General features: G+C 72.8%; 35 protein-coding genes and 1 pseudogene. 20 read left to right on the top strand and 16 right to left on the bottom strand.

What is annotated here, in order from left to right; all coding sequences use genetic code 11:
* Nucleotides 1-274 precede the first annotated feature (274 nt).
* A complete protein-coding gene (locus tag ACZ6NC_RS17675; protein WP_465733655.1) occupies nucleotides 275-1,039 on the top strand; it encodes an alpha/beta fold hydrolase in 765 nt (254 codons plus the stop codon).
* A gap of 350 nt (nucleotides 1,040-1,389) precedes the next feature.
* Here ACZ6NC_RS17675 and ACZ6NC_RS17670 read toward each other — a convergent pair whose 3' ends face one another.
* From ACZ6NC_RS17670 to ACZ6NC_RS17655, 4 genes are all read right to left on the bottom strand, one after another.
* The gene (locus ACZ6NC_RS17670; protein WP_465733653.1) at nucleotides 1,390-2,007 is read right to left on the bottom strand and encodes an Ig-like domain-containing protein; all 618 of its coding nucleotides are present in this window, start codon (nucleotides 2,005-2,007) and stop codon (nucleotides 1,390-1,392) included.
* Nucleotides 2,008-2,135: 128 nt separating this feature from the next.
* Nucleotides 2,136-2,720 (bottom strand): DUF3885 domain-containing protein, encoded by a 585-nt coding sequence (locus ACZ6NC_RS17665; protein WP_465733651.1) that lies wholly within the window; start codon nucleotides 2,718-2,720, stop codon nucleotides 2,136-2,138.
* Nucleotides 2,717-3,499 (bottom strand): MBL fold metallo-hydrolase, encoded by a 783-nt coding sequence (locus ACZ6NC_RS17660; protein WP_465733649.1) that lies wholly within the window; start codon nucleotides 3,497-3,499, stop codon nucleotides 2,717-2,719. Before ACZ6NC_RS17660 ends, ACZ6NC_RS17665 begins: the two co-directional genes overlap by 4 nt.
* An 18-nt stretch (nucleotides 3,500-3,517) precedes the next feature.
* Nucleotides 3,518-4,852, bottom strand: a complete 1,335-nt coding sequence (locus ACZ6NC_RS17655; protein ID WP_465733647.1) for a DUF4419 domain-containing protein — start codon at nucleotides 4,850-4,852, stop codon at nucleotides 3,518-3,520.
* 146 nt (nucleotides 4,853-4,998) lie between these two features.
* Here ACZ6NC_RS17655 and ACZ6NC_RS17650 point away from each other — a divergent pair, with 146 nt between their 5' ends.
* Nucleotides 4,999-5,580, top strand: a complete 582-nt coding sequence (locus ACZ6NC_RS17650) for a SigE family RNA polymerase sigma factor (RefSeq protein ID WP_465733645.1) — start codon at nucleotides 4,999-5,001, stop codon at nucleotides 5,578-5,580.
* A complete protein-coding gene (locus ACZ6NC_RS17645; protein ID WP_465733643.1) occupies nucleotides 5,570-6,799 on the top strand; it encodes a hypothetical protein in 1,230 nt (409 codons plus the stop codon). Before ACZ6NC_RS17650 ends, ACZ6NC_RS17645 begins: the two co-directional genes overlap by 11 nt.
* Before the next feature lie 46 nt (nucleotides 6,800-6,845).
* Here the strand turns inward: ACZ6NC_RS17645 and ACZ6NC_RS17640 are convergent, their stop codons facing one another.
* From ACZ6NC_RS17640 to ACZ6NC_RS17630, 3 genes are all read right to left on the bottom strand, one after another.
* Entirely contained in the window at nucleotides 6,846-7,556 is a 711-nt protein-coding gene (locus ACZ6NC_RS17640; RefSeq protein WP_465733641.1) for an aspartate/glutamate racemase family protein, read from the bottom strand.
* Between the two features lie 91 nt (nucleotides 7,557-7,647).
* Entirely contained in the window at nucleotides 7,648-9,510 is a 1,863-nt protein-coding gene (locus tag ACZ6NC_RS17635) for a CocE/NonD family hydrolase (protein WP_465733639.1), read from the bottom strand.
* Between the two features lie 236 nt (nucleotides 9,511-9,746).
* A complete protein-coding gene (locus ACZ6NC_RS17630; protein WP_465733637.1) occupies nucleotides 9,747-10,709 on the bottom strand; it encodes a hydrolase in 963 nt (320 codons plus the stop codon).
* 304 nt (nucleotides 10,710-11,013) lie between these two features.
* On the opposite strand from ACZ6NC_RS17630, the gene nicT reads away from it, so the two are divergent.
* Nucleotides 11,014-12,135 carry a Nickel transporter NicT gene (gene nicT, locus ACZ6NC_RS17625; RefSeq protein ID WP_465733635.1) on the top strand — a complete coding sequence of 374 codons (1,122 nt, stop codon included), beginning with the start codon at nucleotides 11,014-11,016 and terminating at the stop codon, nucleotides 12,133-12,135.
* A gap of 104 nt (nucleotides 12,136-12,239) precedes the next feature.
* Here nicT and ACZ6NC_RS17620 read toward each other — a convergent pair whose 3' ends face one another.
* Nucleotides 12,240-13,226, bottom strand: coding sequence for a LuxR C-terminal-related transcriptional regulator (locus ACZ6NC_RS17620; protein ID WP_465733633.1), 987 nt, complete (start codon nucleotides 13,224-13,226; stop codon nucleotides 12,240-12,242).
* A gap of 352 nt (nucleotides 13,227-13,578) precedes the next feature.
* On the opposite strand from ACZ6NC_RS17620, the gene ACZ6NC_RS17615 reads away from it, so the two are divergent.
* The 3 genes from ACZ6NC_RS17615 to ACZ6NC_RS17605 all read left to right on the top strand — a co-directional run bounded on the left by ACZ6NC_RS17615 (nucleotide 13,579) and on the right by ACZ6NC_RS17605 (nucleotide 17,102).
* A complete protein-coding gene (locus ACZ6NC_RS17615) occupies nucleotides 13,579-13,761 on the top strand; it encodes a hypothetical protein (RefSeq protein ID WP_465733631.1) in 183 nt (60 codons plus the stop codon).
* Nucleotides 13,762-13,798: 37 nt separating this feature from the next.
* Entirely contained in the window at nucleotides 13,799-14,074 is a 276-nt protein-coding gene (locus ACZ6NC_RS17610; protein WP_465733629.1) for a hypothetical protein, read from the top strand.
* Between the two features lie 598 nt (nucleotides 14,075-14,672).
* The gene (locus ACZ6NC_RS17605) at nucleotides 14,673-17,102 is read left to right on the top strand and encodes an endonuclease/exonuclease/phosphatase family protein (RefSeq protein ID WP_465733627.1); all 2,430 of its coding nucleotides are present in this window, start codon (nucleotides 14,673-14,675) and stop codon (nucleotides 17,100-17,102) included.
* A 72-nt stretch (nucleotides 17,103-17,174) separates the two neighbouring features.
* Here the strand turns inward: ACZ6NC_RS17605 and ACZ6NC_RS17600 are convergent, their stop codons facing one another.
* Complete coding sequence (locus tag ACZ6NC_RS17600; protein WP_465733625.1) at nucleotides 17,175-18,128, bottom strand: SGNH/GDSL hydrolase family protein; 954 nt, start codon at nucleotides 18,126-18,128, stop codon at nucleotides 17,175-17,177.
* A 323-nt stretch (nucleotides 18,129-18,451) separates the two neighbouring features.
* Here ACZ6NC_RS17600 and ACZ6NC_RS17595 point away from each other — a divergent pair, with 323 nt between their 5' ends.
* From ACZ6NC_RS17595 to ACZ6NC_RS17585, 3 genes are all read left to right on the top strand, one after another.
* A complete protein-coding gene (locus tag ACZ6NC_RS17595; protein ID WP_465733623.1) occupies nucleotides 18,452-20,107 on the top strand; it encodes an FAD-binding dehydrogenase in 1,656 nt (551 codons plus the stop codon).
* Nucleotides 20,108-20,264: 157 nt separating this feature from the next.
* Entirely contained in the window at nucleotides 20,265-20,906 is a 642-nt protein-coding gene (locus ACZ6NC_RS17590; protein ID WP_465733621.1) for a TetR/AcrR family transcriptional regulator, read from the top strand.
* Between the two features lie 85 nt (nucleotides 20,907-20,991).
* Entirely contained in the window at nucleotides 20,992-23,010 is a 2,019-nt protein-coding gene (locus ACZ6NC_RS17585) for a protein kinase domain-containing protein (RefSeq protein WP_465733619.1), read from the top strand.
* Nucleotides 23,011-23,103: 93 nt separating this feature from the next.
* On the opposite strand, the gene ACZ6NC_RS17580 is transcribed toward ACZ6NC_RS17585, so the two are convergent.
* Nucleotides 23,104-23,454, bottom strand: a complete 351-nt coding sequence (locus tag ACZ6NC_RS17580; protein WP_465733617.1) for an ArsR/SmtB family transcription factor — start codon at nucleotides 23,452-23,454, stop codon at nucleotides 23,104-23,106.
* Between the two features lie 88 nt (nucleotides 23,455-23,542).
* On the opposite strand from ACZ6NC_RS17580, the gene ACZ6NC_RS17575 reads away from it, so the two are divergent.
* From ACZ6NC_RS17575 to ACZ6NC_RS17560, 4 genes are all read left to right on the top strand, one after another.
* The gene (locus tag ACZ6NC_RS17575; RefSeq protein WP_465733615.1) at nucleotides 23,543-25,504 is read left to right on the top strand and encodes a heavy metal translocating P-type ATPase; all 1,962 of its coding nucleotides are present in this window, start codon (nucleotides 23,543-23,545) and stop codon (nucleotides 25,502-25,504) included.
* A 6-nt stretch (nucleotides 25,505-25,510) separates the two neighbouring features.
* On the top strand, nucleotides 25,511-25,921 hold the full coding sequence (locus tag ACZ6NC_RS17570) for a (2Fe-2S) ferredoxin domain-containing protein (RefSeq protein ID WP_465733613.1): 411 nt from the start codon (nucleotides 25,511-25,513) through the stop codon (nucleotides 25,919-25,921).
* Between the two features lie 101 nt (nucleotides 25,922-26,022).
* On the top strand, nucleotides 26,023-26,274 hold the full coding sequence (locus ACZ6NC_RS17565; RefSeq protein ID WP_465733611.1) for a hypothetical protein: 252 nt from the start codon (nucleotides 26,023-26,025) through the stop codon (nucleotides 26,272-26,274).
* 228 nt (nucleotides 26,275-26,502) lie between these two features.
* The gene (locus ACZ6NC_RS17560) at nucleotides 26,503-28,170 is read left to right on the top strand and encodes a purple acid phosphatase family protein (RefSeq protein WP_465733609.1); all 1,668 of its coding nucleotides are present in this window, start codon (nucleotides 26,503-26,505) and stop codon (nucleotides 28,168-28,170) included.
* Nucleotides 28,171-28,347: 177 nt separating this feature from the next.
* Here the strand turns inward: ACZ6NC_RS17560 and ACZ6NC_RS17555 are convergent, their stop codons facing one another.
* The gene (locus ACZ6NC_RS17555; RefSeq protein WP_465733607.1) at nucleotides 28,348-28,833 is read right to left on the bottom strand and encodes a peroxiredoxin; all 486 of its coding nucleotides are present in this window, start codon (nucleotides 28,831-28,833) and stop codon (nucleotides 28,348-28,350) included.
* A gap of 326 nt (nucleotides 28,834-29,159) precedes the next feature.
* Here ACZ6NC_RS17555 and ACZ6NC_RS17550 point away from each other — a divergent pair, with 326 nt between their 5' ends.
* The gene (locus ACZ6NC_RS17550) at nucleotides 29,160-30,248 is read left to right on the top strand and encodes a sugar ABC transporter substrate-binding protein (protein WP_465733605.1); all 1,089 of its coding nucleotides are present in this window, start codon (nucleotides 29,160-29,162) and stop codon (nucleotides 30,246-30,248) included.
* Between the two features lie 67 nt (nucleotides 30,249-30,315).
* Here ACZ6NC_RS17550 and ACZ6NC_RS17545 read toward each other — a convergent pair whose 3' ends face one another.
* Complete coding sequence (locus tag ACZ6NC_RS17545) at nucleotides 30,316-30,648, bottom strand: YnfA family protein (protein ID WP_465733603.1); 333 nt, start codon at nucleotides 30,646-30,648, stop codon at nucleotides 30,316-30,318.
* Nucleotides 30,649-30,818: 170 nt separating this feature from the next.
* Nucleotides 30,819-32,033 carry a pyridoxal phosphate-dependent aminotransferase gene (locus ACZ6NC_RS17540; RefSeq protein WP_465733601.1) on the bottom strand — a complete coding sequence of 405 codons (1,215 nt, stop codon included), beginning with the start codon at nucleotides 32,031-32,033 and terminating at the stop codon, nucleotides 30,819-30,821.
* A 97-nt stretch (nucleotides 32,034-32,130) separates the two neighbouring features.
* Here ACZ6NC_RS17540 and ACZ6NC_RS17535 point away from each other — a divergent pair.
* Together ACZ6NC_RS17535 and ACZ6NC_RS17530 are read left to right on the top strand one after the other, a co-directional pair.
* Nucleotides 32,131-32,526: pseudogene (locus tag ACZ6NC_RS17535) on the top strand (winged helix-turn-helix transcriptional regulator); the annotation flags it as partial.
* A 642-nt stretch (nucleotides 32,527-33,168) separates the two neighbouring features.
* Nucleotides 33,169-33,912 (top strand): SGNH/GDSL hydrolase family protein, encoded by a 744-nt coding sequence (locus ACZ6NC_RS17530; protein ID WP_465733713.1) that lies wholly within the window; start codon nucleotides 33,169-33,171, stop codon nucleotides 33,910-33,912.
* A 29-nt stretch (nucleotides 33,913-33,941) separates the two neighbouring features.
* On the opposite strand, the gene ACZ6NC_RS17525 is transcribed toward ACZ6NC_RS17530, so the two are convergent.
* Nucleotides 33,942-35,555, bottom strand: coding sequence for a DUF2079 domain-containing protein (locus tag ACZ6NC_RS17525; RefSeq protein ID WP_465733599.1), 1,614 nt, complete (start codon nucleotides 35,553-35,555; stop codon nucleotides 33,942-33,944).
* Nucleotides 35,556-35,841: 286 nt separating this feature from the next.
* On the opposite strand from ACZ6NC_RS17525, the gene ACZ6NC_RS17520 reads away from it, so the two are divergent.
* The gene (locus ACZ6NC_RS17520) at nucleotides 35,842-36,804 is read left to right on the top strand and encodes a pentapeptide repeat-containing protein (RefSeq protein ID WP_465733597.1); all 963 of its coding nucleotides are present in this window, start codon (nucleotides 35,842-35,844) and stop codon (nucleotides 36,802-36,804) included.
* Between the two features lie 24 nt (nucleotides 36,805-36,828).
* Here the strand turns inward: ACZ6NC_RS17520 and ACZ6NC_RS17515 are convergent, their stop codons facing one another.
* Together ACZ6NC_RS17515 and ACZ6NC_RS17510 are read right to left on the bottom strand one after the other, a co-directional pair.
* Nucleotides 36,829-37,560 carry a tyrosine-protein phosphatase gene (locus ACZ6NC_RS17515; protein WP_465733595.1) on the bottom strand — a complete coding sequence of 244 codons (732 nt, stop codon included), beginning with the start codon at nucleotides 37,558-37,560 and terminating at the stop codon, nucleotides 36,829-36,831.
* Between the two features lie 174 nt (nucleotides 37,561-37,734).
* Nucleotides 37,735-38,643, bottom strand: a complete 909-nt coding sequence (locus tag ACZ6NC_RS17510; protein WP_465733593.1) for an aminoglycoside phosphotransferase family protein — start codon at nucleotides 38,641-38,643, stop codon at nucleotides 37,735-37,737.
* A gap of 90 nt (nucleotides 38,644-38,733) precedes the next feature.
* Here ACZ6NC_RS17510 and ACZ6NC_RS17505 point away from each other — a divergent pair, with 90 nt between their 5' ends.
* Nucleotides 38,734-39,297 carry a hypothetical protein gene (locus tag ACZ6NC_RS17505; RefSeq protein ID WP_465733591.1) on the top strand — a complete coding sequence of 188 codons (564 nt, stop codon included), beginning with the start codon at nucleotides 38,734-38,736 and terminating at the stop codon, nucleotides 39,295-39,297.
* 127 nt (nucleotides 39,298-39,424) lie between these two features.
* Nucleotides 39,425-41,917: a Tex family protein gene (locus ACZ6NC_RS17500; protein WP_465733589.1), complete on the top strand. Its 2,493-nt coding sequence runs from the start codon at nucleotides 39,425-39,427 to the stop codon at nucleotides 41,915-41,917.
* Nucleotides 41,918-42,112: the final 195 nt, after the last annotated feature.

Genomic DNA, 42,112 nt, shown 5'->3' with positions numbered 1-42,112 from the left:
AAGACAGGTGCCACGCTCACCGCTTTGTCGTGTCTCCGCCCCCCCCCCCCCCCCCCCTCCCCCCCCCTCCCCTCCCCCCCCCCCCCCCCCCCCCCGGCCCCCCCCCCCCCCCCCCCGGGCCGTGCTGCGGCCTCGTCGTGTCCACCTGATGCCCCAACCTCCGCCGCTCGGCGTGCGTGGCGCGTTGACCCGGCCACTCGCAGATCGCAAGACTCGGTGTCCTCGGTGGGCTCCCGCCTCCGTATTGGAAACCACCTCAGCATCAGGGGGCGTTGTGACAGGCCAGGTCATTCCGAACGACGTGCAGGGCAGCGGGCCCGAACGAGTCCTTCTGCTGCACAACTGGTTCGGCGACCGGTCGAGCTTCGACCCGATCCGCGGGCACCTCGACGGGGAAGCGTTCAGCTACGCATTCCTGGACTGCCGCGGGTACGGCGAGGCGAAGGAGACCGACGGCGCTTTCACCATGGAGGAGGTCGCGGAGGACGCCCTGGCCGTGGCCGACCACCTGGGCTGGCAGACCTTCTCGGTCATCGGCCACTCCATGGGCGCCAAAGCGGCCCAACTGATGCTGCTGGACGCCCCGTCGCGCGTCCGCTCGATCATCGGCATCTCACCGGTGCCCGCATCCGGCTTCCCGCTCGAAGGGGAGATGTGGGAGCTCTTCGCCGGAGCTGCGGACAATCCCGCCAACCGCCGAGCGATCATCGACAACACCAGCGGCGGGCACCGCGACGACGCCTGGCTGGACGCCATGGTGCGCCGCTCGGTGGCGCGCTCCTCGGCCAAGGCCTTCCGCGCCTATCTGAACTCCTGGGCGCGTGAAGACTTCCACGAGCGGGTCAAGGGCAACCCGGCCCCGGTACTCCTCATCGCCGGCGCGAACGACCCGGCCCTGGGGCCCGAGGCCATGCAAGCCACCTGGATGCAGTGGTATCCCAACGCTCAGCTCGAAGTACTGCAGAACACGGGCCACTACGCGCCGGAGCAATCCCCGCAGGCCCTCGCGGCGGCCGTCGAGCGGTACCTCGGGGGCTGAGGCGGCGCTGTTGCCACTCCGGAGACCGGGCCGCTGGGCATGGCGAACTCGACGCAGTTGTCATCCCCTGTCAGACCAGTGGTCCGGCGCGGGGATTCGTCGTTCCCATCCCTCGCTGATCAGCGCCCATCGAAACGGCCCCGTCCAGGTTCGCCTGGGCGGGGCTACTCCTTTGTGCGGTCCGTGACGAAGCTACCCATCCCCTTCTCGGTACGGATCAGCCCGTTCGCGCGCAGCGAAGCCGTGACCTTCTGAACCGTCGCGCGAGCAACCCCGAAGCCCGGTGAACGCCGAAGTCGCCCGGCTCCCAGTGCCGGGCGCCCTCAACTGCCGTACTCCCCAAGAGCTTGCTACTCGGTGACCTTCAAGGCCAGCGTTCGGGAGCCGTACTCGACCCCGGATACCCGGTAGCTGACCCTGGTGTCGCCGAGAGGCGCGTACGCGGCCACCACGTAGAAGGCCTGGGGCCGGCCCTCCCCGTTCACGGTGATCGTCCGCTCCACCTCGCAGCGGGCGTCGTCGTCCCCCTCCCAGGCCACCTGGAGCACGCTGCCCGCCGTCAGCACCTTCGCTGCCGGGACCACCACCGTGACCTGCGCCAGGCGGCCCAGGGCGAGAGCCCCCTCCCAGGCCCCCTCGACCAGGGGCGCCGGCATGAGGCGCTCCGCGGCGGTGACGGCGAGGCCGAACACCGCCCGGCCGCCGTCCGAGACGGCGGTCACCTCGACCGCGCCGGGCGCTTCACCGGCGGTGAGCTCCACGGCGGCGAACCCGTCGTCGTCAGCCGTCACCGTCGTCTCGGCCGCACCGCCGAACGACGCCGGCCCGGAGACCGTGAACGTCACCTGCGCACCCGCCACGGGGGTCTCACGGGAGAGTGCCTGCACCCTGAGCGCATCCGGGAACTGCGAACCGACCGTCGTCGTCCAGTCGTCCCCCGCGGCGATCTGCACCCTGTCCACGTCCACGGTCGTCACCCTGAGCCACCCCATTCTGCGATTGCCGGTTCCTGCTCCTGTGCATAGATCATTTCATCCGGCTCGGCCGGACTGTTCGTCAGATGCACGCTCTGGTAACACAGGCAGCTGCCCCGGCGTCAGAGCCCACCCGGGTGGCGGGAGAGCCAGTCGGCGTGGCGCTCGCGGAGCCGGTCGCGCTCCTCCGTGCTGGTGAGCAGGACGTCGGCACCCCCGTCATAGGGGAGGTAGAGGCGCTCCATCCGGGTGTTCATGATGATGACGTCGGCGAGTACGTCGTCGGCGACGGCGCGCAGCAGCCGGTCCAGGGAACCGCGCCGCCAGGTGCGCCGGGCGACGAAGAGATGTTGGTGGATGCGGAACTCCGGGTTCGGGTCGTCCGCTGTCTGCATCGTCAGCCAGTACCCGGCGCCGGGCCGGTGCCGGGGTACGTCGGGCGCGCTCGTCCACCTGGGCATGACGAGGCAGATGTCGTCACCGGCGAACAGCTCGTCCAGGACGGTGTTGTACCGCTCCAGTAGGGTCGCGTACTCGCCCTCGTCGTCGGCGTAGCGCTTCGATTCCGGAAGGCTGTGGAAACGCACCCATACCTCCCGGTACGGGTTGCTGACCAGGTGCCCGATCGGCGGACTGTCGGACCACCGTCGCTGCCAGAGCTCGGTCAGCTCGGGCTGCGCGTCGTGGATCAGCCGAGGAAGCCTCACGCCGTCGCCCCCTCGGCCGCGCCGATCGGGAAGACGGCACCCGGCGCGGCGTACTCCACGGGGCCGCCGAACCGGGCCGCTGCCCGCGCCACCGCCGACGCCGGGGTGAGGGACCGCCCGACGTGCGTGACGATCAGCCGTCCGACCCCGGCGGCGAAGGCCGTGTCGCCCGCCTCCTCCGGGGTGTGGTGCACCGAATTCCCCTGAGCCGCCTCGGCCTCGCAGAGCAGCACGCCGCACCCGGCCGCCAGCGCGGTGAGCGCCGCGCAGGGCGCGGTGTCCCCGGAGTAGGCGAGCGTCAGCCCTTCCGCGTCCTCGACGCGCAGGGCGAAGGCCGGCATGCCGTGCGCGACCGCTGCGCTGGTCAGGGTGAGCGCGCCGACCCGGGCACGGTGTCCGTCGTGCAGCTCGTGAACGGCGAACGCGGACTCGACCGGGCTGCGGTCGGGCCCGTTGGTGAGGAAGTGCGCCAGCCGGTCGGCGATGCCCGGCGGCCCGTACAGCGGGATCGGATTGGCGAGCCGGATGTCCGCGTACAGGAGGCCGTAGTAGGCGGTGAGCAGGTCCGCGGTGTGGTCGGCGTGCAGGTGCGAGATCCAGACGGCGTCCAACTCGCCGAGCCGGAGGTGCCGTTGAAGCTGGGCCAGCGTCCCGGTGCCCGCGTCGACCCACACCCGTGCGCCTCCGCCGGACACCAGGTAGCCGGAGCACGGGTTGTCCACGGTGGGGTACGGGGTGGCGCTGCCGAGGACGGTGAGGCGGAGGGGGTCGCTGCTCATCCGGGGAGTCCGGGACACCTACAGCACCCGCAGAGCGGTGCCGAGATCCGGGTGGGGATTGTCGGACCGGCATGTGATGTCGCCGTCGTCCGAGCGCAGTTCGCCGATGTGCCAGTTGCCGTCGGTGGACAGGACCACGCAGTACCAGCCCAGGTCGATCGCGTACTCGGCCTGTGCGGGCTCGCCGCCCACGGTGACGGTGCCGAGTTCGGTGAGCAGCCGGGCCTCCCTGGCCCCGGCGCAGCGCTGGACGTCCGCGAGTGTCCAGGGCTCGGGCAGGAGGAGGTCGGCGGGCTCGGCGGAGGGGAGGAGTTCGACGACGGCGTGGCCGAGCCGGGGCCGCAGCCACTCGCCGTCTCGCTCGATGCCGAGCACGCCGCCGAGGAAGGCCATGTCGAGGGTGCCGGCGGGGGTCTCCCAGCGGAACGGGACGCGGGAGACGTGGGAGGGGAAGAGGTCCGTCGGCGCGGCGCCCGGGCCGAACGAGGCCCTGGGCCGTGGGCCTTCGTCGTGATAGTCGTGGGCGAAGAAGGCGTTGATCCAGCCGGTCACCTCGTCGCCGCCGGAGAACGACCGGTGCTTGTAGAGCGAGCGCCAGAACTCCTGGTCGACGCCGTGCCCGGCGGCCGTCCCGGCGATCTCGTCCAGCACCGGATGCAGGGCGGTGAACCAGTCGCGCAGGCCCGCGAACCGCTCCGCCAGCTCGCGGACGCGGTCCGCCAGCAGCTGCCAGTCCTCCGCCGTGCCCTCCAGCCGGATCCGGGGGATTCCGCAGAGCGTCTGCCAGCGGAAGCGGTAGTAGGGGCTGACGACGTCCATCAGCGCCACCAGCGTGGCCGTCGCGTCGGCGGGGGTGGTGGTCGAGAAGACGGGCTGGAAGAGGTCGGCCGTCCCCGCGCCGATCCGGTCGCCCAGCGGCTCCCGGACCAGGTTGATCGAACGCTCCCAGTCCAGCGGGGCATTGTCGTCGACCACCAGGATCGTCTGCTCGTACCCGGGGCTGTCGGTGAACAGGCCGGCGTAGGCGCCTTGGTTGAGGCGGACATGGACGGCCACCTCGTGGACGACGCAGTACCAGAGCAGGTCGGGCGCGAGGCTCAGCGGCAGGTGGGCCGCGAAGGCCAGGTGGACGGCGCGCAGCAGGAGGCTGGAGGTGGGTTCGGTGACCTCCGGTGCGTCGGTCGGCTTGCCGGTGAGACGGTCGGTGCTGCGGTGGTGGAACCGGGCGTGGTCGCGCAGGACGGCCCGGAGGAAGCGCTCGTTGCCCAGCTCGGTGAGTTCGGCGGCGAGTTCACCGGCGCGCCGGTCGGCCTCGGGGGTGTGGTCGAGCGGCAGGTCGAGGTGGAAAGGCAAAAGGAGGTCCCCTTGGAAGCGGTGATCGGCGACCGATCGTAGAGGGAGGGGCGACAGCCGCGGTACTGGATATCGGGCGGACGACCGGCGGAAAGTTGTCGGCCGAGGGCTGCCACATGACCGCGGGTCAACGGCGTTAGAAGGTTATGAGTCAATCACCGAGCGCGGACACCCCGGCAGAGCCGGCGCCGCCCGACTTCCCGGCCTTCGTCGCGTCGCGGGGGCGGCACCTGTTGCGCACCGCCTTCCTGCTCACCGGCGGCGACGCCCACCTTGCCGAGGACCTCGTGCAGGAGGCGCTCGGCCGGATCTTCGTGAAGTGGCGCAAGGTGGCCGGCCTCGACAATCCGAGCGGGTACGCGCAGACCGTGCTGGTCAACACGTTCCTGTCGTACCGTCGGCGGCGCAGCAGCTCGGAGCGGGTCACCGACATCGTGCCCGAGATCGCCGTGGACGGCCCGGACCCGGCGCTGCGGCTGACGCTGCTGCGGGCGCTCGGCGAGATACCGGCGCAGGACCGGGCCGTGCTGGTGCTGCGGTTCTGGGAGGACCGCAGTGTCGAGGAGACGGCCGCCGCGCTGCGCCTGAGCAGTACGGCCGTGCGCTCGCGCAGCAGCCGGGCGCTGGCCCGGATGCGTGCCACGCTCGGCGACGACCTGGGCGTCGGAGCGGGCCGCGCACCCCAGGACCCGACCACCGAGAAGGCGGTGCTTCGCCATGCCCTTTGAAGACGAGTTCGCCCTGGCCCTGCGCGACGCGGCCGAGTCGGCGCCGGAACCCGTGAGCCACACCGCCCTTGCCGCCGGAGCCGAGCGGCGCGGCCGCCGTGGGCAGCAGCGCCGGCGGGCTGCGATGGCGGGCGGGTTGGCGGTGCTGCTGCTCGCCGCGGGCGGTGTCGCGGCCCTCGGCGGCGGTGTGGTGAACGCCGGTCCGGCCGGCCCGCCGCTGCCGTCGATGTCCGCCGACGAGGTGGTCACGCTGGTCACCGGTCTGCTGCCGGAGGGGAAGGTGACCGTGCTGAACGCGGGCGGCACCGGTGAGGGCAAGCTGCCGGGTCACGAGTACGGGACCGGCGCGACGCTGCTGTTCGACGACGGCAAGGGGGCGAGCATCTTCTACTTCAGGGTGGAACGGACCGAGTTGACGCCCGAGGCGGGCGCGGTCTGCATGGACCCGTTCTCCACGCCACAGGACTCCTGCGACCGCGCGACGCGCCCGGACGGCTCCGTCGTGGTGATCGACAAGCTGCGGAGCAGGCCCCCCGAGGGAGACCACCGGGAGTGGCGGGCGACCTGGGCGGCCCCCGACGGCCGGCGGGTCAGCATCACCGAGTACAACGGTCAGCCTGCCACACCCAACCGGGATGCCCCGCCGCTCGATGCCGAACAGCTGACCGCCCTGCTGACCTCCCCGGCCTGGGAGCAGGTCTTCGCCGCGCTGCCGCTGCGGCCCGACGCACCCAAGCCGCAGAAGGCCTCTGCCCCGCCGAGCACCGAAGCGACCCCGTCGGTGGCCGAGGTGGTCGCCAAGCTGGTCCCGCTGCTCCCGCCGGGGACCACCCAGTCCGAGGTGAAGGGCGGTGGCGCCGCCAACGTGCTGGTGACCTTCGAGGGCCGCTCCAGCCTGCTGTCGGTGTCGGTGGGACCGCCCGGCGCCAGGGGGCGGGAGGACAAGCGGTACGCCGAGTCGGAGGGCTCGGCCGGCCCGCTGGCCGTGCGGGAGAAGCGGGCCGACGGCAGCACCGTCGTCGTCAACCAGTTCGGCAACGGCAAGACCGCCACCCAGCCGGTCCTGCACTGGACGGCCGCCGTGTACTACGCGGACGGCCGACAGGTGATGATCTCCGAGCAGAACGGCGAGAACGGCTACACCGCCCGGCCCGGGACTCCGGCCCTGAGCCTCGACCAGCTCAAGGCCATCGTCACCGATCCGGTCTGGCGGTCCTGACCCGCCGTCGGCGTCGCCCTGTCACAGGGGAGCAGGGCGGCGCCGGCTATCGCACGTCCCCGAGCACGTCCCCGAGCGCCGCCTCGACGGCGGCCTCGGCGTGCAGGCGGGCGGTCGGGAAGAGCGGTACGGGGCTGTCCTCGTCGCCGACCAGCAGCTCGATCTCGGTGCAGCCGAGGATCACGCCCTCGGCGCCGGCGGCGACCAGCTCCTCGATCACCCGCCGGTATCCGGCGCGCGACTCCTCGCGGACGACGCCCAGGCAGAGCTCCTCGTAGATCACCCGGTGGACGAGGGCACGCCCGTCCGCTTCGGGGACGAGGACGGTGAGGCCGTTGGCCTCCAGCCGGCCACGGTAGAAGTCCTGCTCCATCGTGAACGCCGTCCCCAGCAGGCCGATCCGGCGCAGCCCGGCGGCCCGGACGGCGTCGGCGGTCGCGTCGGCGAGGTGCAGCAGCGGGACGGAGACGGCGGCCTCGACCTGGTCGGCCACCCGGTGCATGGTGTTGGTGCAGATCAGCAGCAGCTCGGCGCCGGCCGCCTCCAGCGAGCGCGCCGCGTCGGCGAGTACCGCCCCGGCCTCCGTCCAGCGGCCCTGCGCCTGGAGGCGTTCGATGGCGGCGAAGTCGACGGAGTAGAGCACCAGCCGGGCGGAGTGCAGGCCGCCGAGCCGCTCGCGGGTGAGCTGGTTGAGCGTCCGGTAGTACTCGGCGGTGGACTCCCAGCTCATGCCGCCGATCAGGCCCAGTGTTTTCATGCCGCACATATAAACATTGCTGTGGTCTGTTGGTAAAGATATAAGGATTTCTTACCGCTTCTCTGCGTTCCTGCGTTCCTGCGCTCGTGCGTTACCCGATGTCCCGGGGGATCTGCTGCTGCCAGTCGCGGGTGAAGACGACGTCGCCGGCTTCGAGGGCGGTCAGGCGGGTGTGGGCGAGGAAGTGGGTGGGGGTGCAGCGCAGTTCGGTGCGGGTCTGGAGGGTGACGTCCCAGCCGATGGCGGGGCGTTCGAGGCGGACGGTGCGGTCGGTGCGGGCCTGGGCGCTGGTGGGGGTGGCGGTGAGGATGCGGTAGGCGGTGACGGTGTGCTCGTCGCGGACCAGGCCGTCGGGGTGGGTGCGGGTGCCGTCGGTGGAGGGGGAGAGTTCGGTGCGCCACTCGTGGCGGGCGATGTCGTGGATGGTGAGGCGTTCGGGGCGGGCGGTGAGCGGCTCGGTGGTCTGGAGGGGCGGCGGGAGCGGGAGGGTGGGGGAGGCGAACGTGACGGGGGCGGCGCCGGAGTCGGCGGCGAGGTGGCGGACGGGGAGGGTCAGGGTGCTGTGGGAGGGGTCGAGCCCGAAGCCGGCGGGCTCGGGGTCGGGCCAGAGCCACGGCCAGTAGGTGGAGGAGAGGGCGAGCCTGAGGCGGTGGCCGGGCGGGACGGTGTGGCCGGCGGCGGCCAGTTCGACGGTGACGTCCGGTGTCGACGGGGAGGCGACGAGGGCGCCCCGGGTGACCAGGGTGGAGGTGCCGTCAGGGGCGACGTCGCAGAGGCGGGCGACGACCAGACCGGCGTCGGCCGAGGGGCGCAGGCGCAGCCGCAGGGACGGGGCGCCGAGGAGTTCGAGCGCTTCGGGCAGTGGCTGGGAGTCGAAGCAGACGGAGCGCCCGTCCTCCTCCCGCTGGTCGGGCGGCCGGTCGGCGGGGCGGCCGAGCGGGACGTACGCGCCGGCGTTGAGACCGGTGTGCTGGGGGGAGCGGACGGGGACGTAGCGGTCGTCGGAGGCGGTGCCGGCGGTGCGCAGCGGACCGTCGAGGCCGTAGCGGATGTCGCGGACGTCGGGGGAGGGCCAGGCCTCCTCGCCGGTCCACCGGGTGCTGATCCAGCTGCGCAGCACGGGGGTCTTGAGGACGCCGGTGTCGATGTCCCGGAGCCAGTGGTCCCACCAGCGGAGCGTCTCGGTGAGGATTTCGTCGGGCAGGCCGTGCGGCCAGGGGCCGAGGACGGCGCGGACCGGGACGGGGCCGGAGGAGAGCAGGCGCAGCAGCAGCGTGCAGGACGGGTCGCCCCAGCCGGCGACGGCGAGGGTGGGGACGGCGGCGGTGCCGGGCGGGTCGTCGGGCGGGTCGTCGGAGAGCCAGTCGGGGAGGGCGGGTTCCAGGGCGGCGAGGCGTTCCTGCCACCGGGGCCGCCAGTCGTCGCCGAGGTACTGCGGGTCCGGCGGGCGGGCGGCGTCGGCGAGGTGGGCGGTGGCGCGGGTGTGCAGGTCGTCGGCGGGGACGGCGCCGCCGGGGCGCAGGCCGGTCTCGGGGCAGGCGGCGACGACGGCGTGGACGGCGCCGGGGGCGTGGGCGGCCAGCCGCAGGGCGGTGGCGGCGGCGGGGCCGGTGCCGAGCAGGCCGATCCGGCCGCTGCACCAGGGGCGGTCGGCGAGCCAGGCGATGACGGCGGCCCCGTCGGTGAGCGTTGTGGCGTCGTCGGGTGCGCCGGTGGAGTTGCCGTGGCCGCGTTGGTCGACCCGGACGCAGGCGTAGCCGTGGCCGGCGTACCAGGGGTGGCGGCGGGCGTCGTCGGTGGCGGTCCAGTCGGTGAGGCGCCCGGTGGAGTACTCCAGCAGCGCGGGGACGGGGTCGTCGGCCACGGGGCGCCAGAGGCGGGCGTACAGCTCGGTGCCGTCGGGCAGCGGGACGCGAACGTCCTCGCGGAGGGTGCGGTACGGGTTCGAGGGCATGGCCGCTCCCATCGGGTCCCGGGGGGTACCGGGTCGGCGGGCGCCCGGGTGGGGCGGGGTTCCCGCTCGGCGGGCCACGGTGCGGGGCGGGCCGGGTGGCCCGCCCGCGCCGCAGGCGTCAGCATTCCGACCCTAGGGGAGGATGCCGCCGATTTCCTGGTGAGCCGCAGTGGCCCGGTGAGCGGGAGTTTCCAGGTGAGCCGGAGCCGCCCGGTCGGCCGGAGGGGGCTCCGTCGTCACGCCTTGCTGAGCCAGGACGTGGCGTTCAGCGCGAGGGCGGCGTCGGTGCCGGCCGGGTCGTCCCAGCCGTTGAACAGCTTGTTGCCGCTCTGGCCGGTGCCGTCGTCGATGGGCGAGCTGTCGCCCCAGATGGCGACCCGGCCGCTGCCGTAGGTGCTGGTGACGAAGAATGCGCCGGTGTTGCCGCTGTAGCCGGTCCGGTAGACCAGGCCCTTGACCGACGGGTTGTCGGTCGGCTTGAGGGTGAAGGTGGTGCCGTTGCGCAGGATCGAGCCGGTGACGGTGCCGAAGGGGCCGTGCAGGACGGGGTCGGTGGCGTTGTCGGCCGCGCGCGGGTTGTCGGTGGTGATGTTGAGGAGGTCGACCGAGAACCCGAAGGGGTCGTTGTTGTCCACCCCGTTGTTGGTGAGCAGGTCGTTGATGATCCTGGGGGAGTCCCAGCCGTCGTTGTTGCGGTCGCTCTGGGTGTGGTCGGAGATGAGGAAGAGCCCGCCGCCGTTCTGGACGAAGCGGATCAGGGCGGACTTTTCGGCCGAGCTGAACCGGATGTTCGGCTCGGGGATCACGAAGGTGTCGAAGTTGGCCAGGTCGAGGGCGGCACCGGTGCCGTAGCTGATGGTGGAGCCGGCCGGGAGGGTCTTGAGGCTGTACTGGCCGGTCTTCTGGAGGGCGACGCCCCAGGCGGAGAGGGCGCCCGTCCAGCTCTTCTCGGTGGTGGGGGTGGCGTTCTGGGCCAGCGGGTCGGGCTGGGCGGTGGAGATGATCCAGTCGGCGTTGCCGGCGGTCTCGGCCTTGCTGTTGTCGAACAGCACGCGGTGGGGGGTCGCGCTGACGGCGGTCGTGGTCGAGGTGGCGGCGACGGCGGTGGGGGTGGCCGAGGCGGTGGGGGCGAGGCCCGTGAGGCCGGCCGCGAGGAGGGCCGGGACGGCCAGGGCGGCGGCCGTTCGAATGCGGATCATGTGCCGTTCCTCCGTGGGGAGTTGAGGGTTCGGCGCCCGAGTATTCGCGCGTAGAACCTGAGTATCCGCGCGTAGACGGGGCGGTGAAAGGCCTCGGAGGTTACGGGTATTTGTACGGTGCATGACGATCTCCGGGAGGGCGTGCACGTTTCCGGGTCGCACCCTCCCGCGGTCATGCGCGCCCCTCTCGCGCGCCTCTTCGCATTCGTTCGCCGCCCACCCGTAATTGCGCATGACTTGCAAGTACTTCCCTGGCAGGGGAAAGATGGCCCAGCTCCGCACGCTCCCCCGAAAGGACGACACGATGTCCAGCCCCGCCGCAGGTGCCACCGCCGTCAGATGGCGCGATCGGCTCACCCGTGAGGAGTGGATCCGGCTGGCCGGTATGGGCGGCTTCATCCTCGCCCTGCACGTGATCGGCTGGTTCACCCTGCTCGCGGTCATCGCGCCCGAGCACTATGACGTCGGCGGGCAGGTGTTCGGCGCGGGCATGGGCCTCACCGCCTACACCCTCGGCATGCGGCACGCCTTCGACGCGGACCACATCGCGGCCATCGACAACACCACCCGCAAGCTGATGGGCCAGGGCAAGCGGCCGCTCTCGGTCGGCTTCTGGTTCTCGCTGGGCCACTCGTCGATCGTCTTCGGCCTCTGCGCACTGCTGGCCTTCGGGATCAAGTCCCTCGCCGGGCAGGTCGAGACGGACGACTCCACCCTGCACGAGGCCACCGGCCTGATCGGCGTCACCGTCTCCGGGACGTTCCTGCTCCTGCTCGGCCTGATCAACCTGGGCGCCTTCAACGGCATCCTCAAGGTGTTCCGCAAGATGCGGGAGGGCGAGTACGACGAGGCCGAGCTGGAGGCGCAGCTGGAGAAGCGCGGCTTCATGAACCGCATCCTGGGCCGGGTCACCAGGGCGGTCACCAAGCCGTGGCACATGTACCCGGTCGGCCTGCTCTTCGGCCTCGGCTTCGACACCGCGACCGAGGTCTCGCTGCTGGTCCTGGCCGGCGGTGCGGCGGCGTTCCAGCTGCCCTGGTACGCCCTGCTGGTGCTGCCGATCCTGTTCGCGGCGGGCATGAGCCTGCTGGACACCATCGACGGCTCGTTCATGAACTTCGCCTACGAGTGGGCATTCTCCAAGCCGGTCCGGAAGATCTACTACAACCTGACCGTGACCGGCCTCTCGGTCCTGGTCGCGCTGGTCATCGGCTCGATCGAGCTGCTCGGGCTGCTCGGGGAGAAGCTGGAGATCACCAGCGGGCCGGTCGCCTGGATCGGCGAGCTGGACCTCAACCTCGTCGGGTACGCCATCGTCGCCCTGTTCGTGCTGACCTGGGCGGCGGCCATCGCGTACTGGAAGCTCGGCAAGGTCGAGGAGAAGTGGTCGGCGGGGCTGGCCGCGGCGGCCACCAAGTCCGACTAACGGCCCTGCCGGGCACGACGAGGGCCCGCCGGCCCGGGAAACCCCGGGCCGGGCGGGCCCTTCGCCGTGCCGGAACGGACGTGGCGGGGCGGCTGGCGCCCCGGCTACAGCCAGCCGCGCTGCGCCGCCTTGAGGCCGGCCTCGAAGCGGCTGGCGGCGTCGAGCCGCTCCATCAGGGCGGACATCTGGCGGCGCACGGTGCGGACCGAGATCCCGAGCCGTTTGCCGGCGGCCTCGTCGGTCAGGCCCGTCCCGAGCAGCCGGAGCAGGTCGCGCTCGGCCGGGGTGAGACCGGTGTCGTGGTGGGTGGGCTGGTCGTCGCCGAGCGGCACGGCGGTGGACCAGGCCTGCTCGAACAGCGCGACGAGCGAGGCGACCAGCCCCGGCTCGCTGGTGCAGAGCGCCCCGAACCTGGTCCGGGCCGGGTCGATCGGGACGACGGCGGTGTGGCGGTCGAAGACCAGCAGCCGGGGCGGCAGCAGCGGCGCCGTCCGCACCTGGCCGCCGAGCCCGGTGAGCCACTGCGCGTACGCGTGGGTGGCCTGGTCGTTGCGGACGCTGTCCTGGTAGAGCGTGCGCATGGCGACGCCCCGCGCCAGCGCGTCCCGGTCGAGCGGACGGGCGGCGTCCATGCTGGCCTGGGACTGCGCCCCGCCCGAGATCGCGGCGAGGAACTCCTCCCGCAGGTCGCGCGCCAGCGTTTCGAGCTTGACCTGGATGGCGTCCATCCCGACCAGCCGCTCGGTGGCGTCCGAGGTGGTGTTGGGCAGGAGGTCCGCGTAGGCGGCGACGGCCTGGGCGACGGCGGCCTTGCTGGCGACCAGCTCCTGCTGGCGGCGGGCGAGGTCGTCCTCCTGGCGGCGGATCACGGCCTCCAGGCCGACCGCCGGGTTGACCGGGCGCAGCGCGCCGGAGACCTCCTGGGAGGGGCGCAGCAGCGTCAGGTCCGCGAGCTGGTCGAGGGCCTCCCGGATGGTGGCCTCGGACAGGGCGAGCCGGTGGCACAGGTCGGCGACCCGGCACCCGGGCTCGGCCAGCATGGCCGTGTAGACAGCTTCCGCCGTCGGGTTCAGTCCCAGTGCCTCGAGCACGATTCCCCCCGGACTCGGCGATGGGCGGCCCGGCCGAGATGGCCGCATGCGTGATTCTCACAGTTCGCACATGTGTGTGCAAGGCGATCTGACGATGCATCCGTGAGGCGGGGGCGGGCGGATGGGGCGGGTGGGGTGGCGACATGCTGCCTGGCCTGATGATGCCTCAGGGAAAGCCTTCCGGGGCGCTGTCCGGTGCACCAGGATGTGATCACCGAGCCGCGGGGCGCCAGACCCCGGCTCGGTGGGACGGCGGGGGCCAAGTCACCGTCCGCTCGACGAACGACTGACGAATCGACTGACGAATCGACTGGCGAACCGATTGACGAACCATCAAACAGGGGGTTGTTTCATGCGGATCACCGCTCGCGTTCTCGGTGTCCTCGCGGCTGCGGCAACGGTGGCCACACTTGCTCTGCCGGCCGCCACCGCGGCGCCGGCCACCACGGCGGCGGGTGTGGCCGCCGCGAGTGACCTCCGCACCGGCGACGGCGCGACCGACCCGGGCAGCATCAGCTGGGACGACTTCAAGTGACCGACGCCGTCGGTGCCGGACTCTTGAACCGACCCCGATGCACATCGTCCGCCTGACCCTGACCAGTCCCGACCGACGCCTGCTCACCGAAGCGGACGCCCACGTCCTGAAGGACGTGCTCTGGGCCCACGCCGATCCCTGTGGCGGCCTGGAGCACGTCCAGTCGAGAGCCGGCGCGGACTCGATCGACCTCGTCGTCTTCACCAGCGGCGGGAGTGGCGACGACGCCCCCGCCCATTCGCTGGCCATTTGTTCCGCGGCGATCTCGCGGTCTCCGGCATTCCAGTCCTGGCGTGTTTCCGTCGCCGGCTGAAAGTCGCCGCCTGAAAGTCGCCGGCCGAAACCGTCCCGGCCGGGCCGGAATTCCTCCGGCCCGCCCTTTCCAGTGATCCGGTCGCGGCCGCGCCGCACCAGTCCGCACCGGTGACGGCATCGGTGACGGCTTCGGCGACCCGGCGGCGGTGGGCCCGGATCCGGACAGGACCGGAAAGCCCTGCCGCCGCGAGGGCGCCGGCACTGGTCTGAGTTCCCGCACCGAGAACGGCTCCGGCGGCTGGCAAACGGGGGTCGGACGGCGTCGGCCGGGCGGGGTTCAGTGCGGCGGGCCCGCAGGACGGGGGATTCCCTGGCCTGCGGGCCCGTCGCTGTGTGGGCGTCAGGGCAGCCAGTGGTACCGAAAGTTAACCACCGGGGTCTTGTCGCGTCATTTTCTACGCGCGTATCTTGAGCGCTGCGGGGGCGGTTCTCGGCTCCCGTGCCCCTTTTCTACGCGGGTAGCGCACGGTGTGCGCCTGCCCCACCCACCCTCTGACCCACCCTCACGGCCCGGCGACCCCACGTCCGCCGGGCGAACGTGCCGCCCCCGTTGCCGTGCCGCCGTGCGCCACGGCAGACCAAGGAGTCCCGCCCAGGTGACCACGTCCCCCGCTCCCCGCCCCCGCTCGCGCCGCGCGCTGCTCCGTGCCACCCTCCTGCCGGCCGGCCTGGCCGGCTCGCTGGTGCTCGTCCCGCTCCCGGCCGCCGTGGCCGCGCCCTCGGCCGACGCGGTGATCTCCGAGGTGTACGGCGGCGGCGGCAACTCCGGCGCCACGCTGAAGAACGACTTCGTCGAGCTGGCCAACAGGGGCGGCGCCGCCTTCGGCCTGGACGGCTGGAGCGTCCAGTACATATCCGGCACCCCCGGGGCCAACACCCAGTGGGGGGTCACCCCGCTGGCCGGTGCGATCGCCCCCGGCGGGCGCTACCTGGTCGGCGAGGCGGCGGGCGCCGCCGGCACCGTCGACCTGCCCACCCCGGACGCGGCCGGCTCGCTGGCCCTCTCCGGCACCAGCGGCACCGTCGCCCTGGTCCACGGCACCGACCCGCTGACCTGCAAGACGGCCGCCGACTGCGCCGCCGACCCGCGCGTGCGCGACCTGGCCGGCTTCGGCACCGCCGTGGTCCACGAGGGTTCGGCCGCCGCCGCCGGCGCCTCCAACACCGCCTCGGTGGCCCGCCGGGCGGGCCTCGCCGACACCGACGACAACGCGGCCGACCTCGCCGCCGGCGCTCCCACGCCGACCAACAGCAAGGGCGAGGTCGCCGAGGGCACCACCCCGACCGGGCCGACCGAGCCGGGCACCGTCCGGATCCACGACATCCAGGGCACCACCCGCCTCTCCATCCGGACCGGCAAGACCGTCGCCGGCGTGCCCGGCATCGTCACCGGCGTGCGCGGCTACGGCTCCAAGGGCTTCTGGATCCAGGACCCGAACCCGGACGCCGACCAGGCCACCAGCGAGGGCATCTTCGTCTACACCGGCAGCGCCACCCCGGCCGTCAAGGTCGGCGACTCGGTCCTGGTCACCGGCAAGGTGACGGAGTACTACCCGAACTACAACGGTGGCTCGCAGTCGCTCACCCAGCTGACCAACCCGGCCGTCACCGTGGTCTCCTCCGGCAACCCGCTGCCCGCGCCGGTCGTCGTGGACACCCGCAACATCCCCGGCACCTACACCCCGCAGGCCCCGGCCGGCGGCACCATCGAGTCGCTCCCGCTCGCCCCCGAGAAGTACACCCTCGACTTCTACGAGTCGCTGGAGGGCATGCGCGTCGAGGTCAAGGACGTCCGGGTGGTCCAGGCGACCGACAAGTACAACGAGCTCTGGGTCGCCGCCGACAAGCAGGACCAGAAGAGCCAGCGTGGCGGCGTGCTCTACGAGTCGTACGCCGAGCCCAACGTCGGCCGGCTGATGGTGCAGCAGCAGGCGCCCGCCACCCAGCAGCCGTTCCCGGTCGCCAACGTCGGCGACGTGCTGACCGGCACCACCAGCGGCCCGCTGGACTACAACCAGTTCGGTGGCTACACCCTGGTGGCGGGCACCCTCGGCGCGCTCCAGGACAACCACCTCCAGCGCGAGGTGACCGCCCAGGCCGCGGACCGCGAACTCACCATCGCCACCTACAACGTGGAGAACCTGGCCCCCGGCAACCCGGACGCCAAGTTCGCCGAGCTGGCCCAGGCCGTCGTCACCAACCTGCGCTCGCCCGACGTCCTCGCCCTGGAGGAGATCCAGGACAACAACGGCGCCAAGAACGACGGCACGGTGGACGCGAGCGTGACGGTGGCCAAGTTCATCGCCGCGATCAAGGCGGCCGGCGGCCCCGCGTACGACTGGCGCTCGATCGACCCGGAGAACGGCAAGGACGGCGGCGAGCCCGGCGGCAACATCCGCCAGGTCTTCCTCTTCAACCCGCAGCGGGTCTCCTTCACCGACATCCCCGGCGGCTCCACCACGTCCGCGGTGGACGTGGCCGGCACCGGCGCGGCCACCGCGCTGACCGCCTCGCCCGGCCGGATCGACCCGGCCAACGAGGCCTGGGCCAACAGCCGCAAGCCGCTGGTGGGCCAGTTCTCCTTCCGCGGCAAGAAGGTCTTCGTCATCGCCAACCACTTCAACAGCAAGGGTGGCGACCAGGGTATCGACAGCCGGTTCCAGGCCCCGGCGCGCAGCTCCGAGGAGCAGCGGACCAAGCAGGCGACCGTCGAGCAGGCCTTCGTCGCCAAGCTGCTGGCCGCCGACAAGGAGGCCAAGGTGGTCTCCCTCGGCGACTTCAACGACTACCAGTTCTCGCCCGCGCTGGCCGCGGTCACCAAGGACGGCGTGCTGCGCGACCTGGTGAACGAGCTGCCGGAGAAGGAGCAGTACTCGTACGTCTACCAGGGCAACTCGCAGGTGCTGGACCACATCCTGGTCAGCCCCGAGGTCGGGTACGCCAAGTACGACGTGGTGCACATCAACAGCGAGTTCGCCAAGCAGGCGAGCGACCACGACCCGCAGGTGGTCCGCATCAAGCCGTAGTGCCCGCGGCATGACCGAGGGGGCGGTGACCGGGGTCTGGTCACCGCCCCCTCGGGGCTTTCCACGGGTGTGTCAGCGCAGCGCGGCGAGCACCGCGTCCGCCATCACCTTCTCGCCGGTGGCGTTCGGGTGGAACGGGACGGCCGGGGAGCCGGGCAGCGCACCCTCGATCCAGCGGTCGTCCGAGCAGACGTCGTGTCCGGCGGTCGGGGTGGCGGTGTCCACGTAGGTGGCGCCGTTGGCGGCCGCAGTGGACTTCAGCATGGCGTTCAGCTTGCCGAGGATGCCGTACATGTACTCGACGTCACCGGCGGTGACGGGCTGGCGGAGGAAGCACTTCGAGCCGTCGGCGGGCAGCACCGAGGGGTAGCCCACCAGCAGCACCTTGGCCTGGGGGGCCTTGCTGTGGATGCTCTTCAGGGTGTCGGCGATCTGCGGCTTGGCGGCGGCGATCCGGTCGACCAGGTCGTCGTTGCCGTACTGCCAGGACCAGCTGGACCAGTCCCAGTAGCCGTGGTGGAAGACGTCCTTGCAGGGCGTGCCGAGCGGGTTGACCACCGCGCCGGCGATGCAGACGCCGACCAGCTCGCCGAGGCCGAGGTCGGTGGCGCCGAGGTCGTTGCCGCCGATGCCGAGGGTCACCAGGTCGGTGTCGGCGGTGACGGCGTCCAGCTGGGGGTCGTTGACCCGGATGAAGGCGTCGTACTGCGGCTGCGTCATCGCCTTCACCTTGGCGGCGGCACAGGTGACGTCGGTGTACGCGCCGGCCTTGAGGGCGGCGGCCACCAGGTGGCCGTAGTTGCGGTCCGAGCGCAGGCAGAGGCCGGCCGACTGGCCGGGCACGCCGGCGCCGGCAGCGTAGGAGTCGCCGAGCGCCACGTAGTGGTGGGGCGCGGGGGTGGCGGCCTGGGCGCTGGTGGAGGTCAGGGCGAGCGCGGCGCCCAGCGCGGCGGTGCCGAGCAGGGCGGACTTCCGCGCCGGACGGGTTTCGCGGGTGGCGCGGCGTTTCCGGGCAGGGCGGAGCACGGTTCCTCCTGGGGGAGAGAAACGACGGTGGGTGGGGGTCGTGCGAGCCGGGCCACAGCTACTACTCACAAGTAAGTTACTGTCAGGTTTCGCGTGCGTCCATACATTGCGCGGAAATTTCCGAAAAACCGTCAGAAGTATTTCGGAATTACGCTCCATCGCGTATCGAAGGTATTTCCGAAACGCCCCGGAGCGGAATTCACGCTGCTGCTTGTCACCGTCCTGCCGCCGCCGGCGCGTGTTACCGACCGGTTGACGCGCCCCGTGGCAGACCGCAGTATCGGGCGCACGCGCACCGCCGGAGCACCGATGGAGGACCCCGTATGGCCCTGGACGCCGACGTCATCGTCATCGGAGCCGGACTGGCGGGCCTCGCCGCGACCGCCGAACTCGCCGACGCCGGACGGAAGGTGATCCTGCTCGACCAGGAGCCCGCGGCCTCCCTCGGCGGACAGGCGCACTGGTCCTTCGGCGGCCTGTTCTTCGTCGACTCGCCCGAGCAGCGCCGGATGCGGATCCGCGACTCGCACGCGCTCGCCCGGCAGGACTGGCTCGGCACCGCCGGCTTCGACCGCCCCGAGGACGCCTGGCCGCGCCGCTGGGCCGAGGCGTACGTCGACTTCGCGGCCGGCGAGAAGCGGGCCTGGCTGCACGGGATGGGCGTGCGGTTCTTCCCCGTCGTCGGTTGGGCCGAGCGCGGCGGGCTGCTCGCCGACGGGCCCGGCAACTCCGTACCCCGCTTCCACATCACCTGGGGAACCGGGCCCGGCCTGCTCGAACCCTTCGTCCGCAGGGTCCGGGACGCGGCCGCCCGCGGGCTGGTCGACGTGCGGTTCCGCCACCGGGTCACCGGGCTCACGGCGAACGCCGGGGTCACCGACACGGTGACCGGCGAGGTGCTGGTGCCCAGCGCGGCGGCCCGCGGCGAGGCCAGCTCGCGCGAGGTGGCCGGCTCCTTCGAACTGCGCGCCCAGGCCGTGATCGTCACCTCCGGCGGCATTGGCGGCAACCACGACCTGGTCCGCAAGGCCTGGCCCGCCCGGCTCGGCACCCCGCCCGACCGGATGCTCTCCGGCGTCCCCGCCCACGTTGACGGGCTGATGCTCGGCATCACCGGCGAGGCCGGCGGCAACCTCATCAACGGCGACCGGATGTGGCACTACACCGAGGGCATCGAGAACTGGGACCCGATCTGGGCCCGGCACGGCATCCGCATCCTGCCCGGCCCCTCCTCCCTCTGGCTGGACGCGCGCGGGCACCGGCTGCCCGTCCCGCTCTTCCCCGGCTTCGACACCCTCGGCACGCTCGAACACCTCCGCTCCACCGGGTACGACCACACCTGGTTCGTGCTCAGCCAGAAGATCATCGAGAAGGAGTTCACCCTCTCCGGCTCCGAGCAGAACCCCGACCTCACCGGGCGCTCCCTACGCGGCGTCCTCGGCCGCGCCCTGCCCGGCGCCCCCGGCCCGGTCCAGGCCCACCTGCGGCACGGCCCCGACTTCGTCGTCGCCGGCAACCTGCCCGACCTCGTGCGCGGCATGAACGCCAAGACCCGCGAGCCGCTGATCGACCCCGACGAGCTGCGCCGCACCGTCGAGGCCCGGGACGGGCAGCTCGCCAACCCGTACGCCAAGGACCTCCAGATCACCGCCATCCACGGCGCCCGCCGCTACCTCGGCGACAGGCTGATCCGCACCGCCGCCCCGCACCGCCTCCTCGACCCGGCCGCCGCCCCGCTGATCGCCGTGCGGCTGAGCATCCTGACCCGCAAGTCGCTCGGCGGGCTGGAGACCGACCTCTCCGCCCGGGTGCTGCGGCCCGGCGGCGAGGTGCTGGACGGCGTCTACGCGGCGGGCGAGGCGTCCGGCTTCGGCGGCGGCGGCGTCCACGGCTACCGCTCCCTGGAGGGGACCTTCCTCGGCGGCTGCCTCTTCTCCGGCCGCACGGCGGGCCGGGCGGCGGCGGCCGCGACGGCGTAGGCGGGGGCCCGGTCCCGGCCGGTCGGGGCGGGGCCCCGAGATGATCCGAGGGAGCGTCAGAAGTAGAGCTTTGTTCTAGAGAACTTCTTCAGTTCTGTTCTATGCTGGCCGAGTTGGCGGCCGAGGCCGTGGCGGACGGTCGAGCGGAGGCGCTGAGATGCCCCCCAAGCAGCAACGGGGTGAGGCCACCGTCGAGTTGCTCCTCAGCAGTGCGCTGCGCGTGTACGCGGAGGCGGGCCAGCAGGGGTTCACCGTCAGTGCCGTCACCACGGCGAGCAAGGTCAGCCTGGGCAGCCTCTACCACCACTTCGGAAGCTTCGACGGCCTGGCCGCCGCGCTCTACATCCGGTGTATGGACCGGCTGTTCGACGAGATGATCACCGCGCTGCAGCGCAGCCGCACCGCGCGTACCGGGGTGCGGGCGCTCGTCCGGGCCTACCTCCGGTTCACCGTGGAGCAGCGGGACGCCGCGCTCTTCCTGCACGCCTCCGCGTACTCCGGCTACCTGGCCGCCCGGGCCGAGGAGATCCGGGCCGCCAAGGCGGCCAAGCTGGCCGTCATCGGCGCGTGGATGCGGCCCCGGATGGAGCGGGGCGAGATCGTGCCCGTCCCCGGCCCCCTGGTCGAGGTCCTGGTGATGGGGCCGGTCGCGGAGGCGGCCCGCCGCTGGCTGTCCGACACCTACGACCTGGACCTGGACGAGGCCGCACGGATCCTGCCGGAGAGCATCTGGCGCTCGCTGCGGCCCGATCCGCCCGGCGCGACCGGTATCGGCGGGGCGGCGGGTGAGGAAGACTGATGGCAGGGCATGACGTGTTATTGACAACCTGTTGGGCCTGGTTATTGACAGCCCGTTGGGGCTGGGTGTCGCGAGAGGGCGGGGCATGACTGGTCGGGGGGCCGTACTCGGAGGTCGCTACACGCTGACCGAGTGGATCGGCGGCGGGGGCATGGGCGCGGTCTGGCGTGCCGACGATCGAATACTGGGCCGGCAGGTCGCGGTGAAGGTCCTGCACGCGGGGCTGCTGGAGGAGGGGACGTTCGCCCGGCGGTTCCGCCGCGAGGCCCAGCTGCTCGCGGCGATCAGCCACCCGGGCATCGTGGAGGTCCACGACTACGGGGAGAGCGGTGGTGCGCAGGAGGGCGGCGTCGAAGGCGAGCGGATCGCCTACATCGTGATGGAGCTCGTCGAGGGGCGGCCGCTGGACAAGGTCCTCGCCGAGGACGGTCCGATGTCGCCGGAGCGGGCCCTGGGCCTGCTCGCGACGGCGCTCGACGCCCTGCACGCCGCCCACCAGCAGGAGATCGTGCACCGCGACGTCAAGCCGTCCAACCTGATGCTGGGTGCGGACGGCCGGGTGACGGTGACGGACTTCGGCATCGCGCGGGCGCTCGTGAGCACCACGCTCACGGCGACCAACGTGGTGATCGGCACCGCGCTGTACATGGCGCCCGAGCAGGCCGGGGGCGGGGGCGTCACACCCGTCTCGGACCTCTACTCGCTCGGCGTGGTCTGCTACGAACTACTCACCGGCAAACCGCCGTTCACCGGCGAGAGCGTGGTCGAGGTCGCGCTCAAGCACGTCCAGCAGCCCGCGCCGGAGCTGCCGGAGGAGTTCCCGCGGGAGGTGCGGGAGTTCGTGGCGCGGGCACTGGCCAAGAAGCCCGGGGACCGCTTCGCCGACGCCGCCGCCATGGCGGCCGCGGCACGGGCCGCGGTCGGCGACCGGTCGGTGCCGGTCGCCGCGGTCGTGCGTCCCGTTCCCCCGGCCGCTCCCGAGGCCCCGGCGGCCGGCGCCGAAGGCGTCGAGGTCGCCAGGGTGGAGCCCCGGACCAGCCCTGAGCCCGCCGCGCGCCCGACGTGGCGCCGCTTCCTGGTGCCCATCGTCGTCCCGGTGATCGTCACCACGAGCGCCGCCACCGTCCTGCTGGTCGAGCGGGGGCCGTTCCAGTCGCAGGCGCAGACCCCCGGTGGGCAGCCCGTCGCCTCGGTGTCGGCCACCGCGATCAGCGGCCCGTCGACGGGCACCGCACCGTCGGGCGAGCAGCCGCCGACCACACCGCCGGCGAGCGCGGAACCGACGCCGGTCGCCGCCCCGACCGAGACCCCGCCCGCGCCGAACGCCGCCGGTCAGCCGCCGGTTCCGGCGCCGCAGCCCGGGGCCGGTGTTGCGGCGGGCGGAGCCGGCTCCTCAGGTGGTGGCTCGGGTGCCTCCGCCGGCGGTGCGTCCGGCGGTTCGGGCGGCACCCCGCCGAAGACGGGCGGGGGCAGTGCAGCCGGTGGGGGCGGCAACGCGGGAGGCGGCGGGGCGGTGGGCGGTGGCGGCGCCGCTCCCGCGCCCAACCCGCCGGCCCCGCCTGCCCCGCCGGCTCCCGCGCCCAACCCGCCCGCTCCGCCGGCGCCCGCAACCAACCCGCCGGCGTCCAGCCCGCCGGCGTCCAGCCCGCCGGCGCCCAAGCCGCCGACCTCGACCGTGCCGGCCGGGTGCGGTGGCGCGAACTGGGGTGACATCGTCAACGTGGCCGACGGCCAGAAGCTCGGCCTGGCCACCGACAGCCCGTCGGCGGGCGCCGCGGCCGTCATGGGCGGGACGACCGCCTACGGCTGGGTCCGCTCGGCACCGGACCCGGGAGGCTGGTACAAGATCTACCCGTGCAACCTGAGCGGCCCGGCCCTCGTCCAGGAGGTCGGGGACTGGGGCAGCAGCAGCCACAAGGTGCTGCTCTCGTCGGGCTTCAGCTTCATGAGCAGCTGGTCGGTGGTCCGGGCGAGCACCTCGGGCGCGTACTACCTCAAGGACTACGCGGGATCGACCTGCCTGACCGACAACGGCGCGGGCAGCCAGGTCACCATGACCACGTGCACCCCGGGCAACAAGTTCCAGGAGTGGCGGATCCCCTGAGCCCCCGGCGCCGGGTCAGGCCATCTGGTCGCCGCCGACGATGCGCTTGGCGACCGGGCCGTGCGGGCCCCAGGGGCTGTCGGCGCGGGCGGCTCAGCGGTCGTCGGTGAGGCCGAGGCGCAGGTGGTCGACGTGGTAGACGGCGTGGTCGAGGAGGGCAGCGACGTGGTCGTCGTGGAGCGAGTAGACCACTGAGCGGCCGCGGCGCTCGCCGACGACCAGGCCGAGGTTGCGGAGCAGGCGGAGCTGGTGGGAGCAGGCGGACTGCTCCATGCCGACGGCGTCGGCGAGTTCGGTGGCGGCCCGCGGGCCCTCGCGGAGCTGGGCGAGTATCAGCAGGCGGGAGGGGGTGGCGAGGGCCTGCAGCGTGCTCGCCACCTTGGCCGCGTTGGATGCGTCCAGGCGCATCTGCGGCACGACGTTCTCGGCGGCTGCGTGTCCCATGGGGGCATCCTACGGGGCGGGGTTCGAGAGGGATGAGCACACATGAACGAATGAATGTGTGTTCATATGTTCCTGTATGGTGACGACCATGTCCGCCACCGTGCTCACCCGACCACCGGCCCCCACCGCCCCCGCGACGCCGCAGCCGCGCCGCACCCGGGTGCTGGCCCTGCCCGAGGCACGCTGGGCGGCCGCCGCCACCGCCGCCTTCCTGGCCGCCCTCGCCGTGCAACTGCCCGGCGGCCCGGGGTGGGCATCCGGGGCGCTGTACGCCGCCGCCTACCTGGCCGGCGGCTGGGCGCCGGCCCGGGCCGGGCTGCGGGCGCTGCGCGAGCGGACCCTCGACGTCGACCTGCTGATGGTGGTGGCCGCGATCGGTGCCGCGGGGATCGGCCAGGTGCCGGACGGCGCCCTGCTGATCGTGATCTTCGCGACCAGCGGCGCCCTGGAGGCGCTGGCCACCGCCCGCACCGCCGACTCCGTCCGCGGCCTGCTCGACCTCGCCCCCGTCACCGCCTGCCGGATCGGTGCCGACGGCCGGGAGGAGACCGTCCCCACCGTCGAACTCGCCGTCGGGGACACCGTGCTGATCCGCCCCGGGGAGCGGATCGGCGCCGACGGCCGCGTCCTCGACGGCGCCAGTGACGTCGACCAGGCAACCATCACCGGCGAGCCGCTGCCCGCCGCCAAGGCCGCCGGCGACGAGGTGTACGCGGGCACGCTCAACGGCGCGGGCGCGCTGCGGGTCCGGGTCGGGCGGGACGCCGCCGACACGGTGATCGCCCGGATCGTCGCCATGGTCGAGGAGGCCTCCGGGACCAAGGCGCCCACCCAGCTCTTCATCGAGAAGGTCGAACAGCGCTACGCCGCCGCCCTGGTGGCCGCCACCCTGCTGCTCTTCGCCGTCCCGCTCGCCTTCGGCGCCGAGCTGACCGCCACCCTGCTGCGGGCCATGACCTTCATGATCGTCGCCTCGCCGTGCGCCGTGGTGCTGGCCACCATGCCGCCGCTGCTCTCGGCGATCGCCAACGCCGGCAGGCACGGGGTGCTGGTCAAGTCGGCGGTGGTGATGGAGCGCTTGGGACAGGTCGACACCGTCGCCCTGGACAAGACCGGCACCCTCACCGAGGGCACGCCCCGGGTCACCGAACTGCGCCCGCTGGGCGGCCCCGAGGACGAGCGGCTGACCGAGGACGAGCTGCTCGCCCTCGCCGCCGCCGCCGAGCACCCCAGCGAGCACCCGCTGGCCCGCGCCGTGGTCGCCGCCGCCCGCGAGCGCGGCCTCGTGGTGCCCGGGGCCGACGGCTTCACCTCCACCCCGGGAGTCGGCGTCCGGGCGGTGGTAGGCGGTGCGGTGGTCGCGGTCGGCGCGCCCGGCCCGCACCGGACGCACCCCGCCGTCACCGAACTGGAGGAGGCCGGCCGCACCGCCGTCCTGGTGCTGCGCGACGGCGAACCGGTCGGCGTGCTCGGCCTCGCCGACCGTCCGCGCGAGCAGTCCGCCGCAGCCGTCCGCGGCCTGGCCGCGCTCACCGGCCGTCCGCCGGTGCTGCTCACCGGCGACAACCAGCGTGCCGCCGACCGCCTCGCCCGGGAGGTCGGCCTGACCGAGGTCCGCGGCGGGCTGCTGCCGCACGACAAGCTGACCGCGGTGCGCGAACTCGCCGACGGCGGCCGCCGGGTGCTGATGGTGGGCGACGGCGTCAACGACGCACCCGCGCTGGCCGCCGCGCACAGCGGCATTGCGATGGGCCGGGCCGGTTCGGACCTCGCCCTGGAGACCGCCGACGCCGTCGTGGTGCGCGACGAACTGACCGCCGTCCCGGCCGTGGTGGCGCTCTCCCGGCGGGCCCGCGGGCTGGTCGTGCAGAACCTGGTGATCGCCGGGATGTTCATCACCGTGCTGGTGGCCTGGGACCTGGCAGGTACGCTGCCGTTGCCGCTCGGCGTCGCCGGGCACGAGGGCTCCACCGTGATCGTCGGCCTCAACGGCCTGCGGTTGCTGCGCGAACGGGCGTGGCAACGGGCCCTGCCGAACGAGGAGGGGTGAGAGGCGATGAGCCGTCGGGACCGTGAGCGCACCGGGAAGAAGGGGCCCGCCGCCCCGGTGACCGTCACCGTCTGCCGGGGCTGCTGCTGCGGCACCCAGGAGAAGCACCCCGGCGTCGACCACGCCGGCCAGTACGAGCGGCTGCGCGAGGCCGTCGGCGCGGCGGGCAGGGTCCGGGCCGTCAAGTGCCTGGACGCGTGCGCGCACTCCAACGTCGTGGTGGTCGGCCCGTCCGGCGAAGGCCGCGCGGCAGGCGGCCGCCCGGTCTGGCTGGGCTGGGTGCTGGCGGACGACATGGTCGAGGAGGTGGCCGAGTGGGTGCACGCCGGCGGCCCCGGTCTCGCCGAGCCGCCCGGGCTGCTCGATCTCCAGCAGATCAGCGTCTCCCGCCGCGTCCGCGACGGCCTCCCGGGCTGAACCGCTGATCGCGGGCTGATCACGGGCCGGTTCCGGGGCGGTCCGCGCGGCGGGCCGGGGCACTACCATTTCCTGGGGCGCCCCGGCTTGGGAGGAATCACGTGACCACGGTCTGCCGTATCTGCGCGGGCACCGGCCGTACCGCCGGGCTCAGCTGCCGCACCTGCCAGGGCACCGGCACCACCGAGGTCGGCGGCGGGGGCGGCAACTGCTTCCTCTGCGACGGCACCGGCGTCTACGTCCGCTACCGGGTCGACGCCACCGGCGCCAAGCACGCCTACCGCGACGAGATCTGCCGCACCTGCGACGGCACCGGCAACCGCGCCCCCTCCACCTGGGACGAGGCCTCCTGACCGGCCGACGGCAGGACCGGCCGGCCGGTCCGACGGTGTGACTGCTGACCGGCCCGCACCTGCGGGTGCGTCAGGGCCCGGGCAGGACGGATGATCCCGCCAGGTCCGCATACGCACCGAGGCTTTGCCGAAGCATGGTCGAACATTGGCGTTCGACTGACCGGCACGCCGGTGCCCGTTCACCGCGCGTCCGTGTGCGGTCTACGCACCGCTGGAAGAGTCCCGCCCATGGATATCCCCAACATGGGCGTGCCCGCGAAGCTCGCCGACCGCATGAGCATGGCCGAGCAGCACGAGTACCTGCGGGCCCGTTTCTCCCGCCGCCGGATGCTGCGCGCCGGCGCCGTCACCGTCGGCGCGCTGGCGGTGGGCGGTGCACTGGGCAGCGGCACCGCGACCGCCGCGCCGGCCTCCCCGCAGCTGCTGACGGGCGGTACGGCCGACGGCATCGACGGCTCGCTGGTCGCCCCGATCGGCCGTCACCTCGCCTTCGGCCCCGAGCCGGACACCCAGTTCCGGGTCTCCTGGCAGGTCCCGGCCCCGGTGAAGAAGCCGTTCCTGCGCTACGGCCGGCACCCGTGGGACCTCAGCCAGAAGGTCCAGGCCGAGGTGCGCGCCCTGCACACCCCCGCGCTGACCCCGACCGGTCAGCCGGTGGACCAGTACTACCTGCACGTGGCGCTGGAGGACCTCCAGCCCGACACCACCTACTACTACGGTGTCGGCCACCAGGGCTTCGACCCCACCTCGCAGCAGGCGATCTCGACCCTCAGCACCTTCCGCACCGCGCCCTCGCGCGAGCACCGCTGGGGCAAGGCGTACGAGCCGTTCACCTTCACCGCCTTCGGCGACCAGGGCGTCAGCGCGCACGCGGCCGGCAACGACCACATCATCCTGGCCCAGAACCCGGCCTTCCACCTGCACGCCGGCGACATCTGCTACGCCGACGCGGCCGGCTCCGGCACGGACCCCGACAAGGCTCGGTACGACGCCAAGACCTGGGACGCCTTCCTGGCGCAGACCGAGACGGTGGCGTCGAAGGTGCCGTGGATGGTCTCCTACGGCAACCACGACATGGAGGCCTGGTACTCGGCCAACGGCTACGGCGGTGAGAACAACCGCTTCTACCTGCCGGACAACGGCCCGGACCCGCGTACCGTCCCCGGCGTCTACTCCTTCCGCTACAAGAACGTCGGCGTCATCTCGCTGGACGCCAACGACGTCTCCTACGAGATCCCGGCCAACCTGGGCATCTCGGCGGGCAAGCAGACCAAGTGGCTGCAGCGGACCCTGAAGGACCTGCGGAACGACGAGACCATCGACTTCGTCGTGGTCTTCTTCCACCACTGCGCCTTCTCCACCACGGTCGCGCACGCCTCCGAGGGCGGGGTCCGCGAGGCGTGGGTGCCGCTGTTCGAGAAGTACCGGGTGGACCTGGTGATCAACGGTCACAACCACGTCTACGAGCGCACCGACGCGATCCTCGGCAACAAGGTCTCCAAGGCGGTGCCGAGCGGTGCCACCATCGAGCCCGCCACCGACGGCGTCGTCTACGTGACGGCGGGCGCGGCCGGTCGCAGCCTCTACAACTTCGGCGCCCCGGACACCTACGAGGGCCACGAGAACCACCTAGACTCGGTGGACACCTACCACTTCGCCAAGGGCGGGGTGAAGGTGACCGAGAAGGTCGAGTGGTCCCGGGTCCGCTACACCGGCTACTCCTTCATCAAGGTCGACGTCACCCCGGCCCACCTGGGCCAGAAGTCGTCCATGAAGGTGACCGCGCTGGCCGAGAACGGCACGCAGGTCGACCACTACACCATCCTGCGCAAGGTCGGCGAGGGCTGGGACAGCAAGACCGACGACGACGGCGAGGGCGGCGGCTGGGGCTGGTAGGCAGCCCCGACGCGTTCGAGTGGCCCGGCCGGGGATTCCCGGCCGGGCCACCGGCGTGTCCGGGCCCGTCCGTTCGGCCCGTCCGTTCGGGACGGCCGTTCGGGCCCTCCGTTCGGGACGGCCGGGCCTGCCCGAACGGGCCGACCGGGTGGGCCTGAACGGGCCCGGCGGGCGGGCCTACCCGAGCGAGGCCAGCTGTTCCGCGAGGGTGTCGCTGTGCTGGAAGGTCAGCCCGGCCAGGGCGACGTGCTTCCAGCGGACCGTGCCGTCGCCGTCCAGCACGAACACCGACCGGCGCAGTCCGAGCCCGGGCACCGCGATGCCGTACGCGCGGACCACCGTCCGCTCCGGGTCGGCGAGCAGCGGGAAGCCGAGGCGGTGCTTGCGGGCGAACTGCTCGTGGCTGTCCAGCCCCTGCGGGCTGATGCCCCACACGGTGGCGCCGAGCCCGCGGAAGCGGTCCAGGTCGGAGCTGTACGAGCAAAGCTGCTTCGTGCAGACCGGGGTGTCGTCGCCCGGGTAGAAGACCAGCACCAGCGGGCTGCCCTTCGCCTCTGCGAGCCGGTACTCGCGGCGCTCGGCGGTGCCGCTCTGCTCGTCCAGCAGCAGTCCGGGCAGGGTGAACTCGGGCGCGGGGGCGCCCACCTCGGGTGGTTTCGCCATCGTCGTCTCGTCCTTCGCTAGCGGCGGCGCGGTCGCGCCCACCCTATGTCCGGCCGGTGTCGGGCGGACGGCCCGGCCGGCGGCCTCCTGAGATCGAGGGTTCCGCCCCGACAGCCTTTCCCTGTTGAAGAGTTGACGCATGTGGGTGGCGGTGTCGTGACCGCCGTTGTCACTGTCTGCACCGATGTCCGCACACTCTTCACTTCATAACGAATCGAGCAGTCACGTAACGAGTTGTCCCTTCAGTTATTGACGGGAGTGCCGGGCGGGGATTGACTCCGTCCTCTGCCGCAACGCCGCGGCGCAGTCAGGAGGCACGCCCCACCATGAAGAGAACGACCCGTCGCGCGGCCGCGGGCACGGCAGCCGCGTCGCTGGCCCTCGCCCTCGCAGCCTGCGGCCAGAGCGACGGAGGAACCCCGCCGGACGGCGTGGGGAGCACGACCGTCGGTCTGCTGCTGCCCGAGAAGACGTCCTCCACCCGGTACGAGGCCTTCGACAAGCCGCTGATCGAAGCCACGGTGGGGTCGCTGTGCACCGGGTGCGTCGTCGACTACGCCAATGCGGACGGCAACGAGGCCGCCCAGAAGCAGCAGTTCGACGACCTGCTGGCCAAGGGGGTCAAGGTCATCCTGCTCGACCCGGTGAACGCCAAGGTCACCGCTCCCTGGGTCGAGGCCGCCGCCGCCAAGGGCGCGAAGGTCATCGCCTACGACCGGCTCGCCGAGGGCAAGGTCGCCGCGTACGTCTCCTTCGACAACCAGCGCACGGGCGAGATCCAGGGCCAGGCCCTGCTGGACGCACTCGGCCCGAAGGCCGCCTCCGCCTCGGTCGTGATGATCAACGGTGCCGAGTCCGACCCCAATGCGGCGATGTTCAAGGCCGGCGCGCACCGGGCGCTCGACGAGAAGGTCAAGAAGATCGTCTACGAGCAGTCCGGCGAGTGGAAGCCGGAGGTGGCCACGGCGAAGATGAACGAGGCCATCCGCACCCTCGGCAAGGACGGCTTCCAGGCCGTGTACGCCGCCAACGACGGCATGGCCGCCTCCGTCATCGAGGCGCTGAAGGCGGCCGGGATCAAGAACGTCCCGGTCGGCGGCCAGGACGCCTCCCTGGACGCGGTGCGCCGGGTGATCTCGGGCGAGCAGACCTACACCATCTACAAGCCGTACAAGCCGGAGACGGACGCCGCGGGGAGCATCGCCGTCCAACTGCTGAAGGGCATGGACATCAGCTCGTCGGCCAGTGCCGCGGTCGACAGCGGCGGGCTGCGCATTCCCGCGCTGCTGCTCACCCCGATCGTGGTGACCAAGGCGAAGGTGCAGGCCACGGTGGTCGGCGGTGGCCTGTACAAGGCCTCCGAGATCTGCACCCCGCAGTACGCGGACGCCTGCGCGGCGGCCGGTATCAAGTAGCGCGCGGCCGGGCGGTGCCGGGGCGCCGGCACCGTCCGGCTGTTGAGGTGGGAAGCCGGTGGGTCGGTCAGCGGCGGGGGCCGTACATGATCACGGCGACCCCGGCCAGGCAGATCAGCGCCCCGGCCACGTCGTAGCGGCTCGGCCGGAAGCCGTCCACCGCCATGCCCCAGAGCAGCGAGCCGGCCACGAAGACGCCGCCGTACGCGGCCAGCACCCGGCCGAAGTGGCTGTCCGGCTGGAGAGCGGCGACGAAGCCGTACCCGCCGAGCACCACCACCCCGAGGCCGGCCAGCCACCACGGCCGGGACTCGCGCACGCTCTGCCAGATCAGCCAGCAGCCGCCGATCTCGGCGAGCGCGGCGAGGGCGAACAGGGCGGCGGAGCGAAGGACGGTCATGGCCGCCAAGCCTACGAGCCGTATCGGTTGCCGCCGTAGGACGGGCTGTCGTACTCCTCCAGGACGGCCAGGGGCTCGTCCTTGCGCTCCGGGCCGGTGGTACGCCCGGGGCCCCGGCGTGTGCCGGGGCCCCGGGGAGCCAGGAGGGCGCCGGATCTGGCAATGGGGCCTCAGACCTGGCGGTAGGAGGTGAGGAAGCGGCCGATGCGGTTGATCGCCGTCTCCAGGTCGTCGGCGCGGGGGAGGGTGACGAAGCGGAAGTGGTCCGGGCGGGGCCAGTTGAAGCCGGTGCCCTGGACGACGTGGATCTTCTCGCGGAGCAGCAGGTCCAGCACGAACCGCTCGTCGTCGACGATCTTGTGCACGGCCGGGTCCAGCTTGGCGAACGCGTACAGCGCGCCCTTGGGCTTGACGCAGCTGACGCCGGGGATCTCGTTGAGCGCCTTGTACGCGACGTCGCGCTGCTCGGCGAGCCGGCCGTTGGGCAGGACGAGGTCGTTGATGGACTGGTGGCCGCCGAGCGCGGCCTGGACGGCGTACTGGGCCGGGACGTTGGGGCAGAGTCGCATGCCGGAGAGCATGGTGAGCCCCTCCAGGTAGTCGGAGGCGAGCTGCTTGGGCCCGGAGACGACCAGCCAGCCGCTGCGGAAGCCGGCCACCCGGTAGGACTTGGAGAGGCCGTTGAAGGTGAGGGTGAGCACGTCCTCGGCGAGCGCGGCCAGGCAGTGGTGCTCGGTGCCGTCGTAGAGGATCTTGTCGTAGATCTCGTCGGCCAGGACCATCAGGTGGTGCCGGCGGGCGAGGTCGAGGATGCCCTCCAGCAGCTCCTTCGGGTAGACCGCGCCGGTCGGGTTGTTGGGGTTGATGACGACGATGGCCTTGGTGCGGGCGGTGATCTTGGCCGCGATGTCGTCGAGGTCGGGGTACCACTCCGCCTCCTCGTCGCAGACGTAGTGCACCGCCTTGCCGCCGGCCAGCCGGATCACGGCCGTCCAGAGCGGGTAGTCCGGCATCGGGACGAGCACCTCGTCGCCGTCGTCCACCAGCGCCGTGACGGCCATCTGGATCAGCTCGGAGACACCGTTGCCGAGGTAGACGTCGTTGACGGTGACCCCGTTCACGCCGCGCTGCTGGTAGTACTGCACGACGGCGCGACGGGCCGGCAGGATGCCGCGGGAGTCGCTGTAGCCGTGTGCGTTGGGCAGGTTGCGGATGATGTCCTGGATGATCTCTTCCGGCGCCTCGAAGCCGAACGTCGCCGGGTTCCCCGTGTTCAGCCGCAGCACGCTGTGCCCGGCCTCCTCCAGGGCGTTGGCCTGGTCGACCACCGGGCCCCGGATCTCGTAGCACACGTCCGTCAGCTTGCTGGACTGCCGAAACTCCATCTGCGGCCTCCCGACCGTCACCCCGCATGGTTCCTGGTTGCTTTGTTCTACCAAGTAAGCACTTGGAAAGTCCAACCTTTTGGCTATGCTGATCCACATGTCACGCCGAAGCTACGACCAGTACTGCGCCGTCGCCCGCGCCCTGGACGCGGTGGGGGAGCGCTGGAGCCTCCTGATCGTCCGTGAACTCCTGGCCGGCCCGCGCCGCTACACGGACCTGCACGCCGACCTGCCCGGCGTCTCCACCGACATCCTCGCCGCGCGGCTCAAGCAGCTGGAGGGCGAAGGCCTGGTCCTGCGCCGCCGGCTGGAGCGCCCCGCCAACGCCACCGTCTACGAACTCACCGAACGCGGCGCGACGCTCCGTCAGGTGGTCGACGCACTGGGGGTGTGGGGCCTCGGCGCCCTCGGCGATCAGCGGCCGACGGACGCGGTGCGCGCGCACTGGGTCACGGGGGCCGTCGTGGAACGGCGGGCAGTGGCAGAGGTCGGGCGCCAACCGGCAGAAGCCGGGCACGAAGCGGCCGCTGACACGGCGGTGCCGACGGGCTAACGGGCCTGCGACGACGTCCTACGAACACGCCCAGGTGAACACCTCGCGGATGCTCGAACCCATCGACAGCCCGCTGCTCGCGGACTTCGTCACTGCCCTCGGACCGGTCGACGCTCGCGCGGGGCTCTGGGTCAGCCACGTCGGCGAGTGGGCTCGGGCCACGACCGGAACCCCCGTTGCCGGTCGTGGCCCCGCGCGTGCGGCTCGGACGCCGGGTGCGCGCACCGCCCGGGCTCCGGGGCGCCTGGGCGACGGCCGGGCCCCGGGCGGTGAGGTGGCATCACTGTGCCGGGTACCGATAAACGGGCGGTCGGCGTTCGATGAGCGGCCGCGTTGATGCGGACGCCGGTCGGGCCTGGCGGTCGGGCCTGGCGGGCGGTCTGGCGGGCGGTCGGGGGAGGGGAGGGCTGCCGCGGCGGGCCGGGGCGCTGCGCGTACGATCGTCGGGCTATGGAGAACACAGCGGAGAAGAGCGCGCCCACCGCGCCCACCACGCCCACCGGAGACGCCGGTTACCCCGGCCACACCGGTCGCACCGGATACGCCAGCTACCTCGCCGTGGGGGACTCCTTCACCGAGGGCATGTGCGACGAGCTGCTCCCCGACGGCCACTACCGAGGCTGGGCCGACCGGGTCGCCGACCGCCTCGCCGCCGAGCAGCCCGCCGGTGCCTTCCGGTACGCCAACCTCGCAGTCCGGGGCAAGCTCATCGGCCAGATCCACGACGAGCAGCTGCCCGCCGCCACCGCGATGGGCGCCGAACTGGTCACCCTGGCCGGCGGCCTCAACGACGTGCTGCGCCCGCGCTGCGACATCGCCCGGGTCGAGGACCTGCTCGGCCGCTCCGCCACCGCGCTGCGCGCCACCGGCGCCACCGTGGTGATGTTCACCAGCACCGACCCCACCCGGCGGATGGCCGGCAGCGCCCGGCTGCTCCCGGCGATCCTGCGGATGAAGGCCTTCGTGCACGAGCTCGGCCAGGACCCGGGCATCGCGGTGGTCGACCTGTTCTCCGCGCCCTGCTTCGACGACCGCCGGCTCTGGGCCGAGGACCGCCTCCACCTCTCGCCCGAGGGCCACCGCCGCGTCGCCGAAGCCGTGCTGGAGTCGCTCGGCCGCCCGGCCTCGTCCGACTGGCGCGCCCCGCTGCCGGCCGCCGCGCCGCGCAGCCGCACCGAGAAGCTGGCCGCCGACGCCCGCTGGGCCCGCACCCACCTCGGCCCCTGGGTCGGCCGCCGCCTCACCGGGCGCTCGTCCGGCGACGGCCGGCCGCCGAAGCGCGCCGAGCTGCTGCCGTACGAGTCGCGCGAGCCCTTCGAGAGCTGACGTCCGGGGTCGCTCAGCCCCGGGGTCGCTCAGCCCCGGAAGAGGTTGTGGCCGACGTCGGACGGCACCTCGTCCTGGTACGGGGTGCTGTCCGGCCCGGGGATGTGCTCGCCGGGGACCGGTTCGGAGCCCTCCCGGTGCAGCAGCACGACGCCGTCCTCGGCCCAGATCTGCTGGTAGCCGTGGGACAGCAGCAGCTCGATCCGGGCGGCCTGCTCGCGGTCCGTCTTGAACGGGAACGCGCGCTTGTCCGAGCGGATCAGCACGTACTCGCGCCCGCGCGGCTTCTCGTCCACCAGCACGACGTCGGTACGGGCGGAGAGCCGCGGCGCGGCCTGGTTGTCGGCCTCGACCGTGGCGCCGTCCGGGATCTGCCCGACACCCCGGAGCAGCGCCGCCTCGCTCTGCTTCGGCTGCCAGTAGGCGGGGACGAACAGGTTCGCCGCCCCCAGCGGCAGCGCCGCCGCGACCGTCACGGCCGCCGCCGCCACGCCGAGCCGGCGGGTCAGCGCGCGGCCGTGGCAGCGGCCCAGCACCTCCAGCGCGGCCACCAGCAGGATCGGCCAGAGGAAGGCGTCGTAGTGCCGGGCGATCGACCAGTGGTTCGGGTTGCTGGAGAGCACCCGCTCCGCGAGCAGCGGGACGGCGCAGAGCACCGTCGCCGAGCGGAGGGGGAGAAGGAACAGCGTGCCGAAGATCCAGAGCAGCAGCAGCGGCTTGAGCGGCGCGTCGAAGAGTGTGGAGAAGAGGAGGGTCGGGTCGCCGAGGACGTTGGAGACGGCGGAGCCGCCGTCCTCGCCCAGCGACTGGTAGTTCCAGTAGTAGCCCGGCACTCCGCCCATCGCCGGGATCAGCCAACCGATCGCGACGGCGGCGGCCAACGGCCCGCCCAGCAGGAGACCGGCGCCCCAGCGGGCGGTCTGCCGGCGGCGCTGACGGTCCTCGTCCCGGCGGGCCCGCAGCAGCAGGACCAGCCCGTACGCGCCGACCGCCAGGCCCATGTCCTCCTTGGTGCAGCAGAGCAGCAGTCCGGCCAGCGCGGCCGTGCCGTAGCGGCGGGCCATCCCGCGCTCCAGCATCAGCAGGGTGAGCGGCACGGCGAACGCCACCTCGTGGAACCCGCCGCGCGAGGCCACCAGCAGCGGCCAGCCCAGCCCGTACGCGAGCCCCGCCAGGTCGGCGGCACGGCGGGCGGTACGCGGGTCGGCGTCGGCGAAGCAGCGGTCCGCCACCCGGCGGATCAGCGGCACGCCGGCCGCGAAGCAGAGCGCCTGGCCGATCAGGAGGGAACGCGGGTCGTCCCAGAGCCAGTAGAGCGGCGCCATCAGCGCGATCACGGGCGAGAAGTGGTCGCCGAGGAGCGAGAAGCCCGGGGGGAACTCGTGGTGGAAGCTCTTCAGCGACGACACCGGCAGACCGAAGTGCGCGTAGCCGCGCACGCCCTGGTCGAAGATGCCCAGGTCGAAGCCGCCCAGCTGGAGGGTGGACCACTGCTGGGCGGCGATGCCGAGGCAGACCGCGAAGCAGAGCAGGGTGAGGGCGGCGGTGCGGGCGCGGGGGGAGAAGCGGGGGGATGCGGCCGGCGCAGCTGGGACGTCGGTGTCCTCGGTGTCCGGGTACGCCGCCACGTCGTGCCGGGACATGCCTGCTCTCCTCCAGTGATCGGTTGCCGATCGGTTGCCGGTCGATTGCCGATCGGGCGCCGATTGGGCGCTGATCGGTGGTCCGGGTGTCTCCGGTGCCCCCGATTCCGTACGGACCGGACCGACACCGGCCGACCACACTAACGGACTGCCGTGACCGGGCTCCCGGTTCCCGGCCGCCGTGCACGCGGCCTCCCCGGCCCGCCGCGGGCGCGGTGGTGGTGTCGGTACGCTCTACTGGGGCCCGGACCAGCCGGGAGCCGTCGTCCGGAGGAACACCAGCACAGTGACCGAGCCCACGCCTGTTTCCCCGACTGCGCCCGAGCCCGCGCCGCTGAACCTGCTGTCCGACTGCGGGAGCTGCTTCGGGCTGTGCTGTGTCGCGCTGCCGTTCGCCGCCGGCGCCGACTTCGCCGTCAACAAGTCCGCCGGCACTCCCTGCCGCAACCTCCAGACGGACTTCAGCTGCGGCATCCACGCCCGGCTGCGCGACCGGGGCTTCCAGGGCTGCACCGTCTACGACTGCTTCGGCGCCGGCCAGCACGTGTCGCAGGTCACCTACGGCGGCCGGAACTGGCGCGAGGAGCCGGCGGGCGCGCAGCAGATGTTCGAGGTGTTCCCAGTGGTCCGGCAGCTGCACGAGCTGCTCTGGTACCTCACCGAGGCGCTCGCCTTCGCCCCCGCCCGCCCCGTCCACGCCGAACTGCGCCGGGCCCTGGAGGAGACCGGGCGGCTCGCCGCCGGCACCCCCGAGGAGATCCTCGCGGTCGATGTCCCCGCCCACCGGCAGGGCGTGGCCGAGCTGCTGCTCAAGGCGAGCGAACTCGTCCGCGCCGCCGTGCCCCGCCGACGTGAGCACCGGGGTGCCGACCTGTTCGGCGCCCGCCTGCGCGGCGCGGACCTGCGCGGCGCCAACCTGCGCGGCGCCCTGCTGGTCGCCGCCGACCTCTCCGGCGCGGACCTGCGCCTCGCCGACCTCATCGGCGCGGACCTGCGTGACGCCAACCTCGCGGGCGCCGACCTCACCGAGGCGCTCTTCCTCACCCAGGCCCAGCTCAACGCCGCCCGTGGCGACGCCACCACCCGGCTGCCGGAGACGCTCACCCGCCCCGGCCACTGGCCGGACACGGCGGAGGCAGTCGCTTCGGGCGGCGCGGGGAGCCGGGACGCCAGGAGCCGGGACGCAGGGAGTCGCGAGGCGCGCAAGCCGCAGAGCAGGGGCCGGCAGGGCAAGCCGCGTCGGCGCTGAGGCAGGTGCTTCCCCGACGGTCCGCTAATCGGCGAGCAGTCGCGCGCGCAGATCGCCGATCAGCTCCTCGCCGATGCCGAGTTTGCCCGTGGCATAGGCGCGCACCGAACCGTGGGAGTGGGTCAGATCGGCGAGCACGTGCCGGATCACCTCCTCCGGTGCGCGCCCGAACCCCGGCCAGCGCAGCGCGCGCCCGGGGTTGGAGGCGTGCCAGTCGGCCACCAGCCGCGGGGTGGCCAGCTCGGTCAGCGCGAAGTCCGCGGCCACGTCGTCCTCGGAGACCCCGACGAGGGTGAGCACCAGCGCGGCGATCAGCCCCGTGCGGTCCTTGCCCGAGGCGCAGTGGAACACCACCGGCCGGTCGGCCGCCGCGATCACCTCCAGCACCTCCTGGATCTCCACCACCCCGTCCTCGGCCACCTCGGCGAACCGGTCGGCCAGGTAGCGCCAGGGGTCGAGCTCCGGGTCGATCTCGGCCTGGTCGTACGGCCGGTGCTCGATCGACAGATTGTGGTAGGCCACCCCGTCCAGCTCGGCTATCCGCCCCCGGCGGGCGATCTCCCAGGGGTAGCGAAGGTCGATCACGGTCCCGATGCCGAGCGCCCGGAACCGTGCCAGGTCGCCGGGGGAGGAGAGCTTCCCGAGCGAGTCCGAGCGGTAGAGCCGGCCCCAGCGGGTCGACCGCCCGTCAGCGGTCGAGTAGCCGCCCAGGTCACGGAAGTTGCAGAGGCCGTCGAAGGCGAGGTGGCGTGTCATGCCCGCACCCTACCGAGCGCCTCCGCGCCAACTCCCGGGCCGGGACGTCGCACCGGCCCGCTTCCGCCCCGGGACCCGCCGCCCTCGCCGCCGGCGGACGAGGCGCGCGCGGCGGTCGGCTGAGGCAGCGGGCGGGCGGTCCGGAGAGTCAACTGTCTGAGTTGGTGCAGAAGTTCACACGCTGCGGTCGGCCAGGACCTCGCGGATGACGTGGCGGGAGTTGGCGGCCAGGCCCGGGTTGGTGGTGCGGTAGTAGGGGAGCTGGATGAGGGCGATGGAGAGGGCCCAGGCGCGGCCGCGTTCCCAGGTGGCGTCGTCGGTCGCGAGGGCGGCGCGGAAGACGGGGCGGGCGGTGGCGGGGAGGAGGTTCCAGGCGACGATGAGGTCCACGGTCGGGTCGCCGACGCCCATCAGGCCGAAGTCGATGACGGAGACCAGGTGTTGGTCGGCCAGCAGGACGTTGCCGGGGGAGAGGTCGCCGTGCATCCAGGCGGGCCGGCCGGTGGGTTCGGGGAGATGAAGGGCCTTGTCCCACACGGCGGTTGCCGCCTCGGTGTCGATCATCCCGGTCAGCCGGCCGATCGCGGCCCGGGTGGCGGCGTCCCGGGTGGCGAGCCGGCCGCCGCGGGAGGACTGCGGGGCACCCTCCGGGTCGGCGGAGCGCAGCGCGGTGACGAACGCGGCGAGGTCCTGGGCGAGTCGCAGGGGTGCGGTGACCGATCCGAGGACCGGGTTGGCACCGCCGAGCCAGCGCAGCACCGACCACTCCCACGGGTAGCCGGCGGCCGGGCGGCCGTGGGCGAGCGGTTCGGGGATCGGCAGCGGCAGGTGTGGGGCCAGTCGCGGCAGCCACTGCTGCTCACGGGCGATGCTGTCGGCCGCCCAGCTCACCCGGGGCAGCCGGACGGCGAGTTCGGGCCCGAGCCGGAACATCACGTTGTCCGTCCCGGCCGAGGCGACCTGTTCGAGCGGGAGCGTTTTCCACTGCGGGAACTGGGCGGCGAGCAGCCGCCGTACCAGGGCGGCGTCGATGTCCGGTTCGTCGTCGTGCGGGCGGTTGTGCATCCGAGCGGCAGCGCACATGCCCGGCACTGTACCGCCGGGTGCGGCAGCGGTTGGGTGGATTTCGAACACTAGGGTGAGGTTATGAGAGCTGGGTGGGACCGTTGGGTCATGTGGGGGGCGCTCGGGGGCGCGGTGGCGCTGGGCGCCGCAGTACTGGTGGGCCGGCTCCACCGGCGCTCGGGCGGGCTGCTGGTGTTGCGGGAGTGGCTCGACCATCCGCTGCTGTTCGGGACGTTGGTGCTGGCACTGCTCTTCGTGGCACTGGTGTCCGCACGGGGGAAGGTCTGGGCCCGCAGCGTGCTCGGCGTCGTGGTGGTCACGTTGGGCCTGTTCACCGTGCCGTTCTGGTTCCTCTACAGCGTCCTCCCGGACGACCTCACCACGACGCGCGACGAGGCGGCGCCCGGCCGGCCGGACCGCCGCCTGGTGGTCCAGGAGGGCCTGTCGGGATTGGGTCCGGACCCGCTCTACTACGTCTACGTCGACGACGGTTCCGGCCTGGCCACCCGTCGCTGGGAGGTCGCGTTCATCGACGGCGACTTCAACGGCATCACGGAGCTCACCTGGGCCGGCCCGGACCAGTTGCGCCTGGTGACGGCGGACAAGCAGACCCACCTGATCCGGATCGCCGACAACGGCCGCCCGGAGCCGACCATCAACGACCGCTCCTGACGAACACCCGCACGCGGCAGCCCGCGCCACGCCCGGTGGCGGCGGGTGCGTCCGGGAGGTGTCGCCGGGCAGTGCCAGAATGCAGGGACATACGGGGACAGCAACTCTGGAGAAGGTGACCGGCTTCGTGACCACGCCAGTCGAACAGGCGGCCAAGCAGGCCCAGCAGGCGATCGAGCGGAAGATCGCCGAGGAGCTGGGCGTTCGCGACGGGCAGGTGAAGGCGGCGGTCGAGCTGCTCGACGGCGGGGCGACCGTGCCGTTCGTGGCCCGCTACCGCAAGGAGGTCACCGGCTCGCTCGACGACGCGCAGCTGCGCGCGCTGGAGGAGCGGCTGCGTTACCTGCGCGAGCTGGAGGAGCGCCGCAGCGCCGTCCTGGAGTCGATCGAGTCGCAGGGCAGGCTGGACGACGCGCTGCGCGCGCAGATCCTGGCCGCCGACTCGAAGGCGCGGCTGGAGGACATCTACCTGCCGTACAAGCCGAAGCGGCGTACCAAGGCGCAGATCGCCCGCGAGGCCGGGCTGGAGCCGCTGGCCGACACGCTGCTCGCCGACCCGGCGCAGGACCCGGCCGCGCTCGCCGCGACGTACCTGAACGAGTCGGTGGCGGACGCGGCCGCCGCGCTGGAGGGCGCCCGGTCGATCCTGGTCGAGCGGTTCGGCGAGGACGCGGACCTGGTGGGCTCGCTGCGCGAGCGGATGTGGACGCGGGGCCGGCTGGTCGCCACCGTCCGGGCGGGCAAGGAGCAGGACGGCGCCAAGTTCGCCGACTACTTCGACTTCGCCGAGCCGTACACCAAGCTCCCGTCGCACCGGATCCTGGCGATGCTGCGCGGCGAGAAGGAGGACGTGCTGGACCTCGACCTCTCCCCGTACGACGGCGAGGAGGCCGGGGACCTCCCGGGCGCGAACGACTACGAGCAGCGGATCGCCGCCCGCTTCGGCGTCGCCGACCGCGGCCGCCCGGGCGACAAGTGGCTCGGTGACACCGTGCGTTGGGCGTGGCGCACCCGGATCCTGGTCCGGCTCGGCATCGACCTGCGCGGCCGGCTGCGCCAGGAGGCCGAGGACGAGGCGGTGCGCGTCTTCGCCGCCAACCTGCGTGACCTGCTGCTGGCCGCCCCGGCCGGCACCCGCGCCACGATGGGCCTGGACCCGGGTTTCCGCACGGGCGTGAAGGTCGCGATCGTGGACGACACCGGCAAGGTGGTCGCGTACGACACGATCTACCCGCACCAGCCGGCCAACAAGTGGGACGCCTCGATCGCCACGCTGGCCGCGTTGGCGAAGAAGCACGCCGTCGACCTGGTGGCGATCGGCAACGGCACCGCCTCCCGGGAGACGGACAAGCTCGCCGAGGACCTCATCGGGCGCCACCCGGAGCTGGGGCTGACCAAGGCGATGGTCAGCGAGGCCGGCGCCTCGGTCTACTCGGCCTCCGCGTTCGCCTCGCAGGAGCTGCCGGAGCTGGACGTGTCGATCCGCGGCGCGGTCTCGATCGCCCGCCGCCTCCAGGACCCGCTGGCCGAACTGGTCAAGATCGACCCCAAGTCGATCGGGGTCGGCCAGTACCAGCACGACCTGAGCGAGGTGAAGCTCTCCCGCTCGCTGGACGCGGTGGTCGAGGACTGCGTCAACGCGGTCGGGGTGGACGTCAACACGGCCTCGGCGCCGCTGCTGACCAGGGTCTCCGGCATCACCGGGACGCTCGCCGACAACATCGTCGCGCACCGGGACGCCAACGGCCCGTTCCGCACCCGCAAGGCGCTCAAGGACGTCGCCCGGCTCGGCCCGAAGGCCTTCGAGCAGTGCGCGGGCTTCCTGCGCATCCCGGACGGCGACGACCCGCTGGACGCGTCCAGCGTGCACCCGGAGGCGTACCCGGTGGTGCGCCGGATCCTGGCCGCGACCGGCGGGGAACTGCGCGGGCTGATCGGCAACGGCACCGCGCTGCGGGCGCTGCGGCCGGGCGACTTCGCCGACGACACCTTCGGCATCCCGACGGTCACCGACATCCTCGGGGAGCTGGACAAGCCGGGCCGCGACCCGCGCCCGGCGTTCCGCACCGCGACCTTCAAGGAGGGCGTCGACAAGATCGGCGACCTGGAGGTGGGCATGGTGCTGGAGGGCGTGGTCACCAATGTCGCGGCCTTCGGCGCCTTCGTGGACGTCGGCGTCCACCAGGACGGGCTGGTGCACGTCTCGGCGCTGTCGAAGAACTTCGTCAAGGACCCGCGCGAGGTGGTCAAGCCCGGCGACATCGTCACCGTCCGGGTGACGACCGTGGACGTGCCGCGCAAGCGGATCGGGCTGACGCTGCGGCTGGACGACGAGGTCGGGCGCGAGCGGGGCGGTGACCGCGGCGGCTCCCGGGGGAGCGAGCGCGGGAACGAGCGCGGCGACCGGGGCGACCGGGGTGGCGCGCGGCAGGGGCGCCCGCCGCGTCAGGACCGGCGCGGTTCGGGCGGCGGTTCGGCCGGCGGCCAGGGCGGCCAGGGCGGCTCCGGTGGGGGCGGCCAGGCCGCGCCGGCCAACAGCGCCATGGCCGACGCGCTGCGCCGGGCCGGGCTGACCGGCGGCTCCGGCTCCGAGGGCGGCCGCCGCTCCGGGCGGCGCTGAGCCCGCGGAGGACGACAGACGGCGGGCCGGTCGAGGACGGCGGGCCCGCGGCCGACGGCAGACGGCGGGGCGGGGGGGGGGACGGGCCCCCGCCCACCAGAACGCCCGGGGAGCAGTCACGCAAGAAAATTCTCCTCTGCCGCCTGGTGCGCCCCCCCCGGGGTGGCGACGATGGAATTCGGACCGGCCGAACTG

It is taken from the genome of Kitasatospora sp. NPDC041988, from assembly GCF_055588525.1.
This window is presented reverse-complemented; position numbering and strand designations above follow the sequence as displayed.

What these genes read in the sequence shown, in the direction of transcription:
- ACZ6NC_RS17660 (WP_465733649.1), bottom strand. Translation starts at nt 3,499, where the DNA reads ATGAGCAGCGACCCCCTCCGCCTCACCGTCCTCGGCAGCGCCACCCCG.
- ACZ6NC_RS17650 (WP_465733645.1), top strand. Translation starts at nt 4,999, where the DNA reads ATGAGTCAATCACCGAGCGCGGACACCCCGGCAGAGCCGGCGCCGCCC.
- ACZ6NC_RS17645 (WP_465733643.1), top strand. Translation starts at nt 5,570, where the DNA reads ATGCCCTTTGAAGACGAGTTCGCCCTGGCCCTGCGCGACGCGGCCGAG.
- ACZ6NC_RS17640 (WP_465733641.1), bottom strand. Translation starts at nt 7,556, where the DNA reads ATGAAAACACTGGGCCTGATCGGCGGCATGAGCTGGGAGTCCACCGCC.
- ACZ6NC_RS17635 (WP_465733639.1), bottom strand. Translation starts at nt 9,510, where the DNA reads ATGCCCTCGAACCCGTACCGCACCCTCCGCGAGGACGTTCGCGTCCCG.
- ACZ6NC_RS17630 (WP_465733637.1), bottom strand. Translation starts at nt 10,709, where the DNA reads ATGATCCGCATTCGAACGGCCGCCGCCCTGGCCGTCCCGGCCCTCCTC.
- nicT (WP_465733635.1), top strand. Translation starts at nt 11,014, where the DNA reads ATGTCCAGCCCCGCCGCAGGTGCCACCGCCGTCAGATGGCGCGATCGG.
- ACZ6NC_RS17615 (WP_465733631.1), top strand. Translation starts at nt 13,579, where the DNA reads ATGCGGATCACCGCTCGCGTTCTCGGTGTCCTCGCGGCTGCGGCAACG.
- ACZ6NC_RS17610 (WP_465733629.1), top strand. Translation starts at nt 13,799, where the DNA reads ATGCACATCGTCCGCCTGACCCTGACCAGTCCCGACCGACGCCTGCTC.
- ACZ6NC_RS17595 (WP_465733623.1), top strand. Translation starts at nt 18,452, where the DNA reads ATGGCCCTGGACGCCGACGTCATCGTCATCGGAGCCGGACTGGCGGGC.
- ACZ6NC_RS17590 (WP_465733621.1), top strand. Translation starts at nt 20,265, where the DNA reads ATGCCCCCCAAGCAGCAACGGGGTGAGGCCACCGTCGAGTTGCTCCTC.
- ACZ6NC_RS17585 (WP_465733619.1), top strand. Translation starts at nt 20,992, where the DNA reads ATGACTGGTCGGGGGGCCGTACTCGGAGGTCGCTACACGCTGACCGAG.
- ACZ6NC_RS17580 (WP_465733617.1), bottom strand. Translation starts at nt 23,454, where the DNA reads ATGGGACACGCAGCCGCCGAGAACGTCGTGCCGCAGATGCGCCTGGAC.
- ACZ6NC_RS17575 (WP_465733615.1), top strand. Translation starts at nt 23,543, where the DNA reads ATGTCCGCCACCGTGCTCACCCGACCACCGGCCCCCACCGCCCCCGCG.
- ACZ6NC_RS17570 (WP_465733613.1), top strand. Translation starts at nt 25,511, where the DNA reads ATGAGCCGTCGGGACCGTGAGCGCACCGGGAAGAAGGGGCCCGCCGCC.
- ACZ6NC_RS17560 (WP_465733609.1), top strand. Translation starts at nt 26,503, where the DNA reads ATGGATATCCCCAACATGGGCGTGCCCGCGAAGCTCGCCGACCGCATG.
- ACZ6NC_RS17555 (WP_465733607.1), bottom strand. Translation starts at nt 28,833, where the DNA reads ATGGCGAAACCACCCGAGGTGGGCGCCCCCGCGCCCGAGTTCACCCTG.
- ACZ6NC_RS17550 (WP_465733605.1), top strand. Translation starts at nt 29,160, where the DNA reads ATGAAGAGAACGACCCGTCGCGCGGCCGCGGGCACGGCAGCCGCGTCG.
- ACZ6NC_RS17545 (WP_465733603.1), bottom strand. Translation starts at nt 30,648, where the DNA reads ATGACCGTCCTTCGCTCCGCCGCCCTGTTCGCCCTCGCCGCGCTCGCC.
- ACZ6NC_RS17540 (WP_465733601.1), bottom strand. Translation starts at nt 32,033, where the DNA reads ATGGAGTTTCGGCAGTCCAGCAAGCTGACGGACGTGTGCTACGAGATC.
- ACZ6NC_RS17530 (WP_465733713.1), top strand. Translation starts at nt 33,169, where the DNA reads ATGTGCGACGAGCTGCTCCCCGACGGCCACTACCGAGGCTGGGCCGAC.
- ACZ6NC_RS17525 (WP_465733599.1), bottom strand. Translation starts at nt 35,555, where the DNA reads ATGTCCCGGCACGACGTGGCGGCGTACCCGGACACCGAGGACACCGAC.
- ACZ6NC_RS17515 (WP_465733595.1), bottom strand. Translation starts at nt 37,560, where the DNA reads ATGACACGCCACCTCGCCTTCGACGGCCTCTGCAACTTCCGTGACCTG.
- ACZ6NC_RS17510 (WP_465733593.1), bottom strand. Translation starts at nt 38,643, where the DNA reads ATGTGCGCTGCCGCTCGGATGCACAACCGCCCGCACGACGACGAACCG.
- ACZ6NC_RS17505 (WP_465733591.1), top strand. Translation starts at nt 38,734, where the DNA reads ATGTGGGGGGCGCTCGGGGGCGCGGTGGCGCTGGGCGCCGCAGTACTG.